We start from the raw sequence: 57,671 nt of genomic DNA, 5'->3' as shown, positions 1-57,671 counted from the left end.
CTTCGCGCCAGGGAAACGCTGGAAGGCTTGGCCGCGCATGCCGATACCGGACGCGTGGTGTTTCTCGATACGCTCTACACGGAGGACGCGGCGGGCTATCTCGACATCATTCGCGAACACGGCAGGCACGGTTCGGTGCTGGTGATCGGCCACAACCCGATGATGGAAGACCTGACCGCAGCGGTTTCCGGCAGCGGCGAAGACAGCGCCTGCGATATACTGAACTACGGCTTTCCGACTTCAGGGCTAGCAGTCGTGCGCTTTGAGGGAACTCTGGCCGAGGCCGAAACCGGCAAGGGCTATCTCGAGGCGTTCCTGACGCCGTCCGATCTGTGAGGCATTGAACTGTGAAGCATTAAAATGCGCTGCGGCAACGCCTATATCGGGTAGCCGGCACCTCGCAGGATAATCGATTGGCCACATCGCTGACCACATTCACGGACGAAGCACGCATTGCTCTCGACACCTTGTCGGGCCGCGCCGTAGGGCTCTTCGCACCATCGGTCAGGCTTGGCGTGACAGGATTGTCGCGGGCCGGAAAGACCGTCTTCATCTCGGCATTCGTCCACAACCTGCTGCATGGCGGCCGCCTGCCCCTGTTCGAGGCGCAGAAATCGGGCCGCATCGCCCGCGCCTACCTTGAAGAACAGCCCGACGACGCCGTACCGCGGTTCCAGTATGAGGACCATATCGCGGCGCTGGTGAACGAACGTATCTGGCCGGACTCGACGCGGGCGATCTCAGAACTCCGGCTGACGATCGAATATGAATCGGCGTCCGGCTGGAACCGGCTTTTTTCAGCGGGAAAGCTGTCGGTCGATATCGTCGACTATCCCGGCGAATGGCTGCTCGATCTGCCTCTGCTTGGCAAGAGCTTCGACGATTTTTCGAAGGAAGCCTTCGAAATGGCGCTGCTGCCGGTGCGGCATGAGCTTTCCGCAGAGTGGCGGGCACTCAGCGAAGGGGCAAACCCGGACGCCGACGCGGACGATCCGGCTGCAAGACGGCTGGCCGAGGCCTTCGCCGCTTACCTGAAGGCCTGTAAGCTGGACGAACGTGCGCTTTCCACGCTGCCGCCGGGCCGATTCCTGATGCCGGGAGATATGGAGGGGTCGCCTGCCCTGACATTTGCGCCGCTGCCCAACCTCTCCGGCAAGCGCGCTCGCGCCGGTTCGCTGCACGCGATGATGGAAAGACGCTACGAGGCCTACAAGACCCATGTCATCAAGCCGTTCTTCCGCGAGCACATTGCAAGGCTCGACCGCCAGATCGTGCTGATCGACGCCATGCAGGCGCTGAATGCCGGCCCCGGAGCGATGCTGGACCTTGAGCGCGCCGTGACGGAAATCCTGGCCTGCTTTCGCCCCGGCCGCGGCAATTTCCTCACCGACCTTGTGTCGAAGCGTATCGACCGCATCCTGATCGCCGCGACCAAGGCCGATCACCTGCACCATGAGAGCCACGACCGCTTGCAGGCAATCGTGCGGCGTCTGGCCGAACGCGCCATCGCACGGGCGAATTTTACCGGCGCCGATGTCGATGTGGTGGCGATGGCGGCGGTGCGCGCCACCCGCGAAGGCACGGTCAAGCAAGGGCGCGAAACGCTGCCAGTGATCCTCGGCACGCCGCTGGCCGGCGAAACGATTGGCGACCAGACATTCGACGGCAAGACCGAAACAGCCATATTTCCCGGTGACTTGCCGGAAAAACCTGGATCTGTGTTCGAAGCGGGCAACGGCCACAGGCAGGACGATACCGATCCGGCGATCCGGTTCGTGAGGTTTCGTCCGCCGAAGCTGGAGCAGACCGCCGAAGGCGTTACGCTTTCGCTGCCGCACATCAGGCTGGACCGCGCCCTGCAGTTCCTGATCGGAGACCATCTGGCATGAACGCGCCTCGCAAGCCATCGGCCTTCCCCATTCATGCGGACGAACAGACGCGCGCCGAACCGGCCAAGGCGCAGCTTGCAACCGAGCTAAAGCCGGCACGGCGCAAGCCGCGCCCGGCAAGCGTGGAACTGGCCGTCGCCATGCCGTCGCAGATCGACGTGTTCGACGAACCCGACCTTGTTGCAGCCGAGCCGCCGCCGGCGGTGGCTCCGCGCAAGCGTTCGTTGCTTGGCCGCATCCTGTTCGGCGCACTCGGCATTCTGGTTTCGCTGGCGGTCGGATTGTGGGTGGACCAGCTGATCCGCGACCTTTTCGAACGCACGCAGTGGCTTGGCTGGGTCGCGGCAGGCGCTGCAGCCGTGGGCGTGCTGGCCTTGCTGGTCATTTTGGGCCGCGAGTTCCTTGCCATCAGCCGCCTTGCCGAAGTGGAAAAGATGCAGAGCCGGGCGCTCGACGCCATCGCCCGCGATGATCCGAAAGCCGCGCGCGCCGTTGTCGAGGAGCTGTCGGCTTTTGTGGCCGCCAAGCCGGAAACGGCGGCAGGCAGGCGCGCATTGGCGGATCTCAGCGGCGAGATCATCGACGGCGGCAATCTGGTGCGGCTGGCGGAAGCGGAGATTCTTGGGCCTCTCGACGCCCGCGCCAAGGTGATGATCCTCGATGCGGCCAAGCGAGTCTCGCTGGTGACGGCGGTCAGCCCGCGCGCGCTGGTCGATATCGCCTATGTCGTGTTCGAAGCTGGAAGGCTGATCCGGCGGCTTTCCGAGCATTACGGCGGCAGGCCGGGAACGCTGGGCTTCTTCAGGCTGGCCCGCAGCGTGCTGGCCCACCTTGCCATTACCGGCTCGATCGCCGTCGGCGACAGCTTTGTCCAGCAGATCGTCGGACACGGACTTGCCGCGCGGCTGTCGGCCAAACTTGGCGAAGGCGTGGTCAACGGCATGATGACGGCGCGCATCGGCATCGCAGCGATGGAAACCGCCCGCCCCTTGCCGTTCAACGCGTTGAAGCGGCCGGGTATGGGCGATTTCCTCTCGGCACTGACGTCCTTTGCCACGAAGAATGCGAGCGACAAGGCAGGGCCAGGCAGCTAGCCAGTCCGATTTTGGCTGTTCGGCAGCGATTCTACCCCCTATCTTGGCTCATCCGTCACGTCCCCTCGATGCCCCACAAGCTCTAACCGGATACGGAATCGCCCATGGCTGCAGAAGCATCCGCCAATGACCTGTTCTATGTAGTGGCGCTGCTGGGCGCGGGCGTCGTCGCTGTACCGATCTTCAAGCGGATCGGCCTTGGATCGATTCTCGGCTACCTGACCGCCGGCCTCGTCATCGGCCCGTTCGGGCTCGGCATATTTTCCGAATCCGAGGCGATCCTGCACATAGCCGAACTTGGCGTGGTGATGTTCCTGTTCATCATCGGGCTTGAAATGCAGCCGTCTCGATTATGGGGACTGCGGCGCGAGATTTTCGGACTTGGCGCGCTGCAAGTAGGGTTTTGCGCGGTCTTGCTGACCGGCGTCGGCCTTCTGGGTGGTTTTTCGGTCGCACAGTCGTTTGTCGCAGGCGCTGGCTTCGTGCTGACCTCGACCGCCATCGTCATGCAACTACTGGAGGAACGCGGTGAAATCGGCGTTCCCAAGGGCCAGCGCATGGTCTCGATCTTGCTGCTGGAAGACCTGGCCATCGTTCCGCTGCTGGCGCTGGTGGCGTTCCTGGCACCCGGTGGAGCGGAAACGACGCTAAGTGAAAGGCTGAGTGAAATCGCCATCGGCGTCGGTGCGATCGTGGGCCTGATCCTTGCCGGGCGCTACCTGCTCAACCCGTTCTTCCGCATCCTTGCCGATGCCCGCGCCCGCGAGGTGATGACGGCGGCGGCCCTTCTGGTGGTGCTCGGATCGGCGCTGGTGATGCAGTCGAGTGGCCTGTCGATGGCGATGGGCGCTTTCCTGGCCGGCGTGCTGCTCTCGGAATCGACCTTTCGCCACCAACTCGAAGCCGACATCGAGCCGTTCCGCGGCGTGCTGCTCGGCCTGTTCTTCCTTGCCGTCGGCATGGCGCTTGATCTGCGCGTCGTCGCCGCGAACTGGCAACTGGTCGCAATCTATGTCGTTGCCTACATGCTGGCCAAGGCGGTCGGCATCTACACGGTGGCGCGCTTCCTCAAAACAGGTCACAGGGAAGCGCTGGAGCGCGCGGTGGTGATGGCGCAGGGCGGCGAATTCGCCTTCGTGCTCTATTCATCCGCCGCCGCCGTCGGCATCATCGACGCGGAGGCCAACGCGGTCCTGACCGGCATCATCATCATCTCGATGGTGCTGACGCCGCTTGCCATCATAGGGCTGAAGTACCTGACGCCGCGCGACGAGCAATCGCTTGAAGGGGTCGATGTGGCGGACGGCCTGACGGGATCGGTGCTGATCATCGGCTTCGGCCGGTTCGGCCAGATCGCCAGCCAGCCGCTGCTTTTGCGCGGCGTGGACGTGTCGATCATCGACAACGACGTAGAAATGATCCAGGCCGCGGCCGATTTCGGCTTCAAGGTCTATTACGGCGACGGCACAAGGCTCGATATCCTGCATGCCGCAGGCCTCGGCCATGCGCGCGCCGTGCTGATCTGCGTCGACAAGGCCGAACCCGCGATCCGCATTGCGGAACTGGTCAAGGCGGAATTTCCGCTGGTGACGGTGATGGCCCGGGCCTTCGACCGGGGCACGGCGCTGCAACTCATCCATGCCGGCGTCGATTACCAGATGCGCGAGACGTTCGAATCGGCGCTGGTTTTTGGTGGTTCGACGCTGGAAGCCTTGGGCACCGATCCGCAGGACGTGGCCGACGTTATCGAGGACGTGCGCCAGCGCGACGCCGCCCGCCTGGAATTGCAGATTACCGGCGATATCCGCGACGGGCGCAACTTCATGAAGGGCAACATTGCAACGCCGGTTCCGGCACCGGTGACGCAGCCGCGCCGCACCGGCCAGGCGCTGAACGAGGAAACAGCCGGTGTGCTAGGCAAACAGGCCCCGGCCGACTGAGAACACGACAATTCAGGAGATGAAATGAGCCAGACCGATCAACGCGCGCTGACCGTCACCAAGTTCTGGCGCGATGCCGGAATGCAAGCATGGTTTACCAAGGATGCCGGGTTCGACACGAAATTCCGGAATGAATTCCTCGACCTGCATTTCGTGGCGGCGAGGCGCGAACTGGACGGATGGGTGGATACGGTCGAGGGTGCGCTGGCGCTGATGATCCTGCTCGACCAGTTTCCCCGCAACTGCTTTCGCGGCACAGGCCATATGTTCGCGACCGATCCGCTCGCCCGCTACTATGCCGCCAAGGCGATAGACCTCGGCCATGACATGGCGGTCGATGAAGAAATCCGGGTGTTCTTCTACTTGCCGCTGGAGCATTCGGAAAACCTCGAAGACCAGAAAAAGTCAGTCGAGCTGCACAAGGCAAACGCCCAGTCCTACCTTAAATACGCCATCGATCATCTTGAGATCATTGAGCGTTTTGGTCGCTTCCCTCATCGCAATCCGCAACTGGGACGCCAGACGACTACGGATGAGAAGGCATTTCTGGACGGCGGCGGCTTCGCCGGCTGAGTTTCAGGAAAGCCACCAGTCGCGGCCGGACGGCAACCGCTCGATGCCGGCCGTATCCACCGTTGCGAGCCGTTCCGACACCGACTTGCCATCGACCGACAAATTGGGCGCGATCTCCGCCAGCGGCGCGAGCACGAACGCGCGTTCCAACATGCGCGGATGCGGCACTTCCAGACCGGTTTCCTGGATGACGCGGTCACCGAACACGAGGATGTCGATGTCGATCAGCCGCGGCCCCCAGCGCTCCTCGCGCACGCGCTTGAGCTTCTTTTCGGTACCGAGGCACAGGTCCAGCAATTCATGCGGCGACAGCGAGGTGGAAAGTTCGGCAGCCGCATTGAGGAAATCCGGCTGGTCGAGCTTGCCCCAGGGCGGCGTGCGGTAAAGCGAGGATACCGCAACAACGTCCGCGCCGTCGTCACCGGCCAGGAGCCGCAACGCCGAAGCCATGGATTTACGCGGGTCGCCCAGATTGCCGCCTAGGCTGAGGAAGACCCGGTTATTGCGGCCAGACAACGCTCACCTCGACGTGATCGAGCACGCCGCGCACCGGGGCGTTGGGCTTGCGGATGGTGATTTCGGCGCGCTTGATCTGCGGAAAGCGCGCGACAAGCGCCTTGCCGACATCCAGCGCCAATGTCTCGATGAGGAAACGGCGGTCGCCGGTAATGATTTCCTCGATCAGCTGAAATGCGACGCCGTAATCCACCGTTGCGTGGATGGAATCGGCTTCCAGCGGCTGGTTCGGATCGACGTCCAAAGTGGCATCGACATAGAAGCGCTGTCCAAGCGCCTCCTCCTCATCAAGCACACCGTGCCGGGCGAAAAAGGCACAATTTTTCATGCGGATGACATACATTTCAGTGCCCAGCCATTTCTGAATCTCGCGCCAGCATAGCATCGGCTACCGCCAGCGCATCCACATTGATTGCGACATCGTGTACGCGAAAAAGCTGCGCACCCTTCAGACGCAAGATGACACTTGTGGCCGCCGTTCCGGCAGCCCTGTCGGGAGCTTCACGGCCGGTAATTGAGCCGATGAAGCGCTTGCGCGACGTACCCGCCATCAGCGGGAAACCCAACTCGTGCAACTCTTCGAAACGAACGATGACATCCATGTTGGCTTCGGTTGTTTCCTTGGCAAACCCGAAACCGGGGTCGAGTACGATATGGTTCTCGCCAATACCTGCATGGCGCGCGATTTCCAGCGATTTTCTGAGAAAGAGGAACTGGTCCTTAATCGGATCGTCCAGTTTCTGGCGCTCACGGCCGGTGTGCATGATAACGAGCCCTGCCCCGGTTTCCGCAGCGACCCGTGCAATCCCCGCTTCCCGTTGCAGGCCCCATACGTCGTTGACGATATGAGCGCCTGCCTCCACCGCCAGCCGCGCGGTCTCCTCGCGGTAAGTGTCGATGGAAATGAGCGTCTTACCCCACGCAGCCAACGCCTTGATGACAGGCAAGGCACGCGCCTGCTCTTCCGCAGCGCTGATGGGCCGGGACTTCGGCCCGGTCGATTCGCCACCGACATCGATGATGGCCGCACCTTCCTCGACCATGCGATGGGCTTGCCGGATCGCGCTGTCCGTCGTATCGAACCGGCCGCCGTCGGAAAAGCTGTTCGGCGTGACATTGAGAATGCCCATCACGACAGCCCTGGCGCCGAGATCAAGGTGGCGCCCATGCGCCAACTGCCATCGTCTCATCATCGTTGTCGTTCAACCGGTATCAGGCGAAATTGATTTCCGATGCGCTTTATGGGCCCGTAAAGCAAGCGAATGTAGAGAGAATGCCGTGAAAAAAACTTTCCTCTCATTTATACTTCTTGCACTAGGGGCATGTCCAGCCAGCGCGGCGACGGTTGCCAAGAGCTACAGCTATTTCACCGTTCGCGGCACGACCTACGACCAGATCGAGGATGAGCTGGCAAAGCGCGGACCTCATGTGAACAGCACCGGCAACCGGCATCCGGGGGCAACGCGCATGGCCTTCACCACCAAGATCGGCTACGCGCAGGATGGCTCCTATTGCCGGGTCGCTTCGGCAACGACAACGGTGAAGGTCGAGGTCATCCTGCCTAAATGGCGGCCGCGCAGGAAGGCGGAACCGGATGTGCGCCTGTTCTGGGACACGCTGTTTGCCGACATAAAGAGGCATGAAGAACAGCATGTCGATATCGCCAAGGCCCATGCACGTGAGCTTGAGACCAAGCTGAAGGCTGTGGGCCGACAAAAGAGTTGTGAGATTGCGCAAGCCAAGGCCAAGCGCGTGACCGAGGCGGCACTTGCCAAGCACGACAGGGCGCAAGCCCAGTTCGACCGGGTCGAGACCATCAATTTCGAAAGCCGGATCCTGCGGTTGCTGCGTTACCGCATCGAGCAGTCACAGGCGAAAAACTAGAGGCGCACGCTTTTCAACCAATACGCGCGGCTCGACACCCGATGCGCCGTTTGCTATCTCACGCGCCGCTGTTTCGAGAAACGCGAGCCGGTTGGTAGTCCGGCGATCCTGCTCTCAAGGATCCGAAGCCCGCCTGAAGGCGTGGTCCACAGCCAACTCAACCACGGCCCTTGGCCGGATTAAGCTGTCTTCAGCTTGGAATACGTCGCGCCTGTATTCAGGCCTGGCGGAAATCGAATTGAGTGGGTCTATGGATAAGCCAAGCGATCAAAACGTGTTTCATCAGCCGCCTCTCAGCGAACGCGAGAAAAACGTCATCATTGCCGGCGTGCTCTTGTCGATGCTTTTGGCGGCGCTCGACCAGACCATCGTGGCTCCGGCCATGCCGACGATGGCGGCGGCGCTCGGCAACGCCGAGTACTTGCCGTGGATCGTGACCGGCTACCTTTTGACCGCGACCGCGGTTTCGCCGCTCTACGGCAAGATTTCCGACGTCTATGGGCGTCGCCCGACCATTTTCGCGGCCGTTCTGATCTTCATCGCCGGATCGATAATCAGCGCGATGGCGCCGAACATGCTGGTGCTGGTTGCGGGCCGCGCGGTGCAGGGGTTGGGCGGCGGCGGCCTTTTCGCGATGACGCAGACCGTGATCGGCGACCTCGTGCCGCCACTGGAGCGCGCGCGCTATTCGGCCTGGATTTCCGGCACTTGGGCAGTGGCGAGCATCGCCGGGCCGCTGCTTGGCGGCACCTTTGCCGAACACCTGCACTGGTCGCTGATTTTCTGGATCAACATCCCGCTCGGCCTGATAGCGATGGCGATCATCAGCAATCCGTTGAAGAAGCTGCCGATTTCGGCCCGCCGCCACAGCATTGACGGCTGGGGCGCGCTGCTTTTGATCATTGCGACATCGCTGCTGCTGCTGGCGATGAACTGGGGCGGCAGCCGCTACGCATGGGCCTCACCGCAAATCGCCGGGCTCGTTGCCGGCTCGGCGGTGGTGTGGGCGCTGTTTGCGCTGCGCCTCTACAAGGCGGGCGAGCCGCTGATTTCACTGGAAGTGCTGAGCAACCGGATCGTGTTGACGGCGACGACCGCGATGTTCCTGCTTCAGGCGGGCAGCATCGGGCTCGCGATCTACCTGCCGGTCTATCTGCAATCGGCGCTCGACCTGTCGCCCGGCGATGCCGGAATGGCGATGCTGGGGCTGCTCTTGGGCACCGTGGCGGGAGCTTCGCTCAGCGGACGGCTGGTGCCGCGCTTTGCTCACTACAAGCGCATCGCGCTGGTCGGCATAGTGTTCGCCATTGCCTGCCTCATCGTGATGGGGATCGTTGCCGACAGCGCTTCGTTGCTGGAGGTGGAGATTTTGACCGCCCTGATCGGCTTCGGCACCGGCACGATCTTCCCGATCTCGACCGTCTCCGTGCAGAACGCGGTGGACCGCGCTCATCTGGGCGTCGCCACCGGCGTGCTGACCTTCCTGCGCTCGCTGGGTGGGGCAATCGGGGTCGCGGCGCTTGGAGCGGTTGCGCTGGGCTATGGCCTGCCGCTGGCCGGCGAAGGCGTCCATGTCGCGCATGGCTCAACGGACGCATCGTTCGCCATCATCTTTTTCGCGACCGCGGCACTTTTGGTGGCTGCATTGGCCGTTCTCACGCTGATGCCGGAAAAGCCGTTGCGCGGTTATGATCGCGAAGCGGCACCGGTCGCCACCGAGTAGCGCCTAGGGTCAGGACCTATTAATATGACTGAAATGGCGTTCGAAATGGCGAGAGATGCAAGGAAAAGTCCGCAGAGCGGGGTGGTTCCCCCGGTCAAGGGCTTTGACGCAGCAGTTCGACGCCAGTTCGATCGTCCTTCGGATCGGGCGGATTTGCACGGGCTACAGTGTCGCAAAGCCTTGAAAGGCTTCAGCCTTCCAGCGGCTTCGCTCCTCGTATCCGCACAAATCCGCTCCGACCATTTCAGCCAGATTAATAGGTCCTGACCCTAGTCCACGACACCCAGCTTCTTTTGCAGGTTGGTCGAGGACGTTGTGTACTGGAAGACGATGCGCTCACCCGGTGCGACGATGCGCTTGGCGGCCTGCGCCATCAAGGCAGCTTCGTGGAAGCCTGACAGGATGAGCTTCAGCTTGCCCGGATAGGTGTTGATGTCGCCGATGGCGAAAATGCCCGGAACCGATGTCTCGAACTTCTCAGTATCGACCGGGATCAGGTTTTCATGCAGGTTGAGGCCCCATTCGGCAATCGGACCGAGCTTCATCGTCAACCCGAAGAACGGCAGCATGCGGGTGCATGGCACCTCGATGTCGCCATCGGCACCCTTGATGGTCGCCGTGGCAAGCTGGCCGTCCTTGCCGGTGAGCGCGGTCACCTGCCCGACCTGGAAACCGAGCTTTTTCATCTCGTGCATGGCGTACATTTTGTTGACGCTGTCTGGCGACGCGCGGAATTCGGGTCGGCGATGTACCAAAGTGACACGATTGGCGATCGGCTGCAGGTTGAGCGTCCAGTCCAGCGCCGAGTCGCCGCCGCCGACGATGACGAGGTCGTGGCCGCGGAATTCCTCCATGCGCCGCACGGAATAAAAGACGCTCTTGCCCTCATAAGCTTCGATGCCCGGAATCGGCGGACGCTTCGGCTGGAAAGAGCCGCCGCCGGCGGCAATGACGACAACCTTGGCCTCGAGCACTTCGCCTTCGTCGGTGGTCAGGCGGAAGGAGCCGTCTTCCAGCCTTTCAAGGCTTGAAACCATGCGATTGAAGGTGAAGTCCGGCTTGAACGGCGCGGCCTGCTCCATGAGCTTGTCGACAAGGCCTTGCGCAGAGATCTTCGGCCAACCCGGAATGTCGTAGATCGGCTTTTCCGGATAAAGCTCGGCGCACTGGCCGCCCGGCCGGTCGAGAATGTCGATCAGGTGACATTTAAGATCGAGCAGGCCAAGCTCGAACACGGCGAACAGGCCAACCGGCCCCGCCCCCACGATGACGACATCGGTTTTGGTTAGACTGGCCATGGCAAATGTCCCGATCTGCAAAGACGGGGCAAGAGTGCATTACCGGCGGCGCGCTGCCAAGCGCCAGCCGGTCAAAGGATCAAGGAGTGATTGGGTCAGGTGGTTTGGGATCAGCCCTGGCGCTCGGGGACATTGACGACGAGGCCATCAAGTTCGTCGCGCACCTTGATCTGGCAGGAGAGCCGCGAGTTGGGCTTAACCTCGTAGGCAAAGTCCAGCATGTCCTCTTCCATCGCCTCCGGTTCGCCGACCGTATCGGTCCAGGCTTCATCGACGTAGACGTGGCACGTGGCGCAGGCGCAGGCGCCGCCGCACTCGGCCTCGATGCCGGGAACCGCGTTTCGGATGGCGTTTTCCATGACGGTGGAGCCATTTTCGGCATCGACATCGAAACGGGTGCCGTCAAAGGCAATGAAAGTGAGCTTGGTCATTTTTACTTTGTCATCTGAGGGAAGAACCCCGCCGAGATAATCACTCCGCCCAACAAGTCAACTGTGGCGCGAAACCGGCGTAGCATGGCGTTTTTCGGAAACTGACGCTGCTGCAATCAAAGATCGGTCGCAGCGACAAAGGCGCGCACGTCTTCAACGAGGCTGTCGAGAAGTTCGAGATGGCCGGCATCGCCGGGGTTGCGCTCGATGGCATCGGCGCATTCGGCGATGGCGAAAGCACCCACGCCGCGCGCGGCACCCTTCAATCCATGCGCCAAGAGTGTGCGCTGGCGGGGTTCGGCCCCGGCGAGTTGATCGCGAACCGAAAGGGACTGCGCGACGAACATGACAAGCACTTCGCGGCCAAGCGCGTTGTCGCCCATCGTCTGGCGATGCAGATGATCGAGGTCGATCGGCGCTGCCTGAAGTTGTTCACAGACTTGTTCGCCCGATCCGGACGCCCCCGCCCGTTTACCTTTGTCCATCGCCCGTCCAATCCCAAGCCACTCTATCCATCTTTACGGATAGCGGCATAACGTGGCAAAATCCAACTGATATCGCGTTCCGGACGCTCGTCAGGCTGCCTCAAAAAAATTCGCCGCGAGCCGCATAACTCACGCGTGCGTTAACCTTATATTTAAAGTTTTACGTATCGCGCCGAATGCATGTTTTCTTTACCCCCCTGTGTCATTACGATACGCGGGGTCCATATTCAGCCTCGTGTGCAGGGCGTGAAAAACCAAAATAAGACGCTCCGTAGCATCTAGTACAGGGTAGCGAAGGCATGGCGAAGAAAACCACCACGGCAAAGTCCCTCGACAAGGAAGTTGCCAAGGAACTCGAAGCGGCACTCGATATCGATCTGAGCTCGGTGGACGCCGGCGACCTCGACATTGCGGCTTCCATGGAAGATCTCGAAGCCCAGATTGCCGAGGCAGCCGACGAATTGGCGCGCGCCAGCAAGCCCGAGAAGGTCGAGCCTGCAAAATCCAAGGCAAAGCCGGCTCCCGCTCCGACACCCGCGCCCGCCCCGGCTGCCGAAATGCCGGCGGCCAAGCCTGTCGATCTGCGCCCGGTCGAGCCGCGCCCGACGATACAGCAGAACGGTTTCGCGCCCGCCAACGACGACCGCCAGAAGGACTACAAGTCGCTTCAGCACAGCCTGAACCGCCGCGCCTCGAATAGCATCTACTGGGTCGTTGCGTTCATTTCGCTGGCCTGGGTGGCCGGCGCCGCGGCGCTGGCGAACATCCTGTTCGGCTCTGGCATCTGGCAGATCCGCACGGTCGAGCAATTCCTCGCCCGGCCGCAGTTGATCGGCCTGCTGGTCGCAACAGTGCTGCCCGTAATCCTGTTCTGGGCATTCGCCGCCATGATCCGCCGCGCGCAGGATATGCGTCTTGCCGCCCAATCGATGACCGAAATGGCCTTCCGCCTCGCGGAACCGGAAAACATGGCGCAGGATCGTGTCATGATGATCGGACAGGCCGTGCGCCGCGAAGTTGCGGCCATGGGCGAAGGCATCGAACGCACCCTTGCGCGCGCAGTCGAACTGGAAACGCTGGTGCACAGCGAAGTCAACCAGATCGAGCGCTCCTATTCCGAGAACGAAGCCCGCATCCGCTCGCTGGTCGACGGGCTTGGCACCGAACGTGAAGCTGTCGTCAGCCACGCCGAGCGCGTCCGCGCCTCTATCACGGGTGCACATGAGACACTGCGCGAGGAAATCAGCTCTGCAGGCGACCTCATCCGCGAAAGCATCCTCGGCGCATCGACCAAGATGTCGATGACCATTACCGAATCCGGCGATTCACTGATCGACCGCATCAACGAAAGCTCGTTGTCGATCTTCGATACGGTGGAAACGCGCCTGGATTCCATCACCGACCGGCTGTCGACCTCCGGCGAGGCCTTCGCAAGCCTGCTCGACACGCGCATCGCCAAGCTGACCGACAGCACCGACGGCCTGACGCGCTCGCTGACCGAACTGCTCGATGACCGCACCGCCGGCATGGTTTCCCTGCTCGGCGGCGCGGCACGCACGCTGAGTTCCGAGTTCGAAGCCTCGCTTTCGGGGATCGAGCGCACGCTCGCCGAACGTGGGCAGGAATTGATCAGCGAGTTCCAGACCCGCGCCGAGGCGCTGGATACCGGCACGCAGAAGCTCAACGCCGCCTTGGAGGCGCGCGCCCGCCAGATCAACGAAACGCTGGTCGAACGGACCCGCGAGATTGCCGGCGCGTTTACCGACGGCAGGGATTCGCTGGTTGCCCTTATCGACCAGGGCAAGACCCAGATCGGCGCCGACATGGCCGACATCATCTCTTCCACTTCGACCATGCTCGAAGCCCGCGCCAGCGATTTCGCCGGCCGCATGGAAGCAGCGCGCCATTCGGTGTCGCGCGCCTTCGATTCCGACATCCAGCGGCTTGCGGAAGCCCGTTCGGGCATCGAACAGGCTGTCGAACATCACAGCATGAAGCTCGCCGAAGGCCGCGACCAGATGGCGGCGGCGATGCAGGAAGATCTTGCCCGGTTCGCCGAGGGCCGCGCCGAGATCGACGCTGCCGTATCCAACCAGATGCAGAAGCTGGCCGAAGGCCGCAGCATGATTTCGCGGGTGCTGGAGGAAGATCTGCGCAAGGTCAATGAATCGCGCGCAGCCATCGACGCCTCGTTGGGCAGCCATCTCGAACGGCTGGAGGAAGGCCGCAGAAGGCTTGCCGACGCACTTAACGAAGACTCCGGCAGATTGGCGGAAGCACGTGTAACCATTGATGAAATGGTTGCCGGCCACGTCGGAAAACTGGTCGAGGGCCGCAAGATATTGGCGCGTTCGCTCGATGCCGACCTCAACAAGCTGGCCGATACCCGCTCCAGCATCGATGGGCTGGTCGCAAGCCAGGTCGAGAAGATTGCCCAGGGCCGCGCCCTGCTTTCGCAGGCACTCGACGCCGACCTCAACAACATCAACAAGCTGATCAGCGATCATTCGGGCAAGCTTGCCGACGATCGCAACCTGCTTGCCCAGACGCTTGAGGCCGACCTTGCCAAGCTGGCGGAGAGCCGCTCCAGCATCGACGGCCTCGTTGCCGGACAGGTGGAGAAGCTGGCAGAAGGCCGCGACCTTTTGCGGCGCGCGCTGGAAAAGGACCTCAACACGATCAAGAGCGTCATTTCCGAACAGTCGCAGCAGCTTGGCGTCGATCGCCAGGAGTTCGCTCGCGCGCTCCAAGACGATCTGAGAAACGTGAGTGGCCTTGTCGGGTCGCATGCCGACCGCCTGGCGGAAGACCGCATCGCTCTGTCCAGAGCGCTGGAGGATGATCTGGCCAAGCTGGCGGAAAGCCGCTCCAGCATCGACGGCCTCGTTGCCGGTCAGGTCGAAAAGCTTGCCGAAGGCCGCGACATCTTGCGCCGCGCGCTGGAAAACGATCTGTCTTCGGTCAAGGACGCCATCGCCAGCCAGACTTTGAGATTGGCCGACGATCGCGCCGAACTCTCGCGTGCGCTGGAAAGCGACCTCGCCAGCGTCAACCAGCTCATCCATGAACATATGGAACGGCTGACCCGCGATCGCGGCGTGCTCTCGCAGGCACTGGAAGCCGATCTCGGCAAGCTGACCGAGAGCCGTGGCGAGATCGATGACGCCGTTGCCGGCCAGGTGGCAAAGCTGGCCGACGCCCGCCGCGATATCGATGTTGCCGTGGCGGATCACATCGACCGGATCGCCGCCAGCAGCACCCGCATCTCCGACAGCATCGCCGGCGACGTCGAAAAGATCGAGGAAGCCTTCAACCGGCAGACCGGCATTATCGAAGAGCGCGCCGGAACGATGGAACGCGCCCTTTCAGCCGGTGTCGATGGCATCAGGGGCGCTCTGGAAAAGAGCGCGGTGGTCGTCGCCTCCTCGCTGCGCGACAAGGTGCTGGAAGTTACGGCGGCACTGCATGAACAGGCGAGCGCGAGCCTCTCCGACGCCGACCGCAGGATGGTCGAACGTGCCGAACAGACGTCCGCCGCCCTCCTCGCCCGCGCCGAAGACATGGCGCGCGCCTTTGAAGAGGCGGATGGCCGTCTGGCAGCGCGTGCGCAGGACACCTCCGACATGCTGCTTGCCCGAGCCGAAGAGACCGCCGAGCAACTGGCGTCGCGCGCCGGCAAGATCGTCGACAGCTTCGAGGATGCCGACCAACGTCTTGCCCAGCGCGCCATAGAGACGGCGCAGTCGCTTGCGGCCCGCGCCGGCGACATACTGCGCAACTTCGAGGATGCCGACGACAGGCTGGGCAGCCGCATCAGCGAATCCGCTGAAGCTCTTGCCGCACGCGCCGCCGACCTTGGCCGCATCTTCGACACGGCAGACCAGCAGCTCATGACCCGCATTGCCGAGGGTTCGGAGGCATTGACCAGCCGCGCGGCCGAGATCAGCCGCGTGCTCGAAGACGCCGACAACCGCATGGTGTCGCGCATTTCCGACACCGCATCGGCCATCGGCCAGCATGCCGACAGCATCGTCGGCGCTTTTGCCAACACCGAGCGGCAGGTTGCCGAACGCGTTGCACAGACGGGTCAGGAACTGGCGGCCCATGCGCGCGGCATCGAGCAAGTGCTTGCCGGCGCGGACGAGCGCCTGACCGCCAGCGCATCTTCCGTTGCAAACCGGATCGGCGAGCAGATTGCCGATGCCGAAAGCCGCTTCGCCAATTCGGCCGAGACGATGGGCCAAAAGCTTGGGGAGCATATCGCACAGGCCGAGGGACAGCTTGCTTCGCGAGCCAACGTCATCGCCGAAACCTTTGCCGCTGTTGGCCAGCACATCGGCCAGAGCACCAACGAGGCTGCAAGGACCATCGGCGCCAACACGCGCGAGCTCAACGAGATGCTTGCCGCGCGTTCGGCGGAGATCACCAAGATACTTGACGAGACGGCACGGCCCCTGGTCGAGCGTTTCGCCGAAGGTGGCTCCGAACTGCAAAAGAGCATGGAGGCGGCCGCCGAGCGCACCTCGGAGAAGCTGCGCGTCGAAAACGCGGCCCTTGCCGAGGCACTGGCCAGCCGAACCGCCGAAACCTTGTCGGCTGTGGACAGCGCCCGCTCGACGCTGGCCGAGAGCGTTACCGACCTTATCGGCCGCATGACGGCATCCAGCTCGCAGCTCAATGCGCTGGTGGAGCAGGCCACCAACAACCTTGGCCAGGTCGACGAGCGCTTGACCAACAGCACGCAAAGCTTTGCGGTCACGACCGAAAAGGCCGCGCAGACCTTTGCCAGCTCGGCCCGCCTGGTCGATTCCAACACGGCCCGCCTGACCGAACTCTCGTCTTCCACGCTGCGCGAAGTGGCCTCCATCGCAACCAAGTTCGACGAACACAGCCGCCTGCTGGCAAGTGCGTCGCAACTGCTGAGCGCCGCGCAGAGCAACCTCGAGCACACGCTGGAGCGGCAGACTTCGCTGGACGACCTCGCCGTTGGTCTGGTCAAGAAGTCGGAAGACCTCGAAAAGGTCATGCAGTCGTTCGAAACGCTTGTTTCACGGACGCTGGAGGGTGCCGAAGGCAGGACGATGGAATCCGCCGACAAGATCCGTTCGGCGATCAACGAGGCAATCGAATCGGCCACCAAGCGCTTCGCCGACGCCACGGAAGAGATGCGGCGCACGGCAGGCTCCATCAAGAGCGAGCTCGACCTTACCCGCGCCGAGCTGAAGCGCGGCGTCGTGGAAATGCCGCAGGAGGCCCAGGAATCGACCACGGCAATTCGCCGTGCCGTTTCCGAGCAGATCAACGCCTTGAAGGAACTGTCGGATATCGTTGCGAAATCGGGCCGTGCGGTGGACGTGTCAGAGCCTCGCGGTTCGCGGCCAGCGCCGCAGGCACCAAAAGCGCCCGAGCCGCAGCAGCGTCGTCAGGCACAGCCCGAGCCTGCTCCGCAGCGGCCTTTGGGTAACGTTGCCCTGCGCGGCTCGCTCGACGCCGCCGAAAAGGCCGACACGACGGCGCGCCAGAAGGAGCCGGCTGGCCGCAACCCGCAGAACGGTTGGGTTCGCGACCTGTTGACCGGCGCGTCACGCGAAGAAGCCAGCCAGAAGTCGGCAACTGCCGAAGCCCAGCGTGCGGCCCCGGCGCAGCGTTCCCCGCTGCACGTGGTCGAATCGCTGAACTCGCTGTCCGTCGACATCGCCCGCGCAATCGATCACGACGCATCGATCGAGTTGTGGAACCGCTATCGCCGCGGCGAACGCGATGTCTTCACGCGCCGGCTCTATACCTTGAAGGGACAGCAGACCTTCGATGAAATCCGCCGCAAGTACCAGGCGGAGGCCGAGTTCCGGGCTGCCGTGGACCGCTACTGCGACGACTTCGAGAAGTTGCTGAAGGATGTTGCCCGCAACGACCGCGACAACATCATGACGCAGACCTACCTCACCTCGGATACCGGCAAGGTCTATACCATGCTGGCCCATGCGAGCGGCCGGTTGAGGTAATCGCTACGGTACGAGGACAAACAAAAAAGGGCGGGAAATTCCCGCCCTTTTCTGTTGATCCGGAGTGAACGAAGCAGCCGATGGCCGCCTCGGTGCCGCTATCAGGTGAGCGGCGACAACTGAATCTCGACGCGACGGTTCTGCGCCCGGCCCTGCTCCGTACCATTGGAAGCGATCGGGCGGGTCTTGCCGAAACCGGTGACGGCGAAGCGGCGCTGATCGACGCCCTGCCCGGCCAGATAATTTGCCACTGACAAAGCGCGGCGCTGCGACAGGTCGAAATTGTGCTGGTCGCTGCCGGTGGAATCGGTGTGGCCATACACATCGACCAGTGTCTGGTTGTACTTGCGCAGCACCAGCGCCACCGAATTCAGCACCGAGTAGAAGCCGGGCTTCACCGCGTCCTGGTCAATGTTGAAAGTGATGTCCGACGGCATGTTGAGCATGATCTGGTCGCCGACGCGCGTAACGCTGACGCCGGTGCCCTGCAACTGCGCGCGCAGTTCGGCCTCGTTCTGGTCCATCTTCGCGCCGACGAGCCCGCCGGCGAGTGCGCCGACGCCTGCGCCGATCAGCGCGTTGCGGCGGTCGTTGCCGCCGGCCAACGTACCGAGCGCAGCACCCGCGAGAGCGCCGATTCCGGCACCCGCCGCCGTGTTGGAAACCTTCTGCTGGCCGGTGTAAGGATCGGTGGTGCACGCGGTGGCGAACACGCCGGCCATCATCACGGCGATAACAGTCTTCATCTTCATAAGCTTGTCCCTCGTAAAACTGCGGCGCGCCAAGCGCGCCGGATCACCCTTCCCGGCCGAGTTGTAGCACACAATGCGGCAAAATGCGGAACGGGAAAAGTCGTCCCGGCAACTATCGCGGGAACAATCGGCAGTTGGAGCGGCTAGTCGATATCAGCGACCACTTCGCCCGCTCCGCCTTCAATACGCTGCGACAGCGAGGCTTCCATGAACTCATCGAGATCGCCGTCGAGCACGTTGGACGGACTGGTGTTTTCAACACCGGTCCGCAGGTCCTTCACCAACTGGTACGGCTGCAGCACGTAGGAGCGGATCTGATGGCCCCAGCCGATATCACTTTTGGAAGCCTCGGTAGCATTGGCCGCAGCTTCGCGCTTCTTCAGTTCTTCCTCGTAGAGCCTGGAACGCAGCATTTCCCAGGCCTTGGCCTTGTTCTTGTGCTGTGAGCGCTCCGCCTGGCAGGCAACGGCGATGCCGGTGGCAATATGGGTGATGCGGACGGCGGAATCGGTAGTGTTGACGTGCTGGCCGCCCGAACCCGAGGAACGGTAGGTGTCGATGCGCACATCGGATTCGGAGACGTCGATCTGGATCGAATCGTCGATGACCGGATAGACCCATGCGCTGGCGAACGAGGTGTGACGGCGCGCATTGCTGTCATAGGGCGAGATGCGCACGAGACGGTGAACGCCGGACTCGGTCTTCAGCCAGCCATAGGCGTTGTGGCCCTTGATGAGCACGGTCGCGGATTTGATGCCCGCTTCTTCGCCGTCATGGACTTCCAGCACCTCGACCTTGAAGCGGCGGCGCTCGGCCCAGCGCGTATACATGCGCAACAGCATCGAGGCCCAGTCCTGGCTCTCAGTGCCGCCTGCGCCGGCGTGAATTTCGAGATAGGTGTCGTTGCCGTCGGCCTCGCCCGAGAGCAGCGTCTCGACCTGCCGTGCCTTGACCTCGCCGCGCATGGCGCGCAGCGCGTCTTCGGCCTCGGTGACGACGCCTTCGTCGCCTTCTTCCTCGCCCAGTTCAATAAGGCCGATATTATCTTCGAGAGCTCGTGTCAGGCCCTTGACCGCGCCGATGCCCTCTTCGAGGGACTGACGCTCGCGCATCAGCTTCTGTGCTTCGATGGGGTCGTTCCAAAGGCTGGAATCTTCGGCAAGAACATTGAGATATTCAAGCCGTTTCAGGGCCTGATCCCAGTCAAAGATGCCTCCTCAGCAGGGTTATCGCCTGCCTGATTTCGTCGATCGTGTTCTGCGTTTCCGCGCGCATGAAGAGGCTGCTCTACCCGTTTATCGATGGATTGATTTGATGGCGCGATACATAGGCACGCCCGCGCCGCCTGTAAAGCGAAATGGCTGGAGGTGACGCCGCCGCCCGAAAAGGCAGCGGCCGGATGAGAATTGAGACGGTTCTGCCTTAGTAAAGGCCGCCGCCCCCCGACTGGATGGCCTGGTTGGCTTGCGGCGACAGGGCCTCGCCCGAGCCGTTCGAGCCATCTTCGCCCATGCCGATGATCCAGTAGGAATCGGCCGGGCCGGTGCCGGGCTTGAAGGCTTCGATGATGGTGCCGGGCTGGCCGTCGACGGCCTGCATGCCGGTCTTGCGGTCGATGGCGACGAGGCTCATGCCTTCCGGCACCTTGAAGTCGACATTGGGCGTGCCGTCGAGCGCCACGCGCATGAAGTCCTTGAAGATCGGCGCGGCGAGACCGCCGCCGGTGGTGCCGCGGCCAAGCCCCTTTGGCTTGTCGAAGCCCATGTAGAGACCGACGACGAGGTTCGGTGTGTAACCGATGAACCAGGCGTCCTTTTCGTCATTTGTGGTGCCGGTCTTGCCGGCGATGTGGCGGCCAAGCTCGGCAACGGTGGTGGCGGTGCCGCGCAGCACCACGCCCTCCATCATCGAGGTGATCTGATAGGCCGTCATCGGGTCGAGGACCTGTTCGGAATTGTCGACCAGCTCAGGCTCGGCCTGGTCCTGCCATTCAGCCGCGTTACAGCCTTCGCAGCCGCGTTCGTCATGCTTGAACACGGTCTTGCCGTAGCGGTCCTGGATGCGGTCGATGAGCGACGGTTTGATGGAGCGGCCGCCATTGGCCATGATCGCATAGGCGGAAACCATGCGCATGACGGTGGTTTCGCCCGAACCCAGCGCCATCGGCAGATAGGGCGCCAGATGGTCGTAGACGCCGAAGCGCTCGGCATATTCGGCGACCAGCTTCATGCCCATGTCGTTGGCGAGGCGAACCGTCATCAGGTTACGCGAACGCTCGATGCCCGAACGCAGGGTCGATGGGCCGGCGGCACGACCATCATAGTTCTTCGGCGTCCAGGTGGTGTTGCCGCTCTGGATGGTGATCGGGCCGTCCATGATGACGGAGGCGGGCGTGTAACCATTGTCCAGCGCCGCTGCATAGACGATCGGCTTGAACGACGATCCCGGCTGGCGCATCGCCTGTGTCGCGCGGTTGAACTCGGACTCGGCATAGGAGAAGCCGCCGACCATCGCCAGCACACGGCCTGTATGCGGGTCCATGGCAATCATGCCACCCTCGACTTCCGGCGGCTGGCGCAACTGGTAGGCGCCCTCGGCATCGTCCCGCTTCTGGACGAACACGACATCGCCCGGCTTCAACACGTCGGCCGGAGATTTCGCCTTGACCGTCTTGCCATCGACGACATGGCGCATGGCAAACGACATGTCTTCCTTGCTGACGGTTCCCTCGACGCGCTCGGCAACCAGTTCGCCCGAAGCCTGCTTGGCAGGCTGCACGCCAATGCGCAGCCCCGCGTCGGAACTATCCAGCACGACCGCAAGCGTCCATTCAGGCACGTCGTCGAGACCTTTGATGGCGCCAAGCGCAACGCCCCAGTCGCCGGAAATGTCGATGGCGGTCACCGGTCCGCGATAGCCGCGCAGCATGTCGTATTTGAGGAGGCCGCTCTGCATGGCCTTGCGCGCGACGAGCTGCATATTCGGATCGAGCGTGGTGCGCACCGACAGACCGCCCTCATACAGAGCGTTCTGGCCATAGCGGGCGATGATCTCGCGCCGCACTTCCTCAGTGAAGTATTCGCCGGCGAACAGGTATGTGCCGTTGCGGCGGGGCTTGACGTTGAGCGGCTCGGCCTTGGCCTTGTCGCCTTCCTCGCGCGCGACGTAGCCATTGTCGACCATCTGGTCGATGACCCAGTTACGGCGCTCGATAGCACGCTGGGTGTGCCGGAACGGATGATAATTGGACGGTCCCTTGGGCAGCGCGGCAAGATAGGCGACGTCCGCCACCGTGAGTTCGTTCACCGACTTGTCGAAATAGGTAAGTGCTGCGCCCGCGATGCCATAGGCACCGAGGCCGAAATAGATCTCGTTCAGGTAGAGCTCGAGAATGCGGTCCTTGGGATAAGCCTGCTCGATGCGGAACGACAGCACCGCTTCCTTGATCTTGCGGTCAAGGGTCTGCTCGTTGGTGAGGAGGAAGTTCTTCGCCACCTGCTGCGTGATGGTCGAACCGCCCTGCGTCGGCCCACCGGTCACGTAACGCAAGGCGGCGCGCCCGATGCCCTGGATGTCGACGCCCGGATGATTGTAGAAATTCTTGTCTTCGGCCGACAGGAACGCTGCCTTGACCCGGTCGGGAATGGCCTGGATGGGCAGGAATAGCCGACGCTCATGCGCATATTCGGCCATCAGCGAACCATCTGACGAATGGATCCGGGTCGTCACCGGCGGTTCGTACTTGGCGAGCACCTCGTAGTCGGGCAGTTCGCCCGCCAGATTGCCGACATAGACGGCCACAGCGCCAGCCACCAGCAGCGCAAGCGCCGTGCCGATGCCAAAGAAATAGCCGATAAGCCGAATCATGCCCGCTCCAGTCGAGAATCCGTCACTTTCCTAAACGACACCGCATCGCGTTCAAGGTCAGGCAAGTGCACGAAACAGGACATTTGTCGCCTTGATGTGGGCAAAATACGGCGGCGAACGAATCCGATCTTCAAATCAGAACAATATCGCCGTGTGTTGTCCGCATGCAACGCCGCCGTTGCATCACGATGATCTAAAACGTCCCGTCTTTAGCGGCTTTGACCGAGGCGAAAGCCGCAACCGCATTGGTGATGCTTTCAGCGGCCTTGTCGCGCCAATCAGGATCGATCAACTGCGCTTCGTCCTTGGGATTGGAGAGATAGCCAAGTTCGACCAGCACGGAGGGGACGTCCGGAGCCCTCAGCACGCGAAAGCCGGCGAACCTGTGCGGATTGTTGATGAGGCCCACTGAAGTGCCCAATTCGTCGACCAGCGTGTTGGCGAAGCTCATCGAGAAGGAATGGGTTTCGCGGCGGATGAGGTCGATCAGGATATCGGTGACTTCCGGGCTGTCAGCCTTGACTTCGATGCCGGCAAGCCTGTCGGACAGGTTTTCACGGTCGGCCAAGGCTTGTGCTTCCGCATCGGATGCCTTGTCGGACACGGTATAAACGGTAGCGCCACGGATGCCCTTGAGGCTGATCGTGTCGGCATGGATCGAAATGAACAGGTCGGCCTCGTGCTGGCGCGCGATGCGGACGCGATCATCGAGCCTGAGGAATGTGTCGTCGTCGCGGGTCATGAACACGTCGTACTTGCCGGACACGGACAGCTTGTCCTTGAGTTCCTTGGCAAAGGCCAGCGTGACTTCCTTCTCGACGGTTCCGCTCAGCCCTTCGGCGCCGCCGTCAACGCCGCCGTGGCCGGGATCGATGACAATGGTGAAGCGCTTCAACGGAAACTTGCTGACCCGGTCGCTCTTGTTGCCGGCGACGGTGGAACCCGTGGTTTCGGCCTGGACCGACAGCGCTTCATCGAATTCGCGCTCAGATGCCGCCGAAATGTCGGCGACAATGCGGTAGCCAGCACTGTCCTCATTCTTCAGAACATCCAGCCGCTCGACCAGAAAAGGCCCCTTGCCGGTAACCACGAGGCGTGACGACCCATTCGGCAACACGCCATAGCGAACGCCCCTCACCAGGCCCCTCGCCTTCAGATCCTTCGCGTCGATCGCCATTTTCGTTGCCGGCAGGTCGATGACCAGCCGGTTGGGGCCGCGCAGGAGGAACCATCTGAGGTCAGGCTCATGGTCGAAATTGATGACGATGCGCATCTTCGTGGCATCGCCCGCCATCTTGTAGTCGAGGGCATTGACCGGTTCGGCCGCGACGGCGGGTGCGGGGCCGAGCAGGGACAGCGAAAAAAACACGGCGAAAAGGGCGAGAACGACAAGGCTAAGGCTCCAGCTTCCAGGCTGTACCTTCCCATTGTTCGCTACCAACCCCATATGCGGTCCTGCTGTTCCTGATTCGATGCGGGTGGCGCCCGATTGGAGATGACGCCGGCCAAGCATGCGCGCGATTAACAATTCGTATTCAAAGAAGGTTAACCAAGCCTTTTCACGATCCAGATTGCCCGCCTAGACGCCCCTTTTGCCGGCATCTTAAAACGGGGTTGCCTTCTAACTCGCCAAATCATAAAAGCGGCATTGGACTACCGCAATCTTGGAACCGTCCTTGTCCGCAGCATGTTGCTGCTTTTCAGACGCAAAAGACGGATCCACCCACATTAGAAGCTTGCGGCTGGTCGCGACGGATTTCGTAGGCATGCGCCCCTGGCGGAGGCAATGCTTGCGTGAGGAAAATGGTTTGGGTCCAACCCACGCCGGCTCTTAAGTGAGCAAACAAGCTGGTCCGGTTTTCCGGGCTTTGGTTCAAAAGGTCCACTGGCTGACGATGCTTTCGAGCGCCATCATGGAAAGGTCCGCAGGAAACCGCGCCATTTCGGCAGCGGGCGGCACCGCCATCGCGCTCCGGCGGCGGCCTACGGCCATTCAATTATCCGGCACCATCCCCCAACCAGACCGACAGACACGGGCATTCCCCGGCGAGCTGAGGCTGGCGGCTGCCGGGAGGAAACGAAATAATGCCCAACAAGATGCTGATAGACGCCTCCCACCCGGAGGAAACACGCGTAGTCGTCGTACGCGGTAACCGTATTGAAGAATTTGATTTTGAATCCCAGGACAAAAAGCAGCTCAAAGGAAACATCTACCTAGCCCGCGTAACGCGCGTAGAACCTTCCCTTCAGGCTGCCTTTGTCGAATATGGCGGAAACCGGCACGGTTTCCTTGCCTTCAGTGAAATACATCCCGACTACTACCAGATCCCGGTCGCCGACCGGCAGGCTCTTCTGCGCGCCGAAGCCGAAGAGGCTGAGGAAGAAAACAACGAAGACGAGCACGAAGGAGAGGAACGCCAGGACCGTAATCGCGGCCGGCGCGGCCGGCGCCGGGGCGGCAAGAGCCGCGACCGTGGCGAACATAGGCGTGACGCCGCCGAAGCGGCTTCGGATGGGGAAAACGGCGACAACAGCGGTGGCGAAGACGCCGCTGAGGATGCAAGCGAAACCGTTGAAACCGTCAAACTGGTCACGGAGACGGAAGCCACGCCCGCCAATGATGAGGACAACGCCGCCGAGACAAAGGCGGAAGGGTCCGATGACGAGGCAGACGATGGTCCCAAGACGACCATTGCCGCGAGCGTCGACGCCGATGTGATTTCGGAAGCTGTTTCCGAAACGGCCACCGAGGCGACTTCCGACGATAATGACCGCGGCATGCTAGAAGAGGTGCAATCCTCGCATGGCGACGAACATGAGGTAGAGTCGGTCGGCGCAGAGGACGCGCTGGAAGAAGTGCGCAACCGCCGCAAGCCGGCGCGTCGCCAGTACAAGATCCAGGAAGTCATCAAGCGCCGCCAGATCCTGCTGGTTCAGGTCGTCAAGGAAGAACGCGGCAACAAGGGCGCGGCGCTGACTACCTATCTGTCGCTTGCCGGCCGCTATTCGGTGCTGATGCCGAACACGGCGCGCGGCGGCGGCATTTCGCGCAAGATCACCAACGCGCAGGACCGCAAGCGCCTGAAGGAGGTCGTCGCCGATCTCGAAGTGCCGCAGGGCATGGGCGTAATCCTGCGTACTGCCGGCGAAAGCCGCACCAAGGCGGAGATCAAGCGCGACTACGAATATCTGATGCGGTTGTGGGAAAACGTCCGCAACCTGACGCTGCAATCGACCGCGCCCGCCCTCGTTTACGAGGAAGGCTCGCTGATCAAGCGTTCGGTGCGCGATCTCTACAACAAGGACATCGACGAAGTCCTGGTGGCCGGCGAGGACGGCTACCGCGAGGCCAAGGACTTCATGCGCATGCTGATGCCCAGCCACGCCAAGGTTGTGCAGCCCTATCGCGAGACGACGCCGATCTTCGTGCGATCCGGCATCGAGGCGCAACTCGACCGCATGGTGCAGCCGCAAGTGACGCTGAAAAGCGGCGGCTATCTGATCATCAACCAGACCGAGGCGCTGGTTTCTATCGACGTCAACTCCGGACGCTCCACCAAGGAGCATTCTATCGAGGAGACCGCGCTCCACACCAATCTGGAAGCGGCCGAGGAAGTGGCCCGCCAGCTGCGCCTGCGCGACCTTGCCGGCCTGATCGTCATCGACTTCATCGACATGGAGGAGAACCGCAACAATCGTGCGGTTGAAAAGCGGCTCAAGGACCATCTGAAGAACGACCGCGCCCGCATTCAGGTCGGCCGCATTTCGCATTTCGGCCTCTTGGAGATGAGCCGCCAGCGCATCCGCGCCAGCGTGCTGGAATCTACGATGAAGCCATGCCCGCATTGCGGTGGCACCGGCCACGTGCGCTCCGACTCGTCGGTGGCGCTGATGGTGGTGCGCGCGATCGAGGAATTCCTGCTCAAGGATTCCCGCAGCCACATCACCGTGCGCACGCCGGTTTCGACCGCGCTTTATGTGCTGAACCACAAGCGCAGCACGCTCGTTGACCTCGAAAAGCGCTTCGGGGTGGTGATTACGCTGGAAACGGATGAAACCGTGGCCGCGCAGCATTACGCAATTGCGCGTGGTGCTTTTGCCGAAAAGCCGGAAGGCTTTGTCGAGGCTCGCCCGCAGCCGGTCTATGTCGAGCCGGAGGAACCGGAGGACGAGATCGTCGTCGAGGACGAGACTGACGAGGAGAACGAACAGCCGCAGGCCGCGCAGCAGCAGGCGCGTTCGGGCGACGAAAATGGCGACGGCCAACGCGACCGCAAGCGGCGCAGGCGGCGCAGGCGGCGCGGCGGCAGGGATCGCGAGCACGGCGAACGCGATCAGTCGAATGGAAATGCCGGCGACGCAGAGGGTGCCTCGGCATCCGAACAGACGGAAGAAGCTTCCGATGAAGCCGAAGAGGCTGCAGCGGGTGCAGAGGTCGTGACTGCCGAGACCGTCGAAGCAGGCGATGACGCGCAGGGCAAGAAGCGCCGGCGCGGCAAGCGCGGCGGCAAGCGCAACCGCTCTGAAAACGGCGAAGCAGAAGCCAGCGCGGTTGCGGAAGGCGAAGCAGCTACAAGCGAAGCTGCGGAGCCCGTGAGTGCTGCCGAAGCTGAGCCGGTGCAAGCTGTCGCGACCGTCGAAGCGGCTGATGAGGCGCAGGGTTCGGCAGAGGCTGAAGCACCGGCCGCCGAGAAGCCGAAGAAGCCGCGCCGCACGACGAAGTCCAAGAAGGCCGCAGCGGCCGAAGCTGATGCAGCGGAAGCGGTGGTGGAACAGGCGCCTGCCGAAGAAGCTGTTGCGGAAAAGGCGGAGAGCGCCAAAGAGCCGGCGGCAAAGGCTCCGGCCAAGCCGCGCGCAACCCGCCGCAAGACCGCAGCAGCGGCGGCGGAGACGCCCGCAAGTCCGGTGGTTTTCTCTGTCGTGGCCGATCAGCCTGCCGAACCGGCTGCAGAAGACAAGCCGAAGCGCGGCGGATGGTGGCAACGGAAGGGCTTTTTCTAAACCCAACGGCGGCTAGCCCGCTTATCTGGAACATGAAAACCCCGCGCCATCACCGTGTTGGCGCGGGGTTTTCGTTTCTGGACAAACGATACGTGACCGATCGCTGCGGTCAGGCGGCAAAAATCGACCAGTTCATCGCCTTGGCAAGCTTTTCAAGCGCGATGGAGCCAAGTTGGGAATTGCCGCTTTTGTTGAGGCCAGGCGACCAAACAGCGACCGATGCCTCGCCTGGCACGACGCCGAGGATGCCGCCGCCGACGCCGCTCTTGCCGGGAATACCGACACGAAAGGCGAAATCCCCCGAGCCGTCATAGTGGCCGCAGGTCAACATCAGCGCGCTGATGCGCCGTGCCCTCTCCTGCGAGACGACGGAATAGCCGCCGCTCTTGCCGCCATTGGCGAGGAAGCGGCCGGCGAGCGCCAGTTGCCGGCAGTCCATCGCAATGGCGCAATGATGGAAGTAGACGCCAAGCGCCAATTCTGGCGAATGGTGTAGGTTGCCGAAGGATTTCATGTAGTTGGCAAGCGCGACGTTGCGAAATCCGGTCACCTGTTCCGAGGCTGCCACGTCGCGGTCGATGATGATGGTGTCGTCATCGGCAAGATACTGCACGAAACGCAGGATTTCGCCGATCGCCTCACGCGGCTGGTGACCGGCAAGCAGGATATCGGCGATGACGATGGCGCCGGCATTGATGAACGGATTGCGCGGGATGCCGGCTTCGCGCTCAAGCTGGACGATGGAGTTGAAGGGATTGCCGGAGGGCTCTCGCCCGACCCGCTTCCACAAGGCATCGCCGACTTTGCCGAGCGCCAGCGTCAGCGTGAACACCTTCGAAATGCTCTGGATCGAAAAGGCTTCGTTTGCGTCGCCGGCCGAGAAAACCTCTCCGTCGCTGGTCGTCACGGCAATGCCAAACTTGGCAGGATTGATCTTGCCAAGCTGCGGAATGTAGCTGGCGACCTCGCCCCGGTCGGAACGCTCGGCCATCTCCGCAGTGATTTCATCCAGTATGCGTTGCAAATCCGACAAGGTGACCCCCCTCGCCTATTTCAGCCAGTGCTCGATGCGAGCCATCGCTTCGACCATTTCGTTGTAACTGCCGGCATAGGAAAAGCGCATGGTGCGATGGCCTTGCAATGGATCGAAATCACGGCCCGGCGTCGCTGCCACATGCGCCTCGGCCAGCATTCGCTTGGCGAAAGCCATGCTGTCATTGGTATGGCGCGTAACATCGCAAAAGGCATAGAAAGCGCCGTCCATGGGCGCGGCGAGCGGAAAACCCAGCTCCGGCAGCCGATTCATCAAAAACTCGCGGTTCGCCGCATAGCGCGACTTGACCACTTCGAGCTCGTCGGTCGCGTTGAAAGCCTCGATGGCCGCGACCTGCGACAATTCCGGTGCGGAGATGTAAAGGCTTTGCGCGATACGCTCCACCGGACGTACCAGACTCTCGGGCAGGACCATCCAGCCGATGCGCCAGCCGGTCATGCAGTAGTACTTGGAAAACGAGTTGATGACCGTCACGTCCGGGCTGTAGGCAAGCGCTGTCGTGTCGGGCGCGGTGTAGGCCAACCGATGATAGATTTCGTCCGAAATCACCGAAATACCCAACTCGCCGGCAGTCGCCACCAAAGCTGCGAGTTCGCTTTCAGGTACGACGGCGCCTGTTGGGTTCGCCGGACTTGCGAACAAAACACCCTTCAGCGGCTTTTGCGCGTGAGCGGCGCGCAAATGCCCGGCGTTCAGGTAGGCGGCACCCTCGAGTTCGATTTCCACCACCTCGATGCCAAGTGCAGCCATGATGTTGCGATAGGCAGGATAACCGGGTGCCGCGATGGCGACGCGGTCGCCCGCATCGAACATGGCGAGGAAGGCCAGATTAAAGGCAGCCGACGATCCTGTGGTGACCGCAATGCGCGACGGCGCAATGTCGATGCCGTAATGCTCGCCATAGTGGCGCGCGATTGCCGAACGCAGGCCGGCAAGCCCGAGCGAGTCGGTATAGCCGATGCGCCCACGCTTCAAGGCGGCGGCAGCAGCTGCCCTCACAGCGACCGGGGCCGGGTCGGAAGGCTGACCCACGGCCATCGAGACAACGTCCACCCCGGTCGCGATGAGCCGGTTTGCCTCGGCAAGAATGTCCATGGCGTGAAACGGCTCGACCTCGCCGCGTCGCGAAATCGACACCCCATTTTGCTTCAATTCCGAACTCCCGTTTGACAGGCCAAGATTGCCAGCGCCGCACAATTGCCCGATTGCTGTGGGGATCACAAGTTCATGAACTTGTCAGCGCCGCCTTTTCATCCCAGGAAGGCTCAGCTACCAGTGGACGAACAATGATGAAGCTGCCGCGCCCTGCTTTGCGGCTGGCCAAGGCCAGCCGATTCGTTGCTACGCTGTCTCTCGGACTGGCGATGGCCTTTGCGGCTTCGGTGCAGGCTTTTGCCCAAAATGTTCCCGTGGTTCGCGACGCCGAAATCGAGGCGCTGGTGCGTGACTACGCGCGCCCCATCTTCAAGGCGGCAGGATTGTCCAAGGCGGGCATCGAGATCATTCTCGTCAACGACAAGAGCTTCAACGCATTCGTTGCCGGCAGGCGCATGTTCATCAACACCGGCGCGTTGCTGCAGGCCGAAACGCCCAACGAGATCATCGGCGTCATCGCCCACGAGGCCGGACACCTTGCCGGCGGCCACCAGCAGCGGCTTCGCGACCAGCTGGAGCGAGCCAAGACCATGGCGATCGTTGCCGGCCTGCTTGGCGCCGGTGCAATCGTGGCCGGCGGCGCAACCGACAGCAGGGGCCTTGCCGGTGTCGGCATGGGCCTGGCAACCGGCGGCAGCGAATTTGCCCGTCGCACATTGCTGACCTACCAGCGCGGCGAAGAAATCACCGCCGACCGCTCTGCCATCACCTATCTCGACGCGACGGGCCAATCGGGCCGTGGCATGCTGAAGACGTTCGAGCGTTTCCAGAGCGCCTTGTCATTGTCCGGCGCGCAGATCGACCCCTATCGCATCAGCCATCCGATGCCGCAGGACCGCATTTCGAACCTGCAGACCCTCATCCAGAAAAGCCCGTATTTCGACAAGGTCGACTCGCCTGCCCTGCAGCAGCGCCACGACATGATGCGCATGAAGATCGCGGTCTACACGGATGGCCAGGCCGCCGTGTCGCGCATGATCCAGAAGGACCCGGGCAGCCTTGCCTCCAAATATGGCGACGCGCAATCCACCTATCTTTTCGGCAGCCTGAGTTCCGCAATGTCCAAGACGGATGCGCTTATCAAGGCACAGCCAAAGAACCCCTATTTCCAGGAATTGCGCGGCGACATCCTGATGAAGGCCAACAAGCCCAAGGAGGCCGCAACCGCTTATGCAAAGGCGGTCAGCCTCGACCCCACCAAGGCCGGGCTGCTTTCCGTCACCTACGGACAGGCCTTGCTGGCGGTTGGAACGCCGGAATCGCTGAAAAAGGCCGTTGCCCAGATCAACGACGGCCTGGAGCGCGACCGGGAGAACGCTTCCGGCTACCGCTATCTCGCGCAAGCATACGGGATGCTGGGTGACGTTGCCGACGCAGATCTTGCAACTGCCGAGGGGCACTATTATTCCGGCGCATACAAGGATGCCGCGATTTTCGCGGCGCGTGCGCAACAGCGCCTTAAGCCGGGCTCGCCGGCTTGGCTTCGCGCCCAGGACATCATGAACCAAGGCAAATCGGCCAAGAAGAAATAGGCTTCGCGGCTGCGAGTGGAACTGACAAGGGACAAATCACGATGAAGAAGGCAATTCTGCTCGGCACCGCGGCAAGCGCTCTTGGATTTGCAATGCTTGCGTTTGGTTCCATCGCCGTCGCTCCGCGCGCGGCAAATGCCGAAGACGCGGTCAGCCAGACCCAGGCCGCCCCAGCCGAATCGAAGATCGACCGGGCCGAAGTCGAAGGTATCATCCGCGACTATCTGCTGAAGAACCCAGAAGTGCTTCTGGAAGTGCAGGAGGCACTCGAGGCAAAGCAGAAGGAAGAGCAGCGGCTCGCCAGCCTGGGCGTCATCAAGGACAACAAGGAAGAGATTTTCAACTCGACCTTTGACGGTATCGTCGGCAACCCCAACGGCAAGGTAACGATCGTCGAGTTCTACGATTACAATTGCGGCTTCTGCAAACGCGCCATGGAAGACATGCGCACCCTGACCGCGGCTGATCCAGAGCTGCGCTTCGTGCTCAAGGAATTCCCCATCCTAAGCCCCGACTCGCAAAAGGCCAGCGTTGTCTCAATGGCGTTCCACCTGATGATGCCTGAGAAGTACGGCGAGTTCCACAAGGCGCTTTTGGGCGGCGAAGGCCGAGCAACCGAGGCGACGGCACTCAAGGTCGCCCTTTCGCTAGGCGCCGACGAGGCCGAACTGCGCGCCAAGATGCAGGACCCTTCCATCGTCGAGGCGCTCTCCAAGACATACGACCTGGCGAACAAGCTCGCGATCACCGGCACGCCATCCTACGTGGTTGGCAACGAAGTGGTGTTCGGCGCGCTTGGCCCTGAAGTGCTGGCCGAAAAGATCGCCGAGGCAAAAGAGGCCCTCTAAAGCCGGCAAGCACAGTTTCGCCATCTTGTTTGCCTCTGTGGACAGGCAAAGAAGGCACTTGCGCTCTTTTCGCAGGGGTCTATGCCCATTATAGAGGGTCCGGCGCACCGGTTACGGTCTGCGTCGGGAAAGGTCGGCATTTTTGAAAACGGTTTTCGTTTTAAACGGTCCCAATCTGAATACGCTCGGCAAGCGCGAGCCCTCCATCTATGGCACGCAGACGCTGGACGACATTGGCGCCGACTGCCGCAAAGCCGGTTCCGCGCTTGGACTTGAGGTGGATTTCCGCCAATCCAACCATGAAGGCGCTCTTGTCGACTGGATACAGGAAGCCTCGCAGGCAGCGGTTGGGCTGGTGCTCAATGCAGGCGCCTACACCCACACCTCGATTGCCATCCACGATGCCATACGCGCAGCAGCACCTCTGCCGGTGGTGGAGGTGCATCTTTCCAACATTCACGCTCGCGAACCATTCCGCCACGTCTCCAAGGTCGCGCCTTACGCGGTCGGCATGATTTGCGGCTTCGGACCGCTTGGCTACACCCTGGCGCTGCAAGCGCTGGCCGCGCGGGTTTGACCGGCGCTTTAGAAAAGAAGGCTCAACGATGACTACGAAGAAAACCGGTGTCGACCAGGAACTGATCCGCGATCTGGCGGGCATACTGAATGACACCAACCTGACCGAGATCGAAGTCGAACTCGGTGACTTCAAGGTACGCGTTTCGCGCCAGACGCAGGCCGTTCACGCTGCAATCGCACCGCAGCCGGTATACGCGCCGCCGCCGGTACAGTCTGCCCCTGTAGGCGCGCCAGCTGCCGCCGCTCCAGCAGCCGACTCGAAGAACGCCGTACCTTCGCCGATGGTTGGAACCGCTTACCTCGCGCCGTCGCCTGACGCCAAGGCTTTCATTGAGGTCGGACAATCGGTCAAGGAAGGCCAGACTCTGCTGATCATCGAGGCGATGAAGACGATGAACCAGATCCCGTCGCCGCGTTCGGGAACCATTACCGCCATACTGATCGAAGATGCGCAGCCGGTCGAGTTCGGCATGCCGCTGGTCGTGATCGAGTAGGCCTGCCCGGGATGTTCCAGAAGATCCTCATCGCCAATCGCGGCGAAATCGCTCTCAGGGTGCTTCGGGCCTGCAAGGAACTCGGCATCCAGACCGTCGTGGTGCATTCGACCGCCGACGCGGACGCCATGCATGTGCGCCTCGCCGACGAGAGCGTATGCATCGGCCCGCCGCCCTCGCGCGACAGCTATCTCAATATTCACCAGATCGTCGCGGCCTGCGAGATCACCGGCGCGGATGCCGTGCATCCGGGATATGGCTTTCTGTCGGAAAACGCGAAGTTCTCGGACATCCTAGCCGCCCACAACATCACCTTTATCGGGCCTTCCGGCGACCATATCCGCATCATGGGCGACAAGATCGAGGCCAAGCGAACCGCAAAACGCCTTGGCATTCCGGTCGTTCCCGGCTCCGATGGCGCGGTTACCGAGGAAAAGGAAGCAAGGCGCATCGCAGCCGAGATCGGCTACCCCGTCATCATCAAGGCATCCGCCGGCGGCGGTGGACGCGGCATGAAGGTGGCGCACACGGAAGCCGATCTGGAAATTGCGCTGGCAACGGCGCGCTCCGAGGCTGGCGCGGCGTTTGGCGACGACGCCGTCTACATCGAGAAATATCTGGAAAAGCCGCGCCATATCGAATTGCAGGTATTCGGTGACGGTGCGGGCCACGGCGTGCATTTCGGCGAGCGCGACTGTTCGCTGCAGCGCCGCCACCAGAAGGTTTGGGAGGAAGCCAATTCCCCCGCCCTCAATGCCGACCAGCGCGCCAAGATCGGCGCGACCTGCGCCAATGCAATCGCCGAACTTGGCTATTCGGGCGCGGGCACCATCGAGTTCCTCTATGAGAATGGCGAGTTCTATTTCATCGAGATGAACACGCGCCTGCAGGTGGAGCACCCGGTGACCGAGGCTATCACCGGCATCGATCTGGTTCACGAGCAGATCCGCGTTGCTTCCGGCGGCGGGCTTTCGGTCAAGCAGGACGATATCAAGTTCAACGGCCATGCCATCGAATGCCGCATCAATGCCGAGGACCCGCGCACATTCGCGCCGTCGCCCGGCACGATCACGCATTTCCATACCCCCGGCGGGCTCGGCATTCGCGTCGATTCCGGCGTGTACTCCGGCTACAAGATCCCGCCCTATTACGACAGCCTGATCGGCAAGCTGATCGTGCACGGGCGCAATCGCGTGGAGTGCATGATGCGGCTGAGGCGCGCGTTGGACGAGTTCGTCGTGGATGGCATCAAGACGACGCTGCCGCTGTTCCGCGACCTTGTCGGCAATCATGACATCGCCGACGGCAACTATGATATTCATTGGCTGGAAAAGTATCTCGCCTCAGCCGACTAGAAGCCAAGATGACCCGTCCATTTGCCCCGGGTTTTCGCATACCGACCGACCTTCTGCTGAAGGCATATGCTTCCGGTGTGTTTCCGATGGCGGAAAGCGCCTCGGACCCGGAAGTGTTCTGGGTGCGGCCTGAAACACGCGGCATCATCCCGCTGGACGCGTTTCATGTTCCCAAAAGCCTGACCAAGGCGATCCGCAGGAATGTGTTCGACATCCGCTTCGATATCGATTTCGAAGCGGTGATCGACGCCTGCGCGGAAAAACGCGAAGAGCGCGCGTCGACCTGGATCAACGGGCCGATCCGCGAAGCCTATGTGCAACTGCACAGGATGGGGCATTGCCACTCTGTCGAAGCATGGCGCGCCGGAAAATTGGTGGGAGGCCTCTACGGCGTATCGCTTGGCCGGGTTTTCTTTGGCGAAAGCATGTTCTCGAAAGAAACCGACGCCTCCAAAGTGTGCCTCGTCCAACTGGTGGAGCGCCTGAACCAACGTGGTTTCGCACTGTTGGACACGCAGTTCACGACCGAGCACCTGAAACGCTTCGGCGCCATCGACGTGCCGCGCGGCAGATACGAAAAAATGCTGACCGAGGCGCTGGAAGGGACGGCAAGCTTCAACCCCTGACCAGACCGCGCTGGCAGAACAGCCACAAGCGCTACAGCACCAACCTGACGAGCGGGCGTCCTGCCTTGCGTTCGACCATGCGTTGGAAGCCCGCCTTTTCGAAGACGCGCGTCGAGCCGACGAACAGGCCAATGGAACGCGAATCGCGCGAAAGATCCATCGGGCACGCCTCCAGAAAGCGCGCGCCGTTCTCGCGCGCAAACTCAATGCCACCCTGCACCAGTTGATGCGTGAGACCCTTCCCGCGCGCCTTGGAGCGCAGGAAGAAGCACGAAATCGCCCAAACATCAGGATCAGAGGCATCGGCCGGCTCCATCGGCGCGGAACCCCTGCCCGCATTGTTGAATTCGGGAACGTCCGCGCGCGGCCCTACCTGCATCCAGCCGACTGCCTTGCCGTCCTGAAAGGCTAGCAAGCCGGGCGGTGGTCCGGTTTCGATGCGCACCCGGATATGATCCTTGTTGCGCTCGCGGTCGTTCTCGCGCCGCGCCGCCGGCGGCAGCCGGAAATGCGTGCACCAGCACCCGTAGCAGGCACCCTGCTTGCCGAACAAATCCTCGAAATCCGGCCAGCGCTCAGGCGTTACCGGAACAATGGTCGTACTCATCGGCCTCTCCAGCGCACGGCCTTGCCGCTGCCCGCGTCCTGACGTACCATAGTGTTTGTTCTCTTTATGTTCGCATCGATGCGCACCGCTGTCAACGACCCAGAGCATGGCTTCTGCCGCGACTGCCTGACCCCTCAGGCCAGCGCAACGAAGCGCTGCGAGCGCTGCGGCAGCCCGCGGCTGGCCCGCCATCCAGAACTCTACCGGCTGCACCTGGCGCATATCGATTGCGACGCATTCTACGCGGCGGTGGAAAAGCGCGACAACCCAGCGCTGAAGGACAAGCCCGTCATCATCGGCGGCGGCAAGCGCGGGGTCGTCTCGACGGCGTGCTATATCGCCCGCATTAGCGGCGTGCGCTCCGCCATGCCGATGTTCAAGGCGCTGGAAGCGTGTCCCGAGGCCGTCGTCATCAAACCGGACATGGAGAAATATGTCCGCGTCGGGCGCGAGGTGCGCACCATGATGCAGGCGCTGACGCCCTTGGTGGAGCCGATTTCAATCGACGAAGCCTTCCTCGACCTTTCCGGCACCGAACGCTTGCACGGATTGCCGCCGGCGCTGGTGCTGGCGCGGTTTGCGCTATCGGTGGAGAAGGAGATCGGCATCACCGTTTCCGCCGGCCTTTCGTACTGCAAGTTCCTGGCCAAGGTGGCATCCGACTTCCGCAAGCCGCGCGGCTATTCGATTATCGGCGAAGCCGAGGCGGTCAGCTTCCTGGCGGAGCAGCCGGTGACCATGATCTGGGGCGTGGGCAAGGCATTTGCCGCATCGCTGGAACGCGACGGCATCCGGCAGATCGGCCAACTGCAGCGCATGGAACGAAGCGACCTGATGCGTCGCTACGGCGTGATGGGCGACAGGCTTTACCGGCTTGCCCGTGGCGACGATGACCGCCGGGTGAGCGCCGACCGCGATTCGAAAAGCGTTTCGGCGGAAACCACTTTCGATACCGATATCGGCGAGTTGAACGATCTCGTTCCGGTGCTGCGCGCCCTGTCTGAAAAAGTGTCGGCCCGGTTGAAGAAGGCCGGCATCGCCGGGCGTACGATCGTGCTGAAGCTGAAGTCGCACGACTTCAAGATCCGAACCCGCAACCGCCAACTTGGCGATCCTACCCGCTTGGCAGACCGCATATTCTCGACCGGCCTCGAACTGCTGCGCAAGGAAACAGACGGCACCAGATATCGGCTGCTCGGCATCGGCGTCAGCGATCTTTCCGACGACGACAAGGCTGATCCTCCCGACCTTGTCGATGTTCAGTCGCGCAAGCGCGCGCTGGCCGAGGGCGCGATAGACGCGCTGCGCGACAAGTTCGGCGGCAAGGCGGTCGAGACCGGCTACACCTTCGGCAAGGGCCATCGCGGCAGGCCTGCACGGCCGGACGAGGATGACGAACCGGAAATCCGGCATCCGTGGGAACGCATCTGAGGGTCACGGGATATCTGGCCTATTGATTTAGAGCCACTAGCGGTTGCAGCAATCCCGGCGGGCTGCGAGATAGCGTGCATGACGCCTGCTCCCTCGATACCCAAAGCCGCCCTTTGGATGGCACTCTCGATTGCCTCGTTTCTCGGCATGACCGTGGCGGGGCGCGAGACCACCAATGCGCTGAATGTCTTGCAGGTGACGGAACTGCGGTCGGTGGTCGGATTCATCATTCTGTTGCCGCTGGTGATGGCAAGCGGCGGTTTTTCGGCCATGCGGACAAAGCGGCCGATGCAGCATGTGGCGCGCAACGTCGTCCACTACATGGGCCAGGCGGGCTGGCTCTATGCGCTGACGCTGATACCGCTGGCCGAGCTGGTTTCGATCGAATTCACCACGCCGATCTGGACGGCGATCCTCGCGGTCATGTTCCTGGGCGAAAAGCTCAACGCCCGCAAGTTGATTGCCATCGCCTTCGGCATGCTTGGCGTGCTGGTCATCGTGCGGCCCGGCATGGGCACGATAGCGACGGGCCACCTCATCGTACTTTGCGCCGCCGTCAGCTTCGGCATCTCCATGGTGATGGTAAAATCGCTGACCCGGACCGAGAGCGTCGTGCGCATCATCTTCTGGATGCTGGTGGTGCAATCGATCATCGGCTTCATCCCGGCATGGATCGAGTGGCGCAATCCACCACTCGCGCTATGGCCCTGGATCGTTGCAATCGCCTTTACCGGCATGTCGTCGCACTTCTGCCTTGCCCGTGCACTGACCTATGCCGATGCCACCCTTGTCTCGCCGATGGATTTTCTGCGCCTGCCGTTCACCGCGCTGGTCGGTTGGCTGATCTACAGTGAAAATGTCGATGCCTTTACCATCGCTGGCGCGGCACTGATCCTGCTCGGCAATCTGGTGAACCTGCGCCGGCGCGCGATGAAACCGGACGAAGCGGCGGCGGCGGCTTCCTGATCACGGCCAAGGTCGGTTTGGTGCATGTCTCCCGAAAGTGGGCCCGGTTTCGGGATAAAGACATGCATGAAATCAAGGTGCTAAAGCGTGTTGAGCGAATCTGAAAGATCGCGACACGCTTTAGTCGCCGTCGTTGGGAATGTTGAGCAGGTGGCCGCACGCCTTGCAGTGAACGGCGTCAGGTTCATGCCGTTGCAACCCGCATTGCGGGCACGGGAAGAACACCTTAGACGGCCGGAAGATCGCTTGTGCAAGCCGCACGAACAGCGAAATACCGATAATCATGGTAACGATGGCCGTGAGCTTGCCGGCGACGCCCGGCAAGACGATATCGCCAAATCCCGTCGTGGTGACGGTAGCGACCGTGACATACATGGCATCGACGTATCCCGTGAAGCCTGAGCCGTCGCGGAAGAAGAATGTGTAGACGAAACCCGTGACGACAAACAGGAACGTCAGCAGATTGACCACGGCATGGCTGGCGTCGCGCCACGCCCGCAAACGGCGCATTTCCAGATGCCGCCAAAGCGCGCCGCTGCGTGACAGCGACCACAGGCGCAGGATGCGCAGGAATGCCAGGTTGGCCAGTGCGGTGGGGAAAAGCAGCGTCAACAGGATGAAACCGTCGATCCACGAGGTAGGCTGCTTCAAGAGCCGCCAGACATCCGTCGAGGCCAGCAACCGCCCCGCCATGTCGGCGGCCACCAGTGCCGCGACCAGATAGTCCAGCCACAGGAAAGCGCGCGATTCCTGCAGCACCGGCGTGAGAATGAAGAAGATGATGATCGCCAGATCGACGACAACAGCGGCGATCTGGAACCTGAACGCAGCCGGCGTATTGCCGTGATAAAGCTTGCGCAGCCGATCGCGGATACCGGTCAGGGTGGACTGAGGCTCGGCGGGTTGTTCTCTTCCATCCATGGTTTGGGATAGCCTGCCGCTGGCAGCGCGTCCAGTGACCTGTAATCCGGACCTACACGAGTTCCACTTCAACCACACCGGGCACCGCACGCAGGGCCGACGCCACTTGCGGCGAGATGCGGTAGCGATTGGGAAGCCCGATCTCGACCTCGCCTTTACCATCATCCTTGATCAGGACGAAACTGACCTGCCCCTCGCCTTTCACGGAAAGCTGGCTGGCCAGCATGCTGAGAGGTGCGGCGTCGCGCATGAAGATGCGCAGCTGTTTCTGCACCTGGCTGGCAGCATCATCCAGTGATTTCACCGCCTGAATGCGCAGATTGACGCCTTCGGGCCTATCCTCGGCGCTTACCTCGATGACCATCGATTTGCCGGGCTCAAGCAGGTCGCGATACTGCGCCAGCGTTTCGGAAAACATAACCGCTTCGTACTGGCCGGTGGTGTCGGAAAAATTCACCACGCCCATCTTGTTGCCGGTGCGGGTCTTGCGCTCCTGCTTCGAGGTGACGGTGCCGGCAAGCCGCCCAGCCGTAGCACCACGCTTGACCGCTGCCGAAAAGTCCCCCCATGTCTGGACGCGCATCTTTTCCAGCGCCGCCTTGTACTCGTCCAGCGGATGCGCCGACAGGTAGAAGCCGACGACCTGGAATTCGCGGTGCAGGCGCTCAGCCGGCAGCCACGCATCGGTGGCAGGCAGATGCAGCGCTTCGGACTGCGCGCCGAGCGATGCTCCGAAAATATCCGTCTGACCAAGAGCCGCGTTCTCGTTCGCCAGCGCGGCAAGGCCCATCATGCGCTCGACGCCAGCCATCATCGCGGCGCGGCCATGGCCGAAGCAATCCAGCGCGCCCGCCATGATGAGGCTTTCGAAAACGCGTTTTCCCACGACCTTTGGATCGATGCGCTCGCAGAAATCGGCGAGGCTCCTGAACTGGCCTTCCTTGCGCTTTTCCGCGATGTGTTCGACGGCGGCATCGCCGACGCCCTTTAGCGCCGCCAGCGAATAGAAGATGCGGTTTTCACCCACCTCGAAATCGCGATAGCTGGAAAGCACCGAGGGCGCCACCACATCGATGCCGAGCCGCAGCGCATCCTGACGGAAATCGGCCAGCTTGTCGGTGTTACCCATGTCGAGCGTCATCGAGGCCGCGAGGAACTCGACCGGGTAATGCGCCTTGAGATAGGCGGTCTGGTAGGACACCACGGCATAGGCTGCGGCGTGCGACTTGTTGAAGCCGTAGTCGGCGAACTTGGCCAGAAGGTCGAAGATAAAGTCGGCCTGCGGCTTGGTCACGCCGCGCTCGACCGAGCCGGAGACAAAGCGCTCACGCTGCTTGTCCATCTCTGCCCGGATTTTCTTACCCATGGCGCGGCGCAGCAGGTCGGCTTCACCCAGCGAATAACCGGCCAGTTCCTGCGCGATCTGCATCACCTGTTCCTGGTAGACGATGACGCCCTGCGTCTCCTTAACCAGATGATCAATCTTGGGGTGGATCGAGGCGGTCTCTTCCTCGCCGTGCTTTCTGGCGTTGTAGGTCGGGATGTTTTCCATCGGACCAGGGCGATAGAGCGCCACCAGCGCGATGATGTCCTCAATGCAGTCCGGCTTCATGCCGAGAAGCGCCTTGCGCATTCCAGCGCTTTCAACCTGGAACACGCCGACCACCTCGCCGCGCGACAGCATGGCGTAGGTCTTCTCGTCATCGAGCGGAATATGCGCCAGATCGACATTGATGCCGCGCCGCTGGATGAGCTTGACGGCGGTGTTGAGCACCGTCAGCGTCTTGAGGCCGAGGAAGTCGAACTTCACCAGCCCGGCCTGCTCGACATACTTCATGTTGAACTGGGTGACCGGCATGTCCGAGCGCGGGTCGCGGTACATCGGAACCAGCTCCGACAGCGGCCGGTCGCCGATGACGATGCCGGCGGCATGCGTCGAGGCGTGGCGATAGAGCCCTTCGAGCTTTTGCGCCATGTCGAGCAGCGTCTGGACGATGGGTTCCTTTTCCGCCTCTTCGGCAAAGCGCGGCTCGTTGGCGATTGCCTCGGCAAGCTTGACCGGATTGGCCGGGTTCTGCGGCACCATCTTGCACAGCCGGTCGACCTGTCCGTAAGGCATCTGCAGCACGCGGCCCACATCGCGCAGCACGGCGCGCGCCTGCAGCGTTCCGAAGGTGATGATCTGGCCGACCTGATCGCGGCCATACTTGCCCTGCACGTAGCGGATCACCTCCTCGCGGCGGTCCTGGCAGAAGTCGATGTCGAAGTCCGGCATCGACACGCGCTCGGGATTGAGGAAGCGCTCGAACAGCAGCGAAAAGCGCAGCGGGTCGATGTCGGTGATGGTGAGCGCGTAGGCGACCAGAGAGCCCGCGCCCGAGCCGCGCCCCGGCCCGACAGGGATGTCGCGCGCCTTGGCCCACTTGATGAAGTCCGAGACGATGAGGAAGTAGCCGGGGAATTTCATTCGCTCGATAATGCCGAGCTCGAATTCCAGCCGTTCCTTGTAATCCTCGACCGTATGGCCCGTCGTTGGCCCATGCGCCGCAAGACGGCGATCGAGCCCTTCGCGTGCCTGGCGCTTGAGCTCTTCTACTTCGGCCTTCTCTGCGGCTTCGGGATCCGCCACACCAACGCCAGTGAAACGCGGCAGGATCGGTTTGTGGGTCTTGGTGTAGAAGGAGCAACGCTGCGCAATTTCGACCGTATTGTCGATGGCCTCCGGCAGGTCCGCGAACAGCGCAGCCATCTCGGCCTGGCTCCGGAGATAGTTGTCGGGCGAGAGCCGGCGGCGATTGTCGGCGGCAACGACCGAACTCTCGGCAATAGCAATCAGAGCGTCATGCGCTTCGTAGTCGTCCCGCGAGGAAAAGAATGCCTCATTGGTGGCGACGAGCGGCAATTCATGCCGATAGGCAAGCTCGATCGTGTTCTTTTCGATGTTACGGTCATAGCCGGAGATGCGCTCCAGCTCGACATACAAGCGGTCGCCGAAAAGCTCTTTCAAGGCGGCTATGCGGGCCTCGACCAGATCACGCCGGTCTGCCTTCAGCGCGGAGCCTATCGGACCTCGCGGGCCGCCGGTGAGACAGATGATGCCGTCGCTATGACCTGCAAGCATGTCGGTGGTCAGATGGACGGATTCGCCGGGCGGCGTTTCGAGATAGATGCGGCTGTCGAGTCTCACCAGATTGCGGTAGCCGGCCTCATTGGCCGCTATCAGGACAACGGGAGAGGTCTCCGGGCCAAGCCGGCGGCGGTCGCGCTGCCCATCGGCACTCTCGCCGCTGAACGCCAGGTCGATCTGGCAGCCGATGATCGGCTGGATGCCGTCCTTGACCGCCTTCTGGGCAAACTCGAGCGCACCGAACAGGTTGTTGGTATCGGTAACCGCAATCGCCGGACTGGCGTCCTTGAGCGCATGGCCGACGATCTTGCCAAGTTGCAGCGCACCTTCGAGCAATGAATAAGCCGAATGCACCCGCAGATGGATAAAGGTGCGCGAAGACGGTTCAGGGCGATCCTGCCGCGCCACCGCTTCCCGCTTCAGGGGATCGCGTGGAAGTCTGTCATCCGCCATATCGTCAGCGCCGCCTGAAAGGACTCAATTCCGATCAGATGTATTGTCCTAGTCGCGGCGATGCGAGTCCAGCCGCGGCCAGTTCACAATTAAGGCGAGAGCCGGTTGGCAGCCCTCACGCGAACTCCATGATGACGGCATCGACGGCGAGGCTGTCGCCCGGCTTGGCCTTGAGTTTCGATATGGTGAGATCGCGTTCGGCCCGAAGCACGTTTTCCATCTTCATCGCTTCGACCACGGCAAGCGTATCACCTGCCTTGACCTCCTGCCCTTCGGCAACGGAGATCGACACCACCAGGCCCGGCATCGGGCAAAGCAGCATCTTCGAGGTATCGGGCGGCAGCTTTTCCGGCATCAGCTTTTCAAGCTCGGCCGTGCGCGGCAGCATCGCACGCACGGTGACCGACATGCCTTTCCACGCCAGCTTGATGCCATTGGCAACGGGCCGCAATTGCGCCGAAATCCTGCGCCCGCCGACAGTCCCATTCCAGACCGGTTCGCCCGGCCGCCACTCGGAAGCGACGGTCAGTGGTTTGCCGCTATCAATCGCGAGATCGAGCTCCATCGGGATTGAGATCATGCCTTCCAGAATGGAGGCGGAGATGTAGTCCTCGCCGATCTTGACCACCCAGTCGCGCTTGAGCGCGCCGGAATGCGGGGCAAGACGCCCATCCAGCCGGTCGAGGCGGTCGCGGCGCAACAGTTCGACGGCAAGCGCGACAGAAGCAAGTACGGCCTTCTCGTCGGCATTCGGCGAAATGGGCGCGAAACCGTCAGGATATTCCTCGGCGATGAAGCCGGTGGAGAGCCGCCCTTCCCGCCAGCGCGGATGCTGCATCAGCGCGGACAGGAACGGAATGTTGTGTTCGATGCCATCGACCACGAAGTTGTCGAGCGCGTCCGACATCGCGTCGATGGCCTCGATGCGGGTCGGCGCCCAAGTGCAAAGCTTGGCGATCATCGGATCGTAGAACATCGAGATTTCGGCACCCTCGGTGACGCCGGTGTCGTTGCGGACAACGACGTCGCCGAACCTGCCTTCTTCCGGCGGCTGGTAACGGGTCAGGCGGCCGATGGAAGGCAGGAAGTTGCGGTAGGGATCTTCCGCGTAGAGACGGCTTTCCACCGCCCAGCCGTTCAGTTTCACGTCGCTCTGCTTGAGGGCAAGCTTCTCGCCGGCTGCGACGCGGATCATCTGCTCGACCAGATCGATGCCGGTGATGAGCTCAGTTACCGGATGCTCGACCTGTAGGCGCGTATTCATTTCGAGGAAGTAGAAATTCTTGTCGCGGTCGACGATGAACTCGACGGTGCCGGCACTTTGGTATTCGACCGCCTTGGCAAGCGCCACCGACTGCTCGCCCATGGCCTTGCGGGTTTTCTCGTCGAGGAACGGCGACGGGGCCTCTTCCGCGACCTTCTGGTTGCGACGCTGGATCGAGCATTCGCGTTCGCCGAGATAAAGCGCATTGCCGTGGCCGTCGGCAAGCACCTGGATTTCGATGTGGCGCGGATCGACCACGAACTTTTCGATGAAGACGCGGTCGTCGCCGAACGAGCTTTTGGCCTCCGAGCGAGCGCGATCGAAGCCGTCGCGCACTTCCGACTGCGACCAGGCGATGCGCATACCCTTGCCGCCGCCGCCTGCGGAGGCCTTGATCATCACCGGATAACCGATCTCGGCGGCAATCTTTTCGGCATGGTCGGCATTTTCGATGACGCCGAGATACCCCGGCACCGTACTGACCTTGGCGGCGTTGGCGAACTTCTTCGATTCGATCTTGTCGCCCATCGCCTCGATCGCCTTGGGCTTCGGGCCGATGAAGATGATGCCTTCCTTTTCAAGCGCCTCGCAAAACGATGCCCGTTCGGATAGGAACCCGTAACCGGGATGAACCGCTTCGGCTCCCGTCTGCTTGCAGGCGGCGATTATCTTTTCCGCCACAAGGTAACTTTGCGCAGCGGCGGCGGGGCCTATATGCACGGCCTCGTCAGCCATTTCGACGTGAACCGCGTTACGGTCGGCATCGGAGTAGACCGCCACAGTTGCAATACCCATCTTCTTGGCGGTCTTGATGACACGACAGGCGATCTCGCCACGGTTGGCGATCAGGATCTTCTTGAACATGGGCGCTTCTTATTTCTCCGATTGCGCATCCTTTTATGGGCTTCGTTCGAACTGCTCAAGCCGACAAAGGTTTAGGTTGCGTCGCGTTCATTGGCGGAGATGAAACAAAGTTTCTTGCACCTGCCGCACGGCCTGATAGCTTGGCGAAGAATCTGGACAAACACCTGAATTGCCTTGGAGGCCTGCCTTATGAAGACCCGAGCTGCTGTGGCTGTTGGAGCGGGCAAGCCCCTTGAGGTAATGGAAGTTGACCTTGAGGGTCCGCGCGAGGGCGAGGTGCTGGTCGAGGTCAAGGCGACGGGCATCTGCCACACCGACGAGTTCACGCTCTCGGGCGCTGATCCGGAAGGCATCTTCCCGGCCATTCTCGGCCATGAGGGCGCAGGCGTCGTCGTCGATGTCGGCAAGGGCGTCACCAGCGTCAAGAAGGGCGACCACGTCATTCCGCTCTATACGCCCGAATGCCGCCAGTGCCCGTCATGCCTGTCGCGCAAGACCAATCTGTGCACCGCCATCCGCGCCACTCAGGGCCAAGGGCTGATGCCGGATGGCTCGAGCCGCTTTTCGCTCGGCAAGGAGAAGCTGTTCCATTACATGGGCTGCTCGACCTTCTCCAACTTCACCGTGCTGCCCGAGATCGCGGTGGCCAAGGTCAATCCCGACGCCCCCTTCGACAAGATCTGCTACATCGGCTGCGGCGTGACCACCGGCATAGGTGCGGTCATCAACACCGCCAAGGTCGAGCAGGGCGCGACGGCCGTGGTGTTCGGGCTTGGCGGCATTGGCCTGAACGTCATCCAGGGCCTGAGGCTGGCCGGCGCCGACATGATCATCGGCGTTGACTTGAACAACGACAAGAAGGCCTGGGGCGAGAAGTTCGGCATGACCCACTTCGTCAACCCGAAGGAGGTCGACGGCGACATCGTGCCTTATCTTGTCAACCTGACCAAGCGCGGCGCCGACCAGATAGGCGGGGCGGACTACACCTTCGATTGCACCGGCAACACCAAGGTGATGCGCCAGGCGCTTGAGGCCTCGCACCGCGGCTGGGGCAAGTCGGTGGTGATCGGGGTTGCGGGTGCGGGACAGGAAATCTCGACGCGTCCGTTCCAGCTCGTCACCGGGCGCTCGTGGATGGGCACCGCCTTCGGCGGCGCGCGCGGCCGCACCGATGTTCCCAAGATCGTCGACTGGTACATGGACGGCAAGATCCAGATCGACCCGATGATTACCCACACCCTCAAGCTCGAGGACATCAACAAGGGTTTCGACCTCATGCACGCCGGCGAGAGCATCCGTTCCGTCGTCGTGTACTGATCCTGAGAGGCCAGCCCCACCCGCTTTGACGATTTCGGACCCCGACGCATCGTTCGGGGTCGAATAAAGGGAGGAGGAAGCATGCCCGAGAAACTGCACCCCAGTATCAACAAGGGGTTACCCAAGAAGAGTGCCCGCTTCAAAGGCGGGACATTGGTTTGCGATTGCGTCAGCAACCCGGTGAAGGTTGAGATCACCGGACAAGTTGCGCACAACCACGCCTGCGGCTGCACCAAGTGCTGGAAACCTGCCGGTGCGTTGTTCTCGGTGGTTGCCGTTGTGCCCAGCGACAACGTCAAGGTCACCGCTTCCAAGAGCAAGCTCAAGGTGGTGGACAAGAAGGCGCTAATCCAGCGCCATGCCTGCCGGGCCTGCGGCGTGCACATGTACGGTCCGGTCGAGCGCGACCATCCGTTCAAGGGCCTGTCGTTCATCCATCCCGAACGCTTCGAGGAAGCCGGCTGGGAGCCACCCGGCTTTGCCGCCTTCGTGTCGTCGATCATCGAATCCGGGGTTCAGCCGGCCAAGATGAAAGGCATCCGCAATCAGTTGAAGAAGATTGGCCTAGAGCCCTACGACTGCCTGTCGCCCGGCCTCATGGACTATATCGCCACATGGACCGCCAAGAAGTCCGGCGCACTGCCGGCCTGAGCGAAGCGTGGCCGGGTGCAAAACGCCCGGCCATTTACTCCGAGTAACAATGACGCCACCCACCATCCTCGTCGATGCCGACGCCTGTCCCGTCAAAGCGGAAGTCGTCAAGGTGGCTGAGCGCCTCGGCGTTCTAGTCATTCTCGTGTCGAATGGCGGCATGCGCCCTTCCCGCGATCCGATGATCCGTAATGTCGTGGTATCGAAGGAAAAAGCCGACGCGGCAGACGACTGGATCGTGGAAAACGCCAAGCCGAACGACATCGTGATCACGGCGGACATTCCGCTCGCCGCACGCGCGGTCGAGCTGGGCGCGCATGTGTTGGGGCCTACGGGCCGCCCCTTTACGCCCGAAACGATTGGAATGGCCGTGGCCATGCGCGATCTCAAGCAGCACCTGCGGGAAACCGGCGAGAGCAAGGGTTACAATTCGGCGTTCACGCCACAGGACCGCTCGCGATTTCTCGGCGAACTCGACCGTATCCTGCGGCGCGCCGTGAAGGTGGCGCAAGAACCGTGACAAGGGCCTGAACGCGAAATGGCCGCCACCGGCAACACGATGCACAGGCACACGCAGTTTGTAGCGTCGGCGGCAATCGGCGTAGCTGCGTTGGCCGTTGCGCTGTTCGTCGCGACGCCGATTGCATATTCGATTGGCGCCAATGTGTTCTTTGCCGCCTACAGCCTGCTGGTTTTGAGGCAGATGCATCGGCTGACGCCGGCATATCTGCGCAAGAACGCCGATGCGACCGACCAGCCTGTCGTGGTCATTTTCGCCGTAACGCTGATCGTCGTCGGCGTGGCGGTGGGCTCGCTGTTCCAGATCATCAATTCCAAGGGCAGCCCGCATCCCCTGGAACTGGTCTTTGCGCTGCTTTCCCTGCCGCTCGGCTGGTTCACGATCCACGCTATGGCGGCGATGCACTATGCCCACATCTATTGGAAGGACGACGAAAAGAGCGCCAAACCGGACAATTCAAAAGAACGGCCTCCAATCGGCGGGTTGGATTTTCCAGGAGCCAAGCGGCCCGAAGGCTGGGACTTCCTTTATTTCGCGGTCGTCATCGGCATGACTGCGCAGACGGCCGATACCGGCATCACCACCACCCAGATGCGGCGCATCGTCTTGGTGCATTCGATCGTGTCGTTCTTCTTCAACACGGTGATCGTTGCTGCGGCGGTGAACCTCGCGGTTAGTCTGGGAAGCTGACTGGGGTCAGGCAGCAGACTTTCCGGGCAGCGGCGTGCCGGGCGTGTCATGGCCAGCCGGCGTCACCAGAATCACATCCGGGTAGCCATTTTCGATCAGCTTGACGGTGGCCTGCACCACGCTGTCCGCCGCTTCGAGCACGCTCACGAAAACTTCCGTGTTCTCGCCAGCCAAGCGGCGGATGCCCTGCGCATCGGTAGCGCCACATTCGACCACGACCAGATCGTAGGCCGTGGTCAGCGACTGCATGATGATCGGCAAACGGTCGGCGGCGCGCATGGCGCGGACCGGATCGGCAGTGCCGACCGGGATCACGTGGCAATCCGAAAACTGATCGGGATGGATCACGTCGCTGAACTGAGCCTGCGATGAGAGCAGATTGGTTATGCCCGGGAACAGGACGCTCTCCAGCATGGCACGCGAGGCAGCGCCCGATGCGGTCAGATCGAGGAGGATAACACGCAGACCTGCGTCCGAGACCTCGCGCGCAACCAGAATGGAACTTGCCGCTGCGTCGTCGCCCTGCGGCGAAATGAAGATGGCACGGCCCGCGCCATCGGCAATGAGCTTTTCGGCAGCCTTCTCGATGTCGATCTCGCCCAGATTGGGGCGAGGCGCTGCGGCCTCCTCGATGTCGACAACTTCCCGCGCAGGAGCAGCCAGCCGTGCTTCGGCAATATCGTCCGCGGCGTCACGCACCGACGGCATTTCGACCTCTTCGACGGGCTCCAACCGCGCACCAACCGCCGGACGCATGGCTCTGCCGGAGAACAGTTCGCTCAAGAGAGTGACAATCGCCATCAACAGAAGCGAGCCGACAAAGGCCGCGCCGACAATCGGCACGATCTTGGGGAAATAGGGCTCGGACGGCACCGTGGCGCGCGAGAAGACGCGGGCATCGACGGGAAGGTAGTTGTGATCCTGCCGGGACGACGCCTCGCGGTAGCGCGTCATGTAGGATTCGAGCAACTGACGCTGGGCATTCGCCTCGCGCTCCAGTGCATTAAGCTGCACTTCCTGTTCGCCGGCACGCGCGGCCTGTGCCTTCAGCTTGTTCACGTCGGAGACGAGCTGAGCCTCCCTCGCCTGCGCCGTCTGCGCCTCGGTGATCATGGCCGCCAGAACTTTTTCGGCCTCGACGCGAATCTGCCGATCGAGATCAGATAGTTGCGACCGCAAGGCCCGGATGCGCGGATGACCTTCAAGCAGGGTCGTCGACAGATCGGCAATGTCCGACTTCAACTGCACCTGGCGGTCGCGCAGCCGCTGGATAAGGTTGGAGGACAAAACCTCCGGGATGGCATCGAGCGAACCGCCGCCACGCAGCGCCTTGCGCACGCTCTCGGCCGTCGCCTCGGACGCGGCCCGGCTGGCACGAAGCCGTGTCAACTCGCTCGAAAGCTCGGAAAGCTGCTGCGTAGCCAAGGTTGAATTGTTCTGTCCGAGAAGCAGGTCTGACTGGGCGCGGTAGTCGGCGACCTTCGCCTCCGCATCGCGTACACGCTTGGACAGGTCCTCGATCTCGGGCGCTAGCCAGCCGGTTGCAGCGGAGTTCGATTCAAGCTTCGCGCCGCCCTGGACCGCAATATAGGTATCTGCGATGGCATTCGGAATTGCGGCCGCCAATTTGGGGTCCTGCGACGAAAACTCGATGACGATAACGCGAGACTTTTCAACGCGGTAGACATTGAGCTTCTCGCGCATAGTCTTAAGGACACGCTCTTCCGCCGGAATCTCGCCCGGATCGTTCTTCAAGCCGACGATGGTCAGGAAGCGGCCCAGGAACGACATGTCGGCAGCATCGTCGAATTCCGGAAGCTGCGCGAGCTTGAGATCGGTGGCGACCTTGCTCAAAATGTCGGTCGCGGAGATGACTTCGACCTGGCTGGTTACGCCTTCTTCATCAAGGATGGGTCGGTCACCTGCGCCTGCGTCCGGCCGCGTGAACACGGACTCCTGCGTTTCGATCAACAGCCGCGTTTCGGACTTGTATTTCGGCGTCGCAGTCCAGGCAAAGGCCAGCGCCAAGCCTGTCAGGACGACAGTCACCCCGACAATGCGCAACCAGTTTCTGGCGAGGCTGGCAAAAAGCTGCCTGAGATCGACATCGATATCGGCGGCTGCCGATTGAGTACCTGACATGCGCCCTGCTCCGGAAACGGGTCGGGTTGCAACGTAAACAAATATGGTAACCCACCGGTTAAAATCCGAGTAAGGCCTGATTAAGAATTGCAAGCCAATGGCGCCAGGCTGGGCTCTTTTGGGCGCAAAACCATCGCTTCGATCGGCTCTCCTTTACCAGCCATTAACCCTAACAGGAGGATAACGATGCCAATCCTTAAGGCTCGCCCTGCGGCGATGAATCGAAGGTACGCATCCGGCCATGAAAAGCCTCGCAGTCTTGTTCAGCGCTCTTGTTGCCGCCTCGGCTTTGGCTGGCTGTTCAAGCTACAGGCCGACACCCGCCGCCTTTCATGAAGTGCTCGACCAGCCCTATCGCCTAGGCGCTGGTGACCGCATCAGGGTTACGGTGTTTGAGCAGGAGGGCCTGACCAACACCTACAGCGTCGACCAAGCTGGCTACATTTCATTCCCTCTGGTTGGCGCGGTCCCTGCCCGCGGCCACACCGCGCAGCAACTGGAGGCGGAAATCGCCGCGAAACTGCGGCAGGGGTACCTGCGTGACCCCGACGTTTCGATCGAGATGGACCGCTACCGTCCAATCTTCGTCATGGGCGAAGTTGGCGCTGCCGGACAATATTCCTACGTGCCGGGCCTGACTGTGCAAAAGTCGATTGCCATTGCAGGAGGCTTCTCGGCCCGCGCCAATCAGGAAAGCGTCGACGTCACGCGCGACATCAACGGCAAGGTCATGACCGGTCGCGTTCGAACTTCCGATCCGCTGATGCCGGGCGACACTGTCTATGTCCGCGAACGGCTATTCTGAAAACGTGTCGAACAAGCTGCGGATCGTGCACTGCTTTCGCTCACCCGTCGGCGGAATATTCAGGCACGTGCGTGACCTTACCGATGCGCAGATCGCTGCCGGCCACGCCGTCGGCATCGTGTGCGATTCAACGACGGGCGGTGAATTCGAGGAACAACTGTTCAACGACATGAGCGGCAAGCTTGCTCTCGGCATCCACCGGACGCCGATGCAGCGCCACGTTGGCCTGGGCGACATCGCGTCCGCTTGGCGAACCTACAAGATTATCAAGGAATTGCAGCCGGATGTTCTCCATGGCCACGGTGCCAAGGGTGGCGCTTATGTGCGCCTGTTCGGCTCACTGTTGCGGGTTTCAAGGTCTCGCGTGGCCCGCCTTTATTCTCCCCACGGGGGGAGCCTGCACTATGACGAGCGAACGCCGACGGGAAAAACCTTCTTCGCCATAGAGCGCCTGATGGGCCGTTTCACCGATCATCTGCTGTTTGTCTCGAACTATGAGCGACGCGCCTATCGCAAGAAGGTTGGCGAGCCGAGGGGCGCAAACAGCCTCGTCTACAACGGCCTGCGCGCGTCCGAATTTGAACAGGTTACGGCCAACCCGGGCGCTGCCGACCTGCTTTACATCGGCATGATGCGCGACCTCAAAGGGCCGGACATTTTCATCGATGCGATGGCGAAGGCCGAAAAGACGCTTGGGCGCGAACTGCATGCCGTAATGGTTGGCGCAGGTGACGACCTGCCGAACTATCGCGAACAGGCGAAACGTCTTGGCCTGGGCGACCGCATCCAGTTTCTGGCTCCCATGCCGGCCCGAAAAGCGTTTGCGCTGGGCCATCTTGCAGTCGTTCCCTCAAGAGCCGAAGCGATGCCCTACATCGTGTTGGAAACGCTCGCTGCCGGAAAGCCGATGATCGCCACCGCAGTAGGCGGCATTCCCGAGATATTCGGCCCGGATTCCCCTGCCCTTGTGGAACCCGACCCCGTCGAACTCGGGAAGAAAATGGCCGCCGTCCTGGCTGACCTTGCTGGATATCGACAGACCATGCCGACGGCCAGCGATCTCAAGGCACGCTTTGGCGCAGACGTCATGGCACGCGAAATCGAAAAGGCTTATTTCGCCGCACTTTCGCACGGATTGGCCACGACAAAATACAAACCCTAGCCAAGCTAAAAGGGTTTCTTAGGCCTCGCCTGATATTCAGCCTGCAGAATTGGCAGGCCATCAGATGAGTGGACATGACCCCACCCACCGCTTCTCCTCCGAAGCGGTGCGCAAATTCGAAGCCCCCGACAGCAATGACAAGGCTGTGGGGCTAAACGAAGTCGCACGCAACGTCGCCGCACAGTATCACCGGGACACGATGTCCCCGGTGATGGTCAGCGGAGTGTGGCGCATTGTTGAATTTGCCGTCCTGTTTCTGTCGGGCCTTGCCGTCTACTGCCTCTATCTGGGCGCTTTCACTCATTTGGCCTGGCAGTACCCGCTGGTTCTGGCGATCGGCTCGCTCCTTGCCGTGACCCTTATCGAGTTGAGCGATTGCTATCAGATCTCCGCGCTTTTGCGACCGGTTGCCAGCTTTCCACGAATGCTCGCGCTTTGGGCCGGCACATTCGCGCTAATGGCCCTGACCGGATTCATATTGAAGATAACGGAAGACTATTCGCGGCTGCTTTTCGGCATCTGGTTCGTCGTTGGCTTCCTATTCCTGTTCGCAACGAGGCTCATCTTCGCCAGGCTGTTGCGCCGCTGGGCAAGAGACGGGCGCATGGAACGGCGCGCGGTTATTGTCGGCGGTGGCGAGGCTACCGAACAACTGATCCGTTCGGTCGAGAAACAGCCCTACAACGACATCCGCATCTGCGGGATTTTCGACGATCGCGACAACAAGCGCTCGCCGGCCATCATTGCCGGGTACCCCAAGCTTGGAACCGTCTCCGAACTGATCGAGTTCGCGCGCATCGCAAGCATCGACATGCTGATCGTGTCGCTGCCGATCACGGCCGAACGACGCGTGCTGCAGCTTTTAAAGAAACTATGGGTGCTGCCGGTCGATATTCGTCTTTCCGCTCACTCAAGCGCGCTGCAATTCCGGCCGCGCTCATACTCCTATATCGGCGCAGTGCCGATGCTGGACGTGTTCGACAAGCCGATCAACGATTGGGATTCGGTTGCGAAGCGCACGTTCGACATCGTTTTCAGCCTGATCGGCATCCTTGTCTTTTCACCAATCATGCTGGCGACCGCCGTGGCCATCAAACTGGATTCCAAGGGGCCGGTCCTGTTCAAGCAGAAGCGCCACGGCTTCAATAACGAAGTCATCGAGGTCTACAAGTTCCGCTCGATGTATACGGACCAGGCCGATCCGACTGCGAAGAAGACCGTGACCAGGAACGACCCGCGCGTAACGCGCGTCGGCCGCTTCATCCGCAAGGCCTCGATCGACGAACTGCCGCAATTCTTCAATGCGCTGTTGGGCTCGCTTTCGCTGGTTGGCCCGCGCCCGCACGCTGTCGCCGCCCAATCACACAACCTGCTCTATAATGAAGTGGTCGATGGCTATTTCGCCCGCCACAAGGTCAAGCCCGGCGTAACCGGATGGGCGCAGATCAACGGCTGGCGCGGTGAGATGGACACCAACGAAAAAATCCGCATGCGCACCGAGTACGACCTTTTCTATATCGAGAACTGGTCGCTGCTGTTCGATCTCAAGATCCTGTTGCTGACGCCGATCCGGCTGCTCGATACGGAAAACGCCTATTGAGCACGATGACGCACGACCTGCCGACTGAGGCGATCAACGCCAAACTGATCGCGATGGTGGCGTCTGGCGCAATATTCTTCGGCATATTCCTTTCCGGCTTCGTCATTCGCGAGCCCGCGCCCTATGACATCTATATGGTTGGACTGATCGCGGTCTGGGCGTTGTTCGGCCTCAGGATATCCCGCTTTACGGCACCCTTGGTCTGCCTGCTGATCGTGTTCAATGTCGGCGGGTTGATCGCGATGACGCAGATGGCGGACCTTATGGAAACGCCGCTTTACCTGGCCGTCTCCCTGTTTCTCGCCCTCACCGCGATTTTCTATGCCGCCGTTCTCGAAGCCAAGCCCGATACATACCGGCTCATATTCTTCGCTTATGTGGTTTCGGCGGTGGTGACTTCGCTGCTTGGCATCGCCGGCTACTTCCACGCCTTTCCCGGGGCCGATATATTCACAAAGTACGACCGCGCTGCAGGCGCCTTCCAGGACCCGAATGTGTTCGGTCCGTTCCTAGCCCTGCCCGGCATATACCTGCTTTACCTGCTCCTGACCGGGCCCGTGTCGCGCATGCCGTTGGTGGCGATGCCGTTGCTAATCATTGTCGGCGGCATTTTCTTCTCGTTTTCACGAGGTGCATGGGGGCTGTTCGCTGTGGCCGCGATCCTGCTCACCGGCGCTCTTTTCCTGCAAAGCCTGAGCGGCCGGTTCCGTTTGCGTATCGTGGTCATGACCTTGGCTGCGATCGCCCTGCTGATCGTCACCATGATCGTCATCATCCAGATACCAGGCGTATCGGACATGCTGTCCAATCGCGCCAAGCTCGCTCAAGACTATGATTCCGCCCGGCTCGGCCGCTTCGCCCGCTATGCCATCGGCTTCCAGCTCGCGCTGGAACGCCCGCTTGGCATCGGCCCGCTGGTGTTCGGCACGATTTATGGCGAAGACACTCATGACATCTGGCTGAAGGCGTTGATGGACTACGGTTGGCTCGGCTTCGTGTCCTATCTGGCCTTGACGGTGTGGACCTTGGCCGCCGGGTTCCGGCTACTGCTGCGCAACCGGCCGTGGCAACCCTATGTCCTATGCGCCTATGTCGTCTACATTGGCCATATCGGGCTCGGCACCTTTATCGATACCGATCACTGGCGTCACTTCTATCTGCTGCTTGGGCTGATCTGGGGGGGCATTGCACTTGAGCATCGCCACCAGTGGCTATTGCGGCAATCGGGTTCGATCCAGCCTGCGCAATAGCGCGAAACACTAGGTCGGAAACCTGTTGCGCTTCACGACGTCCCAGATTCCCTTGTTTATGTCCGTGATGTCATTGATGCACTCGGTGATCCGCGCAACCTCCGGCGCATCCACCGCTTCGACCTTGCCGTATTTGATCGAGGTCTTGCCATCGAAAATGCGCATCTGCTGGGTGTGAGAAATGTCGCCCTTCTCATCGAACGAATAGATGCAATGGCTGTACTTGTTCCTCAGCTTGGACTGCTGGCCGAGGCGGTCGAGCAGGAGCAGGACGTCATCGCGACATTGTTCAGGGGTCTGCGGTAGTTTTGCCAGCCGTTCGACAAGATCCATGCGCGCCCGCGTCGTGTTTAGGGTCAGGAAAATCACGATCGCCGTCTCCTTGTTGACCTTCGCCAAGCCAGCGATGAGGTAAATCAACAGGCTTTCCGTATTCGTCCAGGCATAATTCAACCGCCCAACGAGCAGCAGAATCTGGTCGAGGCCGCTTGGAGCGCGTCTCTGCGGCATCGCCAACTCTCCCTTTTGGCCGGCCATTGGATCAATCCCTTCCGCAGACATGCCCAGGTTCCAAAAATATGCGCGAATCGGACGTTAACCACGTGTCCATTCGCCCTGCTACGATCCGAGAGGCACTATAGCTGGCTTGTGCACTGCCAAGACCATCCTAAAAAAGAGGTAGGCACCCACTAACCAGGATCAGTTGACACTCAGGGCTCCTTCCAGCCGCTGACGCAAGGGAAGCCGACGATGCCTTTGTATCGCAATCGATATTCGGCCTGAATCGTGAAAATTCCGCTGCAGCCAGCGTGACCAACCGTCAAACGATCTAGATCGATTTTCAGGCTATGCGTCTCGAACACTCGGTCACAGACTGCAAGCATCCCAGATCAGCGGGATTCAGTGCATTCGACATTGCAGCGCATTTTTGCAAGCGATTCAGCTAGTTGCTGAGTTGCAGGGCGGAGCTGTGCTCTTCGGATAGATGCCTGAAATGAGAAGTGGGGATTTCTGGCTGAAGCATCCACACGCCCGATTTGGATGGTGGATGACTGCGGCATGATCGATCCCAGAATTGTAAACCTGCCGTGCAGCCAAGTCCCCGTAAGAGATGAATAGGGTCGAGTTGGCACGGCAAAACCAGGGGTAACGTCTATGGGAAAGCCGAGTAACTCCAACTCCAACTATCTCAATTTCCTCGATCCCAGCCAGCATCAGGACCAAGACCAGGACCAGCTGCAGGCGCAGGCTCAGGCTGAACTTCAGGCTCAGGGCCAAGGCCAGGGTCAGGGTCAGGGCCAATATCAGTCGTCCGAAAACTGGAACGGCAATGGTAATGGCAACGGTAACGGCAACCTGAACGGTAACGGCAACGGAAACCTGAATGGGAACGGCAACGGGAACCTGAACGGTAACGGGAACCTGAACGGCAACCTGAACTTCAGCGACAACACCAATTCGAACACCAGCTCGAATTCGAATTCGAATTCAAATAGCAATAGCAACACGTCCTCGACCACTGTTGGCGTGAACGTTGGTGTGAATCTCGAAGGCATCCAGCCTTCCGATGATGATTTCGCTGACATCGACATGAGCGGCGGCGCCAAGGTCGACCAGATGCTGGTCAACCATGATGGCCAGATTTTCTACAATCCCGGCGATGGCACGTCTTTCAACGATTTCCTGAACGGTGCTCTCAAGGGTGAAGGAAACGATAGCGCACTTGTTGTGGGCCAGACCAACAACATGGACGACAACGACTTCCTCGGCCAGGCTTCGGTCAGCAACACTGGTAACTTCACCCAGAGCGGAAACGCCGACGGTGGCTTCGCCAAATCCGGCGACGGCATTACCACTGGTGGCGGCGGCGGTGGCGGCGGCGGCCATGGTTCGGCTGATGGCGGCTTCGGCGGCGGAGCGGCAAACATCGCCGGCCTCGGCATCGGTGGCAGCGCAATCGGCGCAGCCCAAGGCGGCAATACCACTGGCGGCAACGGCGACCAAGGCGGTGATGGCACAGGTACAGGCACTGGACTTGGCGTTGGTTTGGGCCTCGGCCTTGCTGGCTCTGACGGCGGTGAAAGCGGCGCAGCCAACGGCGGCAATGCTCAGAGCACTGGTGGCGCAGGCCTCGGCCTCGGCCTTGCAGGCGCTTTGGGTGGCAGCACGGGCGATGCGACTTCAGGTACCGGTGGTTCCTCGACTGCAAGCGGCGCTGGCGTAGGTGCAAGCGGTCCTGCCGGCGGCGGTGGTGACAGCGGCGGCGGCGATGCGGCTGGTCTCGGCCTCGGCGGCTCGGGCGCCCTCGGTGGCGTAGGCGGCGATGCAGGTACCGATGGCGGCGACGCGGCCGGTCTTGGCCTTGGCCTGATCGGAGTTGGCGTCGGCGTGGGCGGCGACAACACCGGCGCAGCTTCGGGCGGAGCTGGCAGCAACACGGCGGGTGACGGAACCGGATCAGGCGCAGCAAACGGTGGCCAGGCTGGCAATTCCAGCGGTGGCGACTCGGGCGACGGCCTCGGTCTCGGCTTGGGCAGCTCAAATGGCGGCGACAGCGGCGCTACCTCCGGCGCGGCTGGTGATGCGTTGTCGGCTGGCCTCGGCAAAGGCTTCGGTGGTGACTCCGACGCAAGTGCTGACGGCGGCCATAGCGGCTCGGGCGGTGACGCCGACTCGGTCGGTCTCGGCGGTGGCAATGGTGCCGGCTTCGGCATCGGCGCTGGCATCGGCGGCGACGGCGGAAACGGCGGCCTTGCATGGGGTGGCGACACGATCGTTGTCCCCGTTGCTGGCGACGGAACGG

Annotated in this window: 44 protein-coding genes (2 of these 44 cut by a window edge); 26 read left to right on the top strand and 18 right to left on the bottom strand. The window is 61.7% G+C overall.

Annotated features, from left to right (window positions below; genetic code table 11):
* From ACODTY_RS02785 to ACODTY_RS02765, 5 genes are all read left to right on the top strand, one after another.
* Positions 1-336, top strand: partial view of a SixA phosphatase family protein gene (locus ACODTY_RS02785; RefSeq protein WP_488992766.1) — the 3' portion only. The gene continues 168 nt to the left of window position 1, outside the view; the window shows 336 of its 504 coding nt (coding positions 169-504); its start codon lies beyond the left edge, outside the window; it ends in the stop codon at positions 334-336.
* 77 nt (positions 337-413) lie between these two features.
* Complete coding sequence (locus ACODTY_RS02780) at positions 414-1,889, top strand: YcjX family GTP-binding protein (RefSeq protein WP_488992765.1); 1,476 nt, start codon at positions 414-416, stop codon at positions 1,887-1,889.
* Entirely contained in the window at positions 1,886-2,983 is a 1,098-nt protein-coding gene (locus tag ACODTY_RS02775) for a YcjF family protein (RefSeq protein ID WP_488992764.1), read from the top strand. The genes ACODTY_RS02780 and ACODTY_RS02775 overlap by 4 nt, the downstream gene beginning before the upstream one ends.
* 104 nt (positions 2,984-3,087) lie before the next feature.
* Positions 3,088-4,923: a monovalent cation:proton antiporter-2 (CPA2) family protein gene (locus tag ACODTY_RS02770; RefSeq protein WP_488992763.1), complete on the top strand. Its 1,836-nt coding sequence runs from the start codon at positions 3,088-3,090 to the stop codon at positions 4,921-4,923.
* Positions 4,924-4,947: 24 nt separating this feature from the next.
* On the top strand, positions 4,948-5,496 hold the full coding sequence (locus tag ACODTY_RS02765) for a DUF924 family protein (protein ID WP_488992762.1): 549 nt from the start codon (positions 4,948-4,950) through the stop codon (positions 5,494-5,496).
* 3 nt (positions 5,497-5,499) lie between these two features.
* Here the strand turns inward: ACODTY_RS02765 and folK are convergent, their stop codons facing one another.
* From folK to folP, 3 genes are read right to left on the bottom strand one after another with little or no spacing between them, the layout of a single operon-like run.
* Complete coding sequence (gene folK / locus ACODTY_RS02760; RefSeq protein ID WP_488992761.1) at positions 5,500-6,012, bottom strand: 2-amino-4-hydroxy-6-hydroxymethyldihydropteridine diphosphokinase; 513 nt, start codon at positions 6,010-6,012, stop codon at positions 5,500-5,502.
* Positions 5,996-6,355: a dihydroneopterin aldolase gene (gene folB / locus ACODTY_RS02755; RefSeq protein WP_056238919.1), complete on the bottom strand. Its 360-nt coding sequence runs from the start codon at positions 6,353-6,355 to the stop codon at positions 5,996-5,998. The genes folK and folB overlap by 17 nt, the downstream gene beginning before the upstream one ends.
* A 1-nt stretch (position 6,356) precedes the next feature.
* The gene (gene folP / locus ACODTY_RS02750) at positions 6,357-7,205 is read right to left on the bottom strand and encodes a dihydropteroate synthase (RefSeq protein WP_488992760.1); all 849 of its coding nucleotides are present in this window, start codon (positions 7,203-7,205) and stop codon (positions 6,357-6,359) included.
* A gap of 85 nt (positions 7,206-7,290) precedes the next feature.
* On the opposite strand from folP, the gene ACODTY_RS02745 reads away from it, so the two are divergent.
* Positions 7,291-7,896 (top strand): DUF922 domain-containing Zn-dependent protease, encoded by a 606-nt coding sequence (locus ACODTY_RS02745; RefSeq protein ID WP_488992759.1) that lies wholly within the window; start codon positions 7,291-7,293, stop codon positions 7,894-7,896.
* 250 nt (positions 7,897-8,146) lie between these two features.
* Positions 8,147-9,619 (top strand): MDR family MFS transporter, encoded by a 1,473-nt coding sequence (locus ACODTY_RS02740; RefSeq protein WP_488992758.1) that lies wholly within the window; start codon positions 8,147-8,149, stop codon positions 9,617-9,619.
* 269 nt (positions 9,620-9,888) lie between these two features.
* On the opposite strand, the gene ACODTY_RS02735 is transcribed toward ACODTY_RS02740, so the two are convergent.
* The 3 genes from ACODTY_RS02735 to ACODTY_RS02725 all read right to left on the bottom strand — a co-directional run bounded on the left by ACODTY_RS02735 (position 9,889) and on the right by ACODTY_RS02725 (position 11,833).
* Positions 9,889-10,917: an NAD(P)/FAD-dependent oxidoreductase gene (locus ACODTY_RS02735; protein ID WP_488992757.1), complete on the bottom strand. Its 1,029-nt coding sequence runs from the start codon at positions 10,915-10,917 to the stop codon at positions 9,889-9,891.
* A 110-nt stretch (positions 10,918-11,027) separates the two neighbouring features.
* The gene (locus tag ACODTY_RS02730) at positions 11,028-11,348 is read right to left on the bottom strand and encodes a 2Fe-2S iron-sulfur cluster-binding protein (protein WP_488992756.1); all 321 of its coding nucleotides are present in this window, start codon (positions 11,346-11,348) and stop codon (positions 11,028-11,030) included.
* Positions 11,349-11,464: 116 nt separating this feature from the next.
* A complete protein-coding gene (locus ACODTY_RS02725) occupies positions 11,465-11,833 on the bottom strand; it encodes an Hpt domain-containing protein (protein ID WP_488992755.1) in 369 nt (122 codons plus the stop codon).
* A gap of 299 nt (positions 11,834-12,132) precedes the next feature.
* Between ACODTY_RS02725 and ACODTY_RS02720 the strand changes: the two genes are divergently transcribed.
* On the top strand, positions 12,133-17,835 hold the full coding sequence (locus tag ACODTY_RS02720; RefSeq protein WP_488992754.1) for a coiled-coil domain-containing protein: 5,703 nt from the start codon (positions 12,133-12,135) through the stop codon (positions 17,833-17,835).
* A gap of 101 nt (positions 17,836-17,936) precedes the next feature.
* Here the strand turns inward: ACODTY_RS02720 and ACODTY_RS02715 are convergent, their stop codons facing one another.
* The 4 genes from ACODTY_RS02715 to ACODTY_RS02700 all read right to left on the bottom strand — a co-directional run bounded on the left by ACODTY_RS02715 (position 17,937) and on the right by ACODTY_RS02700 (position 23,901).
* Positions 17,937-18,587, bottom strand: a complete 651-nt coding sequence (locus ACODTY_RS02715) for a YiaD family glycine zipper/OmpA-like lipoprotein (RefSeq protein ID WP_488992753.1) — start codon at positions 18,585-18,587, stop codon at positions 17,937-17,939.
* A 143-nt stretch (positions 18,588-18,730) separates the two neighbouring features.
* A protein-coding gene (gene prfB, locus ACODTY_RS02710; RefSeq protein ID WP_488992752.1) for a peptide chain release factor 2 occupies positions 18,731-19,862 on the bottom strand; the annotation gives its coding sequence in 2 pieces (ribosomal slippage) (positions 18,731-19,795 and positions 19,797-19,862; 1,131 coding nt in all).
* A 147-nt stretch (positions 19,863-20,009) separates the two neighbouring features.
* Positions 20,010-22,454, bottom strand: a complete 2,445-nt coding sequence (locus tag ACODTY_RS02705; protein WP_488992751.1) for a penicillin-binding protein 1A — start codon at positions 22,452-22,454, stop codon at positions 20,010-20,012.
* Positions 22,455-22,647: 193 nt separating this feature from the next.
* Complete coding sequence (locus tag ACODTY_RS02700; RefSeq protein ID WP_488992750.1) at positions 22,648-23,901, bottom strand: N-acetylmuramoyl-L-alanine amidase; 1,254 nt, start codon at positions 23,899-23,901, stop codon at positions 22,648-22,650.
* A 638-nt stretch (positions 23,902-24,539) separates the two neighbouring features.
* On the opposite strand from ACODTY_RS02700, the gene ACODTY_RS02695 reads away from it, so the two are divergent.
* Positions 24,540-27,455 carry an Rne/Rng family ribonuclease gene (locus ACODTY_RS02695; protein ID WP_488992749.1) on the top strand — a complete coding sequence of 972 codons (2,916 nt, stop codon included), beginning with the start codon at positions 24,540-24,542 and terminating at the stop codon, positions 27,453-27,455.
* Between the two features lie 109 nt (positions 27,456-27,564).
* On the opposite strand, the gene ACODTY_RS02690 is transcribed toward ACODTY_RS02695, so the two are convergent.
* Both ACODTY_RS02690 and ACODTY_RS02685 read right to left on the bottom strand, forming a co-directional pair.
* Positions 27,565-28,488, bottom strand: coding sequence for a glutaminase (locus tag ACODTY_RS02690; RefSeq protein WP_488992748.1), 924 nt, complete (start codon positions 28,486-28,488; stop codon positions 27,565-27,567).
* Positions 28,489-28,503: 15 nt separating this feature from the next.
* Positions 28,504-29,604: a pyridoxal phosphate-dependent aminotransferase gene (locus ACODTY_RS02685; protein ID WP_488992923.1), complete on the bottom strand. Its 1,101-nt coding sequence runs from the start codon at positions 29,602-29,604 to the stop codon at positions 28,504-28,506.
* Between the two features lie 191 nt (positions 29,605-29,795).
* Here ACODTY_RS02685 and ACODTY_RS02680 point away from each other — a divergent pair, with 191 nt between their 5' ends.
* The 6 genes from ACODTY_RS02680 to aat all read left to right on the top strand — a co-directional run bounded on the left by ACODTY_RS02680 (position 29,796) and on the right by aat (position 35,098).
* A complete protein-coding gene (locus tag ACODTY_RS02680; protein WP_488992747.1) occupies positions 29,796-31,196 on the top strand; it encodes a M48 family metalloprotease in 1,401 nt (466 codons plus the stop codon).
* A 41-nt stretch (positions 31,197-31,237) separates the two neighbouring features.
* The gene (locus tag ACODTY_RS02675) at positions 31,238-32,044 is read left to right on the top strand and encodes a DsbA family protein (RefSeq protein WP_488992746.1); all 807 of its coding nucleotides are present in this window, start codon (positions 31,238-31,240) and stop codon (positions 32,042-32,044) included.
* A gap of 142 nt (positions 32,045-32,186) precedes the next feature.
* Positions 32,187-32,621 (top strand): type II 3-dehydroquinate dehydratase, encoded by a 435-nt coding sequence (gene aroQ / locus ACODTY_RS02670; RefSeq protein WP_488992745.1) that lies wholly within the window; start codon positions 32,187-32,189, stop codon positions 32,619-32,621.
* A 28-nt stretch (positions 32,622-32,649) separates the two neighbouring features.
* Positions 32,650-33,117 (top strand): acetyl-CoA carboxylase biotin carboxyl carrier protein, encoded by a 468-nt coding sequence (gene accB / locus ACODTY_RS02665; protein WP_488992744.1) that lies wholly within the window; start codon positions 32,650-32,652, stop codon positions 33,115-33,117.
* 11 nt (positions 33,118-33,128) lie between these two features.
* On the top strand, positions 33,129-34,472 hold the full coding sequence (gene accC / locus ACODTY_RS02660; RefSeq protein WP_488992743.1) for an acetyl-CoA carboxylase biotin carboxylase subunit: 1,344 nt from the start codon (positions 33,129-33,131) through the stop codon (positions 34,470-34,472).
* 8 nt (positions 34,473-34,480) lie between these two features.
* Entirely contained in the window at positions 34,481-35,098 is a 618-nt protein-coding gene (gene aat / locus ACODTY_RS02655) for a leucyl/phenylalanyl-tRNA--protein transferase (RefSeq protein WP_488992742.1), read from the top strand.
* Positions 35,099-35,129: 31 nt separating this feature from the next.
* On the opposite strand, the gene ACODTY_RS02650 is transcribed toward aat, so the two are convergent.
* Positions 35,130-35,705, bottom strand: coding sequence for a GNAT family N-acetyltransferase (locus ACODTY_RS02650; RefSeq protein WP_488992741.1), 576 nt, complete (start codon positions 35,703-35,705; stop codon positions 35,130-35,132).
* A gap of 66 nt (positions 35,706-35,771) precedes the next feature.
* On the opposite strand from ACODTY_RS02650, the gene ACODTY_RS02645 reads away from it, so the two are divergent.
* Together ACODTY_RS02645 and ACODTY_RS02640 are read left to right on the top strand one after the other, a co-directional pair.
* Positions 35,772-37,136, top strand: a complete 1,365-nt coding sequence (locus ACODTY_RS02645; RefSeq protein WP_488992922.1) for a DNA polymerase IV — start codon at positions 35,772-35,774, stop codon at positions 37,134-37,136.
* A 78-nt stretch (positions 37,137-37,214) separates the two neighbouring features.
* On the top strand, positions 37,215-38,102 hold the full coding sequence (locus ACODTY_RS02640) for a DMT family transporter (RefSeq protein WP_488992740.1): 888 nt from the start codon (positions 37,215-37,217) through the stop codon (positions 38,100-38,102).
* Positions 38,103-38,222: 120 nt separating this feature from the next.
* Here the strand turns inward: ACODTY_RS02640 and ACODTY_RS02635 are convergent, their stop codons facing one another.
* The 3 genes from ACODTY_RS02635 to ACODTY_RS02625 form a co-directional block, all read right to left on the bottom strand.
* Positions 38,223-39,023, bottom strand: a complete 801-nt coding sequence (locus tag ACODTY_RS02635; protein ID WP_488992739.1) for an ion transporter — start codon at positions 39,021-39,023, stop codon at positions 38,223-38,225.
* Between the two features lie 52 nt (positions 39,024-39,075).
* A complete protein-coding gene (gene dnaE / locus ACODTY_RS02630; RefSeq protein WP_488992738.1) occupies positions 39,076-42,603 on the bottom strand; it encodes a DNA polymerase III subunit alpha in 3,528 nt (1,175 codons plus the stop codon).
* Positions 42,604-42,718: 115 nt separating this feature from the next.
* Entirely contained in the window at positions 42,719-44,731 is a 2,013-nt protein-coding gene (locus ACODTY_RS02625) for an acetyl-CoA carboxylase biotin carboxylase subunit (RefSeq protein ID WP_488992737.1), read from the bottom strand.
* A 189-nt stretch (positions 44,732-44,920) separates the two neighbouring features.
* On the opposite strand from ACODTY_RS02625, the gene ACODTY_RS02620 reads away from it, so the two are divergent.
* From ACODTY_RS02620 to ACODTY_RS02605, 4 genes are all read left to right on the top strand, one after another.
* Complete coding sequence (locus ACODTY_RS02620) at positions 44,921-46,048, top strand: S-(hydroxymethyl)glutathione dehydrogenase/class III alcohol dehydrogenase (protein WP_488992736.1); 1,128 nt, start codon at positions 44,921-44,923, stop codon at positions 46,046-46,048.
* Between the two features lie 81 nt (positions 46,049-46,129).
* Positions 46,130-46,699: an S-(hydroxymethyl)glutathione synthase gene (gene gfa / locus ACODTY_RS02615; RefSeq protein ID WP_488992735.1), complete on the top strand. Its 570-nt coding sequence runs from the start codon at positions 46,130-46,132 to the stop codon at positions 46,697-46,699.
* 49 nt (positions 46,700-46,748) lie between these two features.
* Positions 46,749-47,219, top strand: a complete 471-nt coding sequence (locus ACODTY_RS02610; RefSeq protein WP_488992734.1) for a YaiI/YqxD family protein — start codon at positions 46,749-46,751, stop codon at positions 47,217-47,219.
* A gap of 18 nt (positions 47,220-47,237) precedes the next feature.
* Positions 47,238-47,909: a DUF1345 domain-containing protein gene (locus ACODTY_RS02605; RefSeq protein ID WP_488992733.1), complete on the top strand. Its 672-nt coding sequence runs from the start codon at positions 47,238-47,240 to the stop codon at positions 47,907-47,909.
* 6 nt (positions 47,910-47,915) lie between these two features.
* On the opposite strand, the gene ACODTY_RS02600 is transcribed toward ACODTY_RS02605, so the two are convergent.
* Positions 47,916-50,051, bottom strand: coding sequence for a GumC family protein (locus ACODTY_RS02600; RefSeq protein WP_488992732.1), 2,136 nt, complete (start codon positions 50,049-50,051; stop codon positions 47,916-47,918).
* 241 nt (positions 50,052-50,292) lie between these two features.
* Here ACODTY_RS02600 and ACODTY_RS02595 point away from each other — a divergent pair, with 241 nt between their 5' ends.
* The 4 genes from ACODTY_RS02595 (at position 50,293) to ACODTY_RS02580 (ending at position 54,868) form a co-directional block, all read left to right on the top strand.
* Entirely contained in the window at positions 50,293-50,856 is a 564-nt protein-coding gene (locus ACODTY_RS02595; RefSeq protein ID WP_488992731.1) for a polysaccharide biosynthesis/export family protein, read from the top strand.
* 4 nt (positions 50,857-50,860) lie between these two features.
* Complete coding sequence (locus ACODTY_RS02590; RefSeq protein WP_488992921.1) at positions 50,861-52,018, top strand: glycosyltransferase family 4 protein; 1,158 nt, start codon at positions 50,861-50,863, stop codon at positions 52,016-52,018.
* Positions 52,019-52,082: 64 nt separating this feature from the next.
* Positions 52,083-53,618 (top strand): undecaprenyl-phosphate glucose phosphotransferase, encoded by a 1,536-nt coding sequence (locus ACODTY_RS02585; protein WP_488992730.1) that lies wholly within the window; start codon positions 52,083-52,085, stop codon positions 53,616-53,618.
* Positions 53,615-54,868, top strand: coding sequence for an O-antigen ligase family protein (locus tag ACODTY_RS02580; RefSeq protein WP_488992729.1), 1,254 nt, complete (start codon positions 53,615-53,617; stop codon positions 54,866-54,868). Before ACODTY_RS02585 ends, ACODTY_RS02580 begins: the two co-directional genes overlap by 4 nt.
* 9 nt (positions 54,869-54,877) lie before the next feature.
* On the opposite strand, the gene ACODTY_RS02575 is transcribed toward ACODTY_RS02580, so the two are convergent.
* Positions 54,878-55,378, bottom strand: coding sequence for a hypothetical protein (locus ACODTY_RS02575; RefSeq protein WP_488992728.1), 501 nt, complete (start codon positions 55,376-55,378; stop codon positions 54,878-54,880).
* A gap of 645 nt (positions 55,379-56,023) precedes the next feature.
* On the opposite strand from ACODTY_RS02575, the gene ACODTY_RS02570 reads away from it, so the two are divergent.
* Positions 56,024-57,671, top strand: partial view of a hypothetical protein gene (locus tag ACODTY_RS02570; protein WP_488992727.1) — the 5' portion only. The gene runs 275 nt beyond the window's last position; 1,648 of the gene's 1,923 nt are visible here — the first part of the coding sequence; the start codon lies at positions 56,024-56,026; its stop codon lies off the right edge, out of view.

This window comes from Mesorhizobium sp. FG116, from assembly GCF_057809835.1.
This window is presented reverse-complemented; position numbering and strand designations above follow the sequence as displayed.

What these genes read in the sequence shown, in the direction of transcription:
- ACODTY_RS02775 (WP_488992764.1), top strand. Translation starts at nt 1,886, where the DNA reads ATGAACGCGCCTCGCAAGCCATCGGCCTTCCCCATTCATGCGGACGAA.
- ACODTY_RS02770 (WP_488992763.1), top strand. Translation starts at nt 3,088, where the DNA reads ATGGCTGCAGAAGCATCCGCCAATGACCTGTTCTATGTAGTGGCGCTG.
- ACODTY_RS02765 (WP_488992762.1), top strand. Translation starts at nt 4,948, where the DNA reads ATGAGCCAGACCGATCAACGCGCGCTGACCGTCACCAAGTTCTGGCGC.
- folB (WP_056238919.1), bottom strand. Translation starts at nt 6,355, where the DNA reads ATGTATGTCATCCGCATGAAAAATTGTGCCTTTTTCGCCCGGCACGGT.
- folP (WP_488992760.1), bottom strand. Translation starts at nt 7,205, where the DNA reads ATGATGAGACGATGGCAGTTGGCGCATGGGCGCCACCTTGATCTCGGC.
- ACODTY_RS02740 (WP_488992758.1), top strand. Translation starts at nt 8,147, where the DNA reads ATGGATAAGCCAAGCGATCAAAACGTGTTTCATCAGCCGCCTCTCAGC.
- ACODTY_RS02735 (WP_488992757.1), bottom strand. Translation starts at nt 10,917, where the DNA reads ATGGCCAGTCTAACCAAAACCGATGTCGTCATCGTGGGGGCGGGGCCG.
- ACODTY_RS02730 (WP_488992756.1), bottom strand. Translation starts at nt 11,348, where the DNA reads ATGACCAAGCTCACTTTCATTGCCTTTGACGGCACCCGTTTCGATGTC.
- ACODTY_RS02725 (WP_488992755.1), bottom strand. Translation starts at nt 11,833, where the DNA reads ATGGACAAAGGTAAACGGGCGGGGGCGTCCGGATCGGGCGAACAAGTC.
- ACODTY_RS02720 (WP_488992754.1), top strand. Translation starts at nt 12,133, where the DNA reads ATGGCGAAGAAAACCACCACGGCAAAGTCCCTCGACAAGGAAGTTGCC.
- ACODTY_RS02715 (WP_488992753.1), bottom strand. Translation starts at nt 18,587, where the DNA reads ATGAAGATGAAGACTGTTATCGCCGTGATGATGGCCGGCGTGTTCGCC.
- ACODTY_RS02705 (WP_488992751.1), bottom strand. Translation starts at nt 22,454, where the DNA reads ATGATTCGGCTTATCGGCTATTTCTTTGGCATCGGCACGGCGCTTGCG.
- ACODTY_RS02700 (WP_488992750.1), bottom strand. Translation starts at nt 23,901, where the DNA reads ATGGGGTTGGTAGCGAACAATGGGAAGGTACAGCCTGGAAGCTGGAGC.
- ACODTY_RS02695 (WP_488992749.1), top strand. Translation starts at nt 24,540, where the DNA reads ATGCCCAACAAGATGCTGATAGACGCCTCCCACCCGGAGGAAACACGC.
- ACODTY_RS02685 (WP_488992923.1), bottom strand. Translation starts at nt 29,604, where the DNA reads ATGGACATTCTTGCCGAGGCAAACCGGCTCATCGCGACCGGGGTGGAC.
- ACODTY_RS02680 (WP_488992747.1), top strand. Translation starts at nt 29,796, where the DNA reads ATGATGAAGCTGCCGCGCCCTGCTTTGCGGCTGGCCAAGGCCAGCCGA.
- ACODTY_RS02675 (WP_488992746.1), top strand. Translation starts at nt 31,238, where the DNA reads ATGAAGAAGGCAATTCTGCTCGGCACCGCGGCAAGCGCTCTTGGATTT.
- accB (WP_488992744.1), top strand. Translation starts at nt 32,650, where the DNA reads ATGACTACGAAGAAAACCGGTGTCGACCAGGAACTGATCCGCGATCTG.
- accC (WP_488992743.1), top strand. Translation starts at nt 33,129, where the DNA reads ATGTTCCAGAAGATCCTCATCGCCAATCGCGGCGAAATCGCTCTCAGG.
- aat (WP_488992742.1), top strand. Translation starts at nt 34,481, where the DNA reads ATGACCCGTCCATTTGCCCCGGGTTTTCGCATACCGACCGACCTTCTG.
- ACODTY_RS02650 (WP_488992741.1), bottom strand. Translation starts at nt 35,705, where the DNA reads ATGAGTACGACCATTGTTCCGGTAACGCCTGAGCGCTGGCCGGATTTC.
- ACODTY_RS02645 (WP_488992922.1), top strand. Translation starts at nt 35,772, where the DNA reads ATGTTCGCATCGATGCGCACCGCTGTCAACGACCCAGAGCATGGCTTC.
- ACODTY_RS02640 (WP_488992740.1), top strand. Translation starts at nt 37,215, where the DNA reads ATGACGCCTGCTCCCTCGATACCCAAAGCCGCCCTTTGGATGGCACTC.
- ACODTY_RS02635 (WP_488992739.1), bottom strand. Translation starts at nt 39,023, where the DNA reads ATGGATGGAAGAGAACAACCCGCCGAGCCTCAGTCCACCCTGACCGGT.
- dnaE (WP_488992738.1), bottom strand. Translation starts at nt 42,603, where the DNA reads ATGGCGGATGACAGACTTCCACGCGATCCCCTGAAGCGGGAAGCGGTG.
- ACODTY_RS02625 (WP_488992737.1), bottom strand. Translation starts at nt 44,731, where the DNA reads ATGTTCAAGAAGATCCTGATCGCCAACCGTGGCGAGATCGCCTGTCGT.
- ACODTY_RS02620 (WP_488992736.1), top strand. Translation starts at nt 44,921, where the DNA reads ATGAAGACCCGAGCTGCTGTGGCTGTTGGAGCGGGCAAGCCCCTTGAG.
- gfa (WP_488992735.1), top strand. Translation starts at nt 46,130, where the DNA reads ATGCCCGAGAAACTGCACCCCAGTATCAACAAGGGGTTACCCAAGAAG.
- ACODTY_RS02610 (WP_488992734.1), top strand. Translation starts at nt 46,749, where the DNA reads ATGACGCCACCCACCATCCTCGTCGATGCCGACGCCTGTCCCGTCAAA.
- ACODTY_RS02605 (WP_488992733.1), top strand. Translation starts at nt 47,238, where the DNA reads ATGGCCGCCACCGGCAACACGATGCACAGGCACACGCAGTTTGTAGCG.
- ACODTY_RS02600 (WP_488992732.1), bottom strand. Translation starts at nt 50,051, where the DNA reads ATGTCAGGTACTCAATCGGCAGCCGCCGATATCGATGTCGATCTCAGG.
- ACODTY_RS02595 (WP_488992731.1), top strand. Translation starts at nt 50,293, where the DNA reads ATGAAAAGCCTCGCAGTCTTGTTCAGCGCTCTTGTTGCCGCCTCGGCT.
- ACODTY_RS02585 (WP_488992730.1), top strand. Translation starts at nt 52,083, where the DNA reads ATGAGTGGACATGACCCCACCCACCGCTTCTCCTCCGAAGCGGTGCGC.
- ACODTY_RS02575 (WP_488992728.1), bottom strand. Translation starts at nt 55,378, where the DNA reads ATGCCGCAGAGACGCGCTCCAAGCGGCCTCGACCAGATTCTGCTGCTC.